The following is a 55239-nucleotide window of genomic DNA, read 5'->3' on the forward strand; positions in this document are numbered from 1 at the left end:
CGTAGAGACGGAACAAAAACGTTGGCCGCACAAGCACGCATAAGGTATGCGGCCAACGTTGTGAAGCGCCCGATTGCCCCACGGGGAGCGCCGGCAAAAACGGTATCCGCAAGGTTTTAAGCGGCCGCTTTGTTTGAGCCGCGCGACGTTAGCGCGCGGCGAGTTCGGCCGCGCCTTGCGGGTGCCGTTTTTGGCGGGGTTTCGCGGACCATAAGGGGCGAGCGGGGGTGGAGGGGGGCGGCGGCACGCCCCCCTCCCCGTACGCCGGGCGGAACCGGCGACTTCAAACATCATCCGCGTAGCGGATTCCACACCTACTCGACTCAAGAAAACCAGATCAAGCCACAACAGCAACCCGGTAAACGTCGGGCTTGGCTACGCTCAACCCAACCTGCGACTCGACCCCCGCCCGCGAGGCGGCCAACGTTGGCCGCAAGCAATGCGTGCCAACCCCCACGATTTGCCGAATCCGGATACACCCCCGCCCGCCGCCCGGCCGATACTGCCCGCGCCATGCCACCCCGTGAGGAGAATGCCGTGTTGTCCGTATTCCGCCGCCAGCCCCGTCAGCCCGACCCTGCCAGCCTGCTGCCGCTGGCGCCGCTGCATGCGCCCGCGCATCTCGCCGCCGACACGGCCGAGGCGGGTGACGACACCTTGCTGGCGCGGCTGCTGCATACAGTGGCCTTCATGCAGCACAGCGTGGCGCGCGGGCTGTCCACCCAGGCGCAGGTGGTGGCGGAAATCGAGGAACGCAGCGCGCGCATGCAGCGGGCGCTGGGGCAGTCCGCCGGCCAGGTGCGGCAGAGCGCCGACATTGCCGACACCCTGCGCCAGGCGCTGGCCGCCGAGGTGGAGCGGGTGGCCGGCGACATCCGCCGCGAGCTGGCGTCGGCGGTGGCGCTGATCGATGCCAAGGCCGGGCAGGCGCTGGGGGTGATCGCCGAAACCGGTGACATCGCCAAGATGGTGAACCTGCTGGCGCTGAATGCCGCCATCGAGGCGGCGCGCGCCGGCGAGCAGGGCCGCGGCTTCGCGGTGGTGGCGGACGAAGTGCGCCGGCTGGCGCAGCGCACGCTGGAAAGCTCGGCGCTGGCGATGCAGCACATGGATCTGGGCGAGGTGCAGCAGCAGGTGGCGCACATCGTCAGCGAGAGCGACGCCAAGCTGGCGGCGCTCACCGTGGAACTGGGCACCCAGCTGGGCGAGCTGGGCAGGCTGTTCGACGCGCTGGGCGGCAACATCCTCAGCCTGGACGACACCAACAAGCTGATTGCCGAGGCGGCGCCGCAGGTGGCCAGCCGCGCCGAACTGCTGCGCGGCCAGGCCGAGCGTGCGGCCAACATTGCCGAGGCACTGGGCACGGCGCTGCCGCAGCCCGCGCAGCAGCGCGGTGATGCTGCCCGCAGCCTGCTGCGCGCCAACCAGCTGCCACTGGAGGCCGGCTTTGAAAGGCTGACGGCGATACGCCAGCGCGGCAGCTTGCGTATCGCGGTGGAGCCGGCCTTTGTCGGCCTGTCGTTCCGCCCGCGCGGCGGGCTGGGCCTGCAGGGGCTGGACATCGATTACGCCACGGCCTTTGCCGGCTGGCTGGGGGTAAAGCCGCAGTTCGTGGAGCACAGCTGGGACCAGTGCCCGGACTTGCTGTACTTCGGCCGCCAGCCGGGCGAGGCGCCGGCCGACCTGATGTGGAGCGCGCTGCCGGCCGGCATCGGCCTGCCGGGCTTGTGGCTGTCGCAGCCCTACTGCAGCACGCCCTTCGTGCTGGTGCGCCGTGCCGGTGATACGCGCATCCGCGGCCTGGACGATCTGGCCGGCAAGGTGCTGGGCGTGGGCAACGACCCCAGCGCGCTGGCGGCGCTGCAGGCCGCCGGTGTGCGCTGGCAGGCCAATCGCGAGCTGCCGGGCGGGCGGGTGCAGCTGGGCAATCTGCTGCTGTTCTCCGACCAGGGCCGCATCCACGCCGCGGTGGCGGAGGGCACAGTGGATGCCTTCGCGGTGGAGCGCACCATCTTTCACTGGGCAGCCAGCGATGCCGCCAGCCCGTGGCGCGGCCGGCTGGACATCCTGCCCGCCAGCCTGGATACCGCGCCGTGGCAGTACTGCGCGGCGGTGGCGGCACAGCCGGAAAACGCCAGCCTGCTGGCCGCCATCAACCAGTTCCTGGCCGAGTTCCTGCCCACCCCTCCGCGCGCCGCCATCGAACGGCGCTGGCAGGGGGTGGCCGGCGACTGAACAGATTTCTCCATGCCGCCACGGGGGGACTGTGGCGGCTATCTCTCCTCGGGTGCCTGCGGGCACCCGCTTTTTTTGCCAGCGGTTGGCCGCAACAAAAAACCGGGCGGGTGCCCGGTAGGTGGGTGCTAGGCCAGCGCGCGGCTGCGGGTTTCCGACGGTAACTCGTCGAACAGCCGGCGGTAGTCGCGCGAGAAGTGGCCCAGGTGGTAGAAGCCCCATTGCCCGGCGGCTTCGCGCACGCTGTTGCGCTGCGGTGCGGCCTGCAGCATGCGGCGAACGCTGTTGAGGCGGATGGAGCGCAGGTAGTCCACCGGCGTGGTGCCGGTGATCAGCTGGAAGCTGTTCTGCAGTGTGCGGCGGCTCACGCGCAGCTGCTGGCACAGGTCCAGCACGGTTACCGGCTCGTCCGGGCTGTGCTGCACGATGGCCTGGCTGCGGCGCACGATGTCGCTGTGGGTGGCGTGGGTGAGGCTGGGGCGCTCGTCCGGCGCCACGTCGTTCAGCAGGTCCAGCAGCAGGCTGATGAACTGGTGCTGGATCAGCTTCTGGCTGCCGGCGTAGTTCAGCAGGTCGGCGTTCAGCAGCGCCTGTTCGAAGGCGGTGAGCAGCAGCTCGCGCGTGGCCTGCAATTGCTGCGGGCTTACCTGCAGCACCGGCATGCGCTGCCGGCTCTGGCTCAGGCGCTGCCACAGCTGCGGCGCCAGTGCCTCCAGGTCGCTGTTGCGGATGGAGATCTGCAGCGAATCCACCTGCGGCGGCACGTGGAATACGAATTCCTCGTTGCTGCGCAGCGCCATCACCGCGTTGTCGCCCACCTGGCAGCCCTGCAGCGACAGCGGCACCGACAGGTGCAGCGGCACGGCGAAGTGCACCATGTCGGCCGGCGCCTGGCCGTGCTGCACCACGCGCTGGTTGATGGTTTCGCGAAAGATGTCCAGCTGGTCGGTGTTCAGCCGCTGCAGCGAGCTGTGAAAGCGGCCGGCGGTGATCTGGTCGTAGACCTGGTTCCAGTGCGCCAGCGACGAGGCGTGCTGCTGGGCATCGGTGAATTGCTGCTGCTGGGCCTGCATGGGGGGCTCCGTAATGCGTGTGTCTCTTCCGGCGGCCAGGGTTGGCCGCATCCTCTTGTCGCCGTGGCTATTACCGCTGGCGGGAGTCTGTCGTTGTTACGGGCACCCCGAAAAACGTCCGCTTTCGTCGCGATACTGCGTTGTTCATGAAAATTCCTCCTTACATATCAACTATATGCGGCGTCGGAATTTGTCATTCTCGCCTTGTCTCGCTTAGAAACCGGAGTTTTCAGGGCACCCTTATGTGCGGTGCTGAGCGCAGTATCCCGTAGCTGCCAGGCGCCGTCACCGCTGCGGGGCTGGCATATCGAAAAAAATAGTTAACATATTATCTATCTGCTTGTCGGACAGTGTGCAAGCCAGTTGCAGCAAGGCTTCATGCCGATGTCAGCAGTGTTACCGCCGCGCTACAGATTGCCGGCCACAAGCGGCTGCCAGCCTTGCCGGCCGTGGCTTTGGCGGTGGCAGACAGGGTTTGCCGATTTGGGATAAGGCTGTCCTGAGGCTCCGAGTACATTGATATGCATCAAGGCCGTTTTCAGAGTCGGCTGCCGGCGCCAGCGGCGCATGGCAGCGCTTGCGGCCAACCCCGCAACGCGGGATCGCGTCAATACAGATGAGGAGAATGAGGATGGATCAGAACCTGGTGCCGGTGCTGGACGAGGTGAATGCCTTCCTGCACAAGGAACATGGCCTGTTGATCGATGGCGCGGCGGTGGCAGCGCGCGCCGGTGGCCGTATCGAGGTGCGCAACCCGGCCACCGGCCAGGTGATTGCCAGCGTGGCCGATGCCGACGAGGCCGACGTGAACGCGGTGGTGGAGAGCGCGCACCGCGCCTTCACTTCCGGCGCCTGGTCCGGCCTGCGCCCGGCGGAGCGCGAACGCATCCTGCTGAAGCTGGCCGACGTGCTGGAAGCGCATGCCGAGGAGCTGGCGCAGCTGGAAACCCTGAACCAGGGCAAGTCCATCCATATTTCGCGCGCCATCGAAGTGGGCGCCGCCATCGAGTACGTGCGCTACATGGCCGGCTGGGCCACCAAGATCACCGGCGAGACCATGGACGTGTCGATTCCGGTGCCGCCGGGCACCCGCTACACCGCCTACACCCGCCGCGAGCCGGTGGGGGTGGTGGCCGGCATCGTGCCGTGGAATTTCCCGCTGATGATTGCCATCTGGAAGCTGGTGCCGGCCCTGGCCGCCGGCTGCACCATCGTGCTCAAGCCGTCCACCGAAACGCCGCTCACCGCGCTGCGCCTGGGCGAGCTGGCGCTGGAAGCCGGCATCCCGCCGGGGGTGGTGAACGTGCTCACCGGCCGCGGCAGCCGCGCCGGCCAGGCGCTGGCCAGCCACCCGCTGGTGAGCAAGGTCACCTTCACCGGCTCCACTGAAGTGGGCAAGACCGTGGGCCACGCCGCGCTGGACAACATGACCCGCTTCTCGCTGGAGCTGGGCGGCAAGAACCCGATGCTGGTGTTCGGCGATGTGGACGTGGACAAGGCGGTGCAGGGCGCCATGCTGGGCGGCTTCTTCAACCAGGGCCAGGTCTGCGCCGCCGCTTCGCGCATCTACATCCATCGCAGCAAGTTCGACCAGGTGGTGGAAGGCCTGGCGGCGGCGGCGAGCAGCATGAGCATCGGCGCCGGCATGGACATGAACGCGCAGGTCAACCCGCTGGTGTCGGCACGGCAGCAGCAGTCGGTATGCCGCTACCTCGACATCGCCCGTGCCGAAGGCGCCCGCGTGCTGGCCGGCGGCGCCGCCGCCGACCTGCCGGGCTACTTCGTGCAGCCCACCGTGCTGGCCAATGTCGATCACAGCCATACCGTGGTGCGCGAGGAAATCTTCGGCCCGGTGCTGGTGGCCATGCCGTTCGACACGGTGGAAGAGGCGGTGCGCCTGGCCAATGACACGCCGTACGGCCTGGCGGCCAGCGTGTGGAGCAATGACCTGTCGCTGGTGATGAACGTGGTGCCGCAGGTGCAGGCCGGCACCGTGTGGGTGAACAGCCATATTCCGCTGGACCCGAACATGCCGTTCGGCGGCCACAAGCAATCCGGGGTTGGCCGCGAGTTCGGCCGCGCCGCGGTGGAGAACTTTACCGAACTCAAATCGGTGTGCATCGCGCATTAAGCCGGCAATACCGCGCTTTCTTGCCGGCTTGTCCGGCCCAGTCTTCTGAAGGAGTTTTGCCATGTCTTACGATAACGCCCGTTTCTGGCACCCCATGCTGCACCCGAACGAGATGCAGCGCCGCGAACCTATCCGCATCGTGCGCGGCGACGGCTGCCATGTGTATGACGACAAGGGCCGCCAGCTGGTGGATGGCGTGGCCGGGCTGTGGAACGTCAACGTCGGCCACAACCGCAGCGAGATCAAGCAGGCCATCATGAACCAGCTGGACGAGCTGGAGTACTTCCAGCTGTTCGACGGCATCAGCCACCCGCGCGCCGAGGAGCTGTCCGCCACCATCATCGACATGCTGAAGCCGGAAGGCATGGCCCGCGTGGCGTTCAGCAGCGGCGGCTCCGACGCGGTGGAAACCGCGCTGAAGCTGGCGCGCCAGTACTGGCGCGTGAAGGGCCAGCCGGATCGCACCAAGTTCATCTCGCTGAAGCAGGGCTACCACGGCACCCACTTCGGTGGCGCCTCGGTCAACGGCAACACCGTGTTCCGTCGCAACTACGAGCCGATGCTGCCGGGCTGCTTCCACGTGGAAACACCGTGGACCTACCGCAACCCGTTCACCGAAGACCCGGAAGAGCTGGCCAAAATCTGCGCGCAGATGCTGGAGCGCGAGATCCAGTTCCAGAGCCCGGACACCGTGGCCGCCTTCATCGCCGAGCCTATCCAGGGCGCTGGCGGGGTGATCGTGCCGCCGGCCAGCTACTGGCCGCTGATCCGCGAGGTGTGCGACAAGTACGGCGTGCTGCTGATCGCCGACGAGATCGTTACCGGCTTCGGCCGCTCCGGCTCCATGTTCGGCAGCCGGCTGTGGGGCGTGGCACCGGACATCATGTGCCTGGCCAAGGGTATTTCCTCCGGCTACGTGCCGCTGGGCGCCACGGTGGTGAACCAGCGCGTGGCGGACGCCTTTGCGGCCAACGCCGACTTCGGCGGCGCCATCATGCACGGCTACACCTACTCCGGGCACCCGGTGGCCTGCGCCGCCGCCATCGCCAACCTCAAGATCGTGCGCGAGGAAAACCTGCCGGCCAATGCCGCCGCACAGGGCGAGTACCTGCTGGCCAAGCTCAAACCGTTCGCCGACAAGTACGCGGCGGTGGGCGAGGTGCGCGGCAAGGGCCTGATGGTGGCGCTGGACCTGGTGGTGGACAAGACCACCCGCGAGCCGGTGGACCCGATGGGCGGCTACGCCAACCGCGTGGCGGAGATCGCGCGCGAAAACGGCGTGCTGGTGCGCCCGGTGGGCACCAAGATCATCCTGTCGCCGCCGCTGGTGATCCAGCAGCCGCAGCTGGACACCATCGTCGCCGCGCTGGATGCCGGCTTCGCCGGCGCCTGATCGCGCCAACCGCAACGCTGCCGGGAGTGCCGCCATGACGACATCCGCCTCCGCCGCCGTGGCGCACTACGCGCAGCGCTGCATCGCCAGTGTCACCGGCCTGGTGCCGGTGACTTCCTGCGCCTTCTACCAGGTGGACGCCCAGCTGCGGCCGCGCCACTACCTGCTGCACCGCATGCCGGGGCAGGTGCATCAGCACTATCTGTCCCACTACCAGCAGTGCGACCCGCTGCACCCGGCGCGCTTCGGCCATGGCACCAGCGTGATGCCGATGGGCGAGGCAGTGGCGCAGGGCGCGCTGCGGCAATCGCGCTATGGCCGCTTCATGGCGCGCCACGGCATGGCCGACGTGGTGGAGCTGTTCGTGCGCCGCGGCGGCCGCGTGGTGGCCGGCTTCTCGCTGATTCGCGGCGAGGAGCTGGGTGCCTTCGGCAGTGCCGAGCTGGCCACGCTGCAGCAGCTGCACGGCCTGCTGGAGCTGGCGGCCAGCGGTAACCTGCCGCTGCAGTTGGCCGCAGAGGCGCAGGCCGAGGGCGTGCTGCTTACCCCGCGCGAACGCGAAGTGGCGCTGCTGCTGCGCGACGGCGCCTGCAACAAGACCATTGCCCGCTTGCTGGCGCTGGGGCTGCCGACGGTGAAAACCCATCTGCAGCACCTGTACCGCAAGTTCGGCGTGAATAACCGTACCGAGCTTGCCAGCCGGCTGTTTCTGGACCTGGCACACGGTACGGACATGGCCGGCTAAACTAGGCCAAACAGCACCGGCGCCATCATAAAAAGCCAGTACAGGCGCCGGCTACAAAGCGAGAAACAGATTAGGAGTCACCAGCAATGACTATTCAACAGAAACTTGCCCGCTACCTCGACCAGGGGGTGGTGGGCTTTCCGGTGGCACTGGCCAGCTCGGTAGGCGTCGTGATGGCCAGCCCGGTAATCCTCACCGTCACCAGCGGCTTCGGCATGGCCGGCAGCACCTTCGCGCTGGCGATGGTGATCGCCTGGATCATGATGCAGGCGCAGGCCACCACCTTCTCCGAGGCGGCATCGATGCTGCCTACCTCCGGCGCGGTGTACGACTACATCTCCTGTGGCATGGGGCGCTTCTTCGCCATTACCGGCACCATCTCCGCCTATCTGCTGGTGCATGTGTTTGCCGGCACCGCCGAGACCATCCTCTCCGGCATCATGGCGCTGGTGAACTTCGAGCACCTCAACACCATGATGGAGAGCAGCGGCAGCTCCTGGCTGGTGGGCGTGGGGCTGGTGGTGCTGTTCGGCGTGCTCAACGCGCTGGGCATCACCATCTTCGGCAAGGCCGAGATCATCCTCACCTTCGTGATGTGGGCGACGCTGACCATCTTCGGCGTGATCGGCCTAATCAAGGCGCCGGCGGTGAAGCTGGACGGCTGGTTCGGCAGCCCGCTGGATCTGTCCGACCCCAGCGGCGTGCTGAGCCTGATCGGCATGGCGATGTTCATGTTCGTCGGCTTCGAGCTGGTGACGCCGCTGGCGCCTGAGCTGAAGAAGGCCGGTCGCAACATTCCGTTGGCCGCCAAGCTGGGCCTCACCGGCGTGGCCACCACCATGTTCATCTACGGCGCCGCCATGGTGCACCAGGTGGCCAACGTGCCGATGGACCCGAAAAACCTCGCCGGCCCGCACCTGCTGGATACCCCGATGGCGATTCCGGCCTTCGCCGGCCAGGTAATGGGCCCGTTCGGCAAGATCTGGCTGGGCATCGGCCTGCTGTTCGCCGGCGCCGCCACCATCAACACCCTGATCGCCGCGCTGCCGCGCATCCTGTACGGCATGGCGCTGGATGGCGCGCTGCCCAAGGTGTTCGCCTACCTGCATCCGCGCTTCAAGACGCCGCTGTTCGGCATCCTGGTGGCGGTGGTGGTGCCCTGTGCCCACGCCTGGTACATCCACGGCGACCTCGACCGCATCATGCCGCTGGTACTGGCTGCGGTGTGTGCCTGGGGCGTGGCCTACCTGCTGGTGAACATCTCGGTGGCGCTGCTGCGCATCCGCCGCCCGGAATTCCCGCGTGCCTACCGCTCGCCGTGGTTCCCGCTGCCGCAGATCATCTCCAGCGTCGGCATCCTCATCGCCATCTGGTTCATCACCCCGCCGGGCATGAACAGCCGCGACATCTACGTGCCGTTCGGCGTGATGCTGGGCCTCACCGCGGTGTATGCGCTGGTGTGGACGGTGTTCGTGCAGAAGGTGCACCCGTTCCGCCCGGTGGCGATCGAGGCGATCCTGGAAGAAGAGTTCGGCAAGGCCGCCGGCCATGAGTCGCTGATCGACGAGGAACTGAAGCGTGCTGCATCGCTTGGTTGACTGGCTGCGCCGCGAGCGCCCGCCGCGTGGCTACCGCCCGGGCGCCACGCTGGCGCGGCTGCGGCTGGAGCTGGGGGCCGAGTGCGAGCCGGCCGGCAGCACCGCGCTGACCTGCCGCAGCGCCGACGGGCTGGCGTTCTCGGTGTGCGAGCGCACCGATGCGGTATTCCTGGCGCACACCGTCAGCTGCGAGTTCCGCCTGCCGCTGGCGCTGGCTGTGGATACGCTGGCGCCTGAGGTTGGCCGCATCGTGATCCGCCACACCGGTGCGCTGCGCCGCCAGGGCATTGCCTGCCAGGTAACCGGGGCGGACGACGGCAGCCTGGCCGCCATCGCCCACCGGCTGCAGGACGATGCCGCGCTGCAGGCGGCGCTGCTGCCGCTGGATTTCCGCCGCTGCGAGCTGCGGCTGGAGGATGGCCGCTGGCAGCTGTGCATCGAGCATTTCGGCGCCAGCGAGGTGGTAAGCAACTTCCCGCCGATGCGGCGCTACATCCGGCTGATCGCGCCGCAGCGCCAGGCGCTGTTGCAGAGCCTGCGGGCCTGTCAGCAGCTGCTGGCGGCTTGAGTTCCGTTTTCACTTTGCAAACAACAAGGGCGCCTGCGGCGCCCTTGTTGTTTTAGCGTGCAGCTTGTCCGGGCTATTTGCTGCCGTAGGGCGGGTTGGCCGCAGGCCATACCCGCGCAGAGTTGGCGGCTTGCGCGGGTATGAACCGCTGGTTCAACCCGCCCTACGTGGTGCCCGGTTCAACGCGTAGCTTGCGTGCGGTGCGTAGGTTGGGTTGAGCGTAGCGAGGCCCAACGTTTACCGGGTTGGTTTGGTGGTGCTGTCTTGGGTGTGGAATCCGCTGCGCGGATGTTGATTTTGATGTCGGTTCCGCCCGGCGGACAGGTTAAGGGGGCCACCGCGGCCCCCTTAACAATCCCCGGCTCCCCGGCGGCTGCTCGAAACCCCGTGCAAAAAGGCACGCCCCAGGCGCCGCCGAACTCGCCCCTCGCTAACGGCTCGGGACTCAAACAGATCGGCGTCTTAAAACCTGGGGCGCACCATTTTGCCCGGCTCGCGCCAACGGGATTGGGGCACGCCGGTTCGGTCCTGCTGTTTGTTTTGTGGGTCTAATCGTCTGGTGGGGGTCTGTCGTAGGGCGGGGCTGCTGTAGGGCGGGGCTGTTGTAGGGCGGGGCTGTTGTAGGGCGGGTTGGCCGCAGGCCATACCCGTGAGGGGTGGCTGGCTGTGCGCGGGTATGAACCGCTGGTTCAACCCGCCCTACGTATTGCTGCTTGTGAAGCTGGGGGATTGTCGGGTGTAGCTGCCGTAGGGCGGGTTGGCCGCAGGCCATACCCGCGCGACGTTGGCGGCTTGCGCGGGTATGAACCGTTGGTTCAACCCGCCCTACGTGCTGTCCGGTTCAGTCGACGGCGGTTTCTTCTTCCGGCGTGGCCGGCTGGGCGGCGGGTGCCGGCAGCTGTTCCAGCTCGGTAAGCAGGGTCAGCAGCTGCTCCAGCTTGTCCTCGCCGAAGTGCTGTTCGATCTGCTCGTAGCAGGCGGCGGACAGTGGCGAGATCTGCTGCGTCAGCGCGCGGCCTTCTTCCGATAGCGACACGATCAGCCGGCGGCTGTCGTTCTTGTCCTTGCGGCGGTGGATCAGGCCGGCCTTTTCCATGCGCACCAGGATGCCGGTGAGGCTGGGCGGCAGGATGCAGGCGAGGTCGGCCACCATGCCGGCCTCCATTTCGCCGCGGTCGTCCAGGAGGCGCATGATGCGCCACTGCTGTTCGGTAAGGCCGAAGCCGTTGAGCAGCGGGCGGAAATAGGCCATCACGGCCTCTCGGGCGCGCAGCAGGTGCTGCGGCAGACGGTGTTGATGCGGGCGCTGGGTGTCCATGAAGTCGTGCCGGATTGCAAATGTTGAATATCTTAACAGTTGTGCCGCGCGCTGGCATGCCTCTCATCCCTCCGGTTGATGCCGCTGTCGCGGCGGCGGCGGCAGACTGGGGCTCTGTCTACAAGGAGAGCCACATGTCGCTACACAACAAGGTCATCGTGATTACCGGCGCCGGTACCGGCATCGGCGAAGCCTGCGCCCGGCGCTTTGCCGCCGAGGGCGCGCAGCTGGTGCTGATCGGCCGCCGCGAGGGGCCGCTGCAGCGCGTGGCGCAGGCCAGCGGTGGCCTGGTGCTGGTGGGCGATGCCGCCAGCGGCGCCGACTGGCAGCAGTTCCTGCCGCGCATCCTGCAGCAGTACGGCGCCATCGACGCGTTGGTGGCCTGCGCCGGCGGCATGGGGCTGGGCAGTGCGACCGACACCGACGATGCGGCCTGGCAGCAGGCACTTGCGGCCAACCTTGGCACCGCCTTCGCCAGCGCCCGTGCCTGCCTGCCGGCGCTGCAGCAAAGCCGTGGCAGCATCGTGCTGCTGGCGTCCATTGCCTCGCTGGCGGCCGGGCCGGCGGTGTGCGGCTACACCACCGCCAAGCATGCGCTGCTGGGGCTTACCCGCTCGCTGGCGCGCGATTACGGCCCGCACGGCGTGCGGGTGAACGCGGTGTGCCCTGGTTGGGTGCGCACGCCGATGGCGGACGAGGAGATGCAGCCGCTGATGGCGCACTACGACGAAAGCCTGGACGCCGCCTATAACCGCGTTAGCGCCGAGGTGCCGCTGCGGCGCGCGGCCGAGGCGCACGAGATTGCCGCCGTGTGCCGCTTCCTGGTGTCGGACGAGGCCAGCATCATTACCGGCGCCAGCATCGTGGCCGACGGTGGCTCCAGCATCGTGGATGTGCCGACGCTGGCGTTCGAGCGCTTGTAGGCAACAAAAAGGCCGCACCAGCTGGTGCGGCCTGTTTCAGGTGTAAAGCAGCAATCAGCGTGCTGCCCAGGCGTTGAAGCGCTGCTCCAGGTCCTCGCCGTGCTCCACCCAGAAGTTCACGTCCAGTGCCACCGCGTTCTTCAGGTTGGCCGGCCAGGTCGGCAGGTTGGCCGCAGTCTTGGCGTCCACCTTCTGCACGGCCTTCAGATTGGTGGGGCCGTAGGCGATGCGGTTGGAGTACACCGCCTGGTTTTCCGGCTTGCCGGCGTTCTTGATGAAGGCCATGGCTTCCTTGACGTTGGGCGTACCCTTGGGCACCGCCCAGAAGTCCACGTCATAGATGCTGCCGGTCCACACCACTTTCAGGTTCTTGCCTTCCTTCTGCACCGCGTCGATGCGGCCGTTGTAGGCCGAACTCATCACCACGTCGCCGGAGGCCAGGAATTGCGGCGGTTGGGCACCGGCTTCCCACCACTGGATGTTCGGTTTCAGCTGATCCAGCTTCTTGAAGGCGCGATCCACACCGGCCTTGGTGCCCAGCACCTTGTACACGTCGGCCGGCTTCACGCCATCGGCCAGCAGTGCGAATTCCAGCGTGTACTTGGCGCCCTTGCGCAGGCCGCGCTTGCCGGGGAATTTCTTCACGTTCCAGAAATCGGCCCAGTTCTGCGGCCCGGTTTTCAGGATGTCGGCGTTGTAGGCCATGGCGGTGGACCACACGAAGATGCCGGCGCCGCATTCGGCCACCGCCGGTTTCAGGTAGTCGGCCTTGTTGCCCACCTGTTTCCAGTCGATCTTCTCGAACAGGCCGTCTTCACAGCCGCGCATCAGTTCCGGGCCTTCCACTTCCACCACGTCCCAGCTCACCTGGCGGGCATCGACCATGGCCTTGATCTTGGCCATTTCGCCGTTGTAGTCGCCGGCGGTCACCTTGTTGCCGCTGGCTTTCTCGAAGGTCTGGTAGTAGGCGGCGATCTGCGCCTCCTTGTTGGCACCGCCAAAGGACACCACGGTGATGTCCTTGGCCATGGCCGCCGGGGCGCATGCCGCGATGATGCCCAGCGCGGCAAGGTGGGGGATGAACTTGTCCATGCAAAGTACTCCTTGAATGTGTGTAAGGCGGCTGCCCCGTGGCTGGGGTCTGGTATGTGCTGCAGACAGGAAGACGGCGCGGCTGGCGGGTGGCGCGGGCCGGGTACCGGCGGCAAGCGGCTGGCAGGGAGGCGGGGTGCGTGGGCATGGCGGGCAGGGCGCCCGCGATGTGTGGGTGGCAATGGTGGTGGCATCGCAACCCGCGCCTGGTCAGCGGTTTGACCAGGCCAGTCTACGGAGCGGGGTTGTATAGCCAAAATATTTAAAAGCTATTCATAAGATAACTTTAACGTATCCAAAGAGGCCGGCTGCTGCCGCGCGTGGCTTACTCGCTGCCGGCGCGCTCTATCACCAGGATGCGCGCCTCGCCTTGCGGGTGGGCCACGTGTTCGCAGCCGGCGGCGGCGTGGAAGATGTCACCGGTTTCCAGCAGCAGCACCTGCTCGCGGCGCTCGGTGTCGAGATAGTGCATGCGCACGGTGCCATCCAGCACCACGAACAGCTCCTCGCCGTCGTTGACGTGCCAGTGGTAGGGCTGGTCGGTCCAGTGCAGGCGGGCGCTGGCGCCGTCGATGTTGGCGATGTCGCGGGCGCCCCAGGCACGGCTGGCGGTGAAGTCGCGGGCGCGGATCAGTTGCTTCATGGTGAATCTCTCCGGTGTGGTGGCAGCCGACGTTGGCCGCATGGCAAGAACAGCCGCCATTGTGGCGGCCATCAGGCTGCCTGACCGGGGGCGCCGGCGCCGATATGCGGACCTATCGCGCCAGCGTGCTGCGCGCCGCTCAGGGCAGCGCGGCGGCCGATTCCGGCAGCGTGGCGCCGCCATCCACCACGATGGTCTGGCCGGTAATGTAGCCGGCGGCGTCCGAGGCCAGGAACAGCATGGCGGCGGCGATGTCCGCCGGCTCGCCCAGCCGCCCCAGAGGCACGCCGGCGGCTATGCCGGCGTTCAGCGCCGCATCGCCCAGGTTGGCCATGGCCGGGGTGCGTATCATGCCCGGCTCCACGCCGTTGACGGTGATGCCGTGCGGCGCCAGTTCCAGCGCGGCGGCACGGATGAAGCCGTTCACCCCGGCCTTGGAGGCGGCGTAGTGCGCCAGGCCCGGGTAGGCCACGCGCGGGCCGGTAACCGAGGAGGTGGCCAGGATGCGGCCGCCGCGCACGCGCAGCAGCGGCAGCGCCGCCTGGGTGAGCCAGAACAGTGCCGACAGGTTCACCGCCAGCGTGCGCTGCAGCAGCGCCGGGGCGATGTCCGCCAGCGGTGTCAGCGGAAAGTAGGCGGCGTTGTGCAGCAGCACGTCCAGCCGGCCATGCGTGCGGCCAACGTTGTGCAGCAGTTCGCCGATGGCGTCGTGGCTGGCGAGGTCGATGCCGTAGGCGTGTACGTCACCGCCGGCAGCGTTCAGCTCGGCAGCGGTGGCGGCGGCCTTGTCGGCCTGCAGATCGGCGATGATCACGCGCGCGCCGTGGGCGGCAAAGGCGTGGCTGATGCCACGGCCTATGCCCTGGGCGCCGCCGGTGACCAGCACCACGCGGCCGGCAAAATCCGGGGTGTAGCAGGGGTTCAGCATGCGGAGTCTCCGGCGCCGGGCAGGCTGGCGCCTTACGGGTTGGGTGCCGCTCAGTCGAGCGCGTGGCGGGTGGTGTTCAGCACCTGGGCGCTGGCGCCCACCGCGAAGTTGGACAGCACGCCGAAGTCGCCGCCCTGGTAGCCGACGATCTTGCCGTCGGTCTTGCCGCGCGCCAGGTCGATCAGCACCACGCCCAGGGTGGGGATGATCTTCTCGCGCCACACGAACAGGTACAGCTGCTCGGCCAGCTTGATGTAGTGGCAGCGGTCCACGTCGGCCAGGCCCTGTTCCACGCCCTGCAGGCATTGCCAGGCGTAGAAGTTGTCGTTGAGGTAGATGTGTTCGTAGCACTCGGTGCGGCTGTAGCGGTACTGGTTGCGCATGCCGATCAGCTCGCGGGTGGCGTGGTGCAGCTCCTCGCCGGGGTTGGCCGCATGGTCCACGGTGCCGTGGCTGATGCGGGTGTTCACGGCGGTCAGCTCCAGGCCCTGCGCCACGCGGCGGAACGGGTCCAGCCGGGTGGCGGCTTCGTCCGGCAGCTGGCCGTCCACGCGGGTGTACAGGCCGCGCGCCAGGTCCAGCACCAGGCTCAGCGAGGAGGCGGCCGGCACCGGCGGCAGGCAGTCGACAAAGTACAGGCTGTTGCGCAGCGAGGTGACGCGGCAGGGGGCGTTGATGTCACTTCCGGCGTCGTGCAGCGTCAGGCTGCCGTCGGCAGCGAAGCTCAGCGTGCAGGCGGCGCCGGCGGCGTCCAGCAGCTGGAAGCTGCGCCCGGCAAGCTCGCTGCAGGCGGGCAGGGTGTTGTTGTCGGGGGCGAAACCGTCGGCCAGTGCGCCGACCTGGATGAATACCGCTTGCTGTTCCATTGAATGCTCCATCGCGTGTGCAAGCCCCGGCGGGGCGATGGCAGCAATCTAGCGGGCCGCCGCCGGGCGGCCCATCAACCGTAGGGATGAGGTGGCTAGAACGGGCGGTCGCCCAGGATGGTGGCGCGGTGCATGATGCGGTGCGCCGGGCGGTAGTCGTCCACCGCGTAGTGCTGGGTGCTGCGGTTGTCCCAGAACGCCACGTCGCCCGGCTGCCAGCGCCAGCGCACGCTGAACTCCGGGCGGGCGTAGTGGGCGAACAGGAAGCTCAGCAGCGCTTGGCTTTCCGCCGGTTCCAGCTCGTTGATGCGGGTGGTGAAGCCGTCGCTGACGAACAGCGCCTTCTCGCCGCTTACCGGGTGGGTGCGCACCACCGGGTGGCTGACCGGCGGGGTGGTGCGGCGGGTTTCCTCGTAGCGCGCCAGCGCCTCCGGCGTGTGGCCGAAGCGCTCCAGCGGGAACGACTTGGTGAAGTCATGCGTGGCGCTAAGCCCGTCCAGCAGTTGCTGGATGCGCGGCGACAGCGCACGCCAGGCGGCGGTGCCGCTGGCCCACAGCGTGTCGCCGCCGTAGGGTGGCAGCTGGCGTGCGGCCAACACCGAGCCCAGCGGCGGGGTGGCGATGAAGGTGACGTCGGTGTGCCAGATGGCGTTGTCGCGCAGGTCGTTCTGCGCGGTGTCCAGCACCATGATCTGCGGGATGTCGGCGATCTTCGGGTACAGCGGGTGCACGTGCAGGTCGCCGAAAGCGGCGGCGAAGTCGCGCTGCTGCAGCGGGCTGATGTCCTGCTGGCGGAAGAACAGCACCTGGTGATCCAGCAGCGCCCGGGCGATGGCGGCGCGCTGCGCTTCATCCTGCGGGCGGGACAGGTCTATGCCTTCCACCACGGCGCCAATGGCCGGGGACAGGCGGGTAAAGCGAAGGCTCATGGGGATTCCTTGCGGGTAAAGCGGGTGGTTCGATGTGGCTCGGCCTGACTTAGAGCGCCTTGCCATGCCAGGGCGTCAGCACGCGCTGCAGCCGGCGCAGCGCCAGCTCCAGGCTGAACGCCACCAGCGCGATGACGATGATGCCCAGCAGCACGATGTCGGTACCCAGGAACTGGGCGGCGGACTGCACCATGAAGCCCAGGCCGCGGGTGGCAGCCACCAGCTCGGCGGCCACCAGCGTGGACCAGCCGGCGCCCAGGCCGATGCGGATGCCGGTGAGGATGTCCGGCAGCGCGCCGGGCAGCATCACGTGCCACAGCAGCTGGCGGCGGCTGGCGCCCAGCGACAGCGCGGCCTGCTGGCGGATGTGGTGCACGCTGGCCACGCCGTGGCTGGTGGCGATCAGCACCGGGGCGAGTATTGCCAGGAAGATCAGCAGCACCTTGGAGGTTTCGCCAATGCCGAACCAGATCACGATCAGCGGCAGGTAGGCCAGCGGCGGCAGCGGGCGGTAGAACTCGATCAGCGGGTCCAGCCAGTGGCGCAGCAGCGGAAAGGCGCCGATCAGGATGCCCAGCGGCACCCCCACCGCCACCGCGGCCAGCAGCGCCAGCAGCATGCGCTGCAGGCTGGCGGCCAGGTGCTGCTGCAGCGTGGCGTCCATATAGCCCTGGGTGACCAGGGTGTGGAACTTGGCGGCCACCGCGGCCGGCGAGGGCAGGAACAGCGCCGGCAGCAGGCCACTGGCGGACAGCGCCCACCAGCCCAGCAGCAGGCTGGCGATGCTCAGCGCGCTCCATTGCCAGGCGGCCAGCGGGCGCCGTGGGCTGCTGCTGGCCGGCACCGGCGTGGCGGCTGCCGGCAGGGTGTGTTCACTGGGCTGGCTCATGCGGCCTCCTGTTGCTGGGCGCGGGTCAGGCTGGCAAGCAGCGTCTCGCGCAGGGTGATGAACTCGGGGTCGGACTTGATGGCGCGCACGCTCTCGCCGGCCAGGAAGCGCTGGCTGAAGGTTGGCCGCAGGTACTGCACGATGCGGCCCGGGCCCGGCGACATCAGCACCAGGCTGCTGGCCAGGAACAGCGCTTCTTCGATGTCATGGGTGATCAGGAAGATGCCGCGTCGCGACTGCCGCCACACTTGCAGCAGCAACTGCTGCATCTGCTCGCGGGTGAAGGCGTCCAGCGCGCCGAACGGCTCGTCCATCAGCAGCAGGCGCGATCGGCTGGCCAGCGCGCGGGCTATGCCCACCCGCTGGCGCATGCCGCCGGACAGCTGCCACACCCGCTTGCCGGCGGCGGCGCTCAGCCCCACCTGTTGCAGGGTGTCGGCCACGATGGCGGCGCGCTCGGCGGCCGGCACGCCCTGCAGCTTCAGGCCGAAGGCCACGTTGCCGGCCACGTCCAGCCACGGCAGCAGGCCGTCCTGCTGGAACACCACCGCGCGCTCGGCGCCGGGGCCGGTTATCGGCTGGCCGTCGAAGCGCACGCTGCCCTGGCTGGGCGGCGTGAAGCCGGCCAGCACGTTCAGCAACGTGCTCTTGCCGCAGCCGGACGGCCCCAGCGCCACCAGCAGCTCGTCCTCCGACAGCCCCAGCGACACCTGCTGCAGCGCGGGCTGCGCCTGGCCGGGGTAGTGCACGCCGAGCTGGTCTACTTGCAGCAGGCTCATATCAGTTCAGTGCCGCCTGCACGAAACGGTTGGTCACATAGGGGCTGTAGTCGGCCTGCAGGCTGTCCACCTTGCCCTGCGACTTCAGAAACGCCGAGGTATCGCTCACCGCCTTCACGAACGGCTTCTGCAGCAGTGCGCTCTGCTCCTGCAGCGATGGGTAGCGGTTGCCCGGCAGCAGGGCGGTGACTTCCTCCGGCTTGCTGCCGGTGAGACGGGCGATCTTGTCCACGTTGGCCGCATCGGCGGCAAAGCCTTTCGGGTTCTGGTTGTAGCGCTCGAACACCTTGCCGGTGACCTTCACGAACTGCTTGAGGAAGTCCGGGTTCTTCTGCGCAAAGTCCTGGCGCACGATCCACAGGTCGTAGGTGGGCGCGCCCCACTTGCTGACCTCGGCCGAGCTGGTCAGCACCTTGCCGCTGGCCTTCACCTTGCCCAGCGCCGGCTCCCACACATAGGCGCCGTCGATGTCGCCACGCTGCCAGGCGGCGGCAATCTCGCTGGGGCGCAGGTTGAGAATGGTCACCTTGCCGGCATCCACCTGCCAGTGCTTGAGCGCCGCCAGCAGGCTGTAGTGGGTGGTGGACACATAGGGCACGGCGATCTTCTTGCCCGCCAGGTCGGCCGGCTTGCTGATGCCGCTGCCATTGCGCACCACCAGCGCCTCGGACTCGCCGATGATGCCGGTAACCAGGAAGGTCTGGATCGGCAGGCCGCGGCTGGCGGCGGCGGCCAGCGGGCTGGAGCCGATATTGCCGATCGGCACGTCGCCGGAGGCCACCGCGGCAATCACTTCGGCGCCGCTTTCGAACTTGCGCCAGTTGATCTTCTTGCCGGTGGCTTTTTCGTAATCGCCGTCGGCCTGCGCCACCTTGGACGGGTCTACACCGGTCTGGAAGGCGATGGTCACGCCGTCGTCGGCGTGGGCGGTGCCGGCGGCCAGCGCCAGAGAAACGAACAGGGAAAGCAGTTGCGGTCGGGTCATGATGCTCATCCTCAAAGGGCATTTGTGATGAGCCATTTAAAAAGCAAACCCGGTACGGCGTGAAATAAGCAATTGGCAAAAACAAATCGGCGGCGGCGGATTTCGATAGCAGAAAAACTGCTGATGCCGTGATGCCTGCGGCGCCAGGGTTGGCCGCATGAACGCAGCGGCCGCCGCACGCGACACGGGTGCTGGCGGCCTGCTGGTGGGGGGGCGCCGCAGCTGTGGCTACAGCTGGGTAATGTCCTTGCTCACCCGCTTCAGGTGCTGCTCGACATAGAAGGCGGCGGCGGTTTCATCGCCATTGACGATGGCTTCGTAGATCAGCCGGTGTTCGGCGACATACAGCTCGATACGGGCGGCATCGTAGATGCCGTCATCGCGCAGCCGCTGCCACAGCGGCTGTTCCATGTTTTGTGCAATCTGGTCTGCAATTCTTACCAGTAGGCTGTCGCCGGTCATGGCCGCCAGTTCGCGGTGGAACAGCCGGTCGGATTCCGTCCACAGCTGCTGCTGCTGCGGGTCATCGATGTCCTTCACCTGTGCCATGGCGTTCAACAGCCGCTCCGCCTCCGGGCTGCGCTGCGCCTTGCGCGCGGCCATGCGGGCAATGGAGGGCTCCAGCAGCAGCCGTACTTCCAGCGTGGCCATCGGGCTGTCGTCGGTGGCGCTGGCGGCGTGCGTGCCGGCTGGCTGCTGGCTGGGCAGTTCGCGGCAGACATAGGTGCCGGAGCCGCGCAGGGTGACCACCAGCTGTTCGTTCTGCAGCGCGCCGATGGCCTCGCGTACCGCGGGGCGGCTGACGCCGAAGCGGTTGGCCAGCTCGCGTTCCGATGGCAGCCGCGAGGCAGGCGCAAACTCGCCGCTGTAGATGCGCATGCGAATCTGGTCGGCAACCTGTTCGTAGACCAGCTGGGCGCGAAAAGGGGCGGCGTGTTCTTCTGGCATGGCGTGGTTCCGGGCGGTGGCTGTGGTGGAATTGGTCACATTGTCGGCAGAAACTGGCTAATTATCAAAACCAGTTTGTGTCTTTTGTAGTGTTGCTGGTAATAATCGTAGCCAGTTTTGCTGGCACTGGTAAGTATACCAGACCGCTACTGCCGCCATGCGGCCAAGCCTGCTGCCAGCATTTGTTTCTGCCCGGAGGAATTTCCCATGTCGAACCTGAGCGTGCTGACGGCTGCCCAGACTGCCGAACTGCTGCCCTATGTTGCCCTGTGCGAGGAGGTGGCGCAGGCGGCGCTGGATTGCCGCGCCGGCCTGATTCACAGCCCGGAACGGCAGGTGCTGCCACTGCCGGGCGATGCCGTGCTGCTGTCCATGCCGGCCACGGCTGCCGATATCGCCATCCACAAGCTGGTCAACGTCTGCCCGGGCAATCAGCACCATGGCTTGCCGACCATTGTCGGCATGGTCAGCGTCTACGACGCGGCCACCGGCGTGCCCAGGGTGCTGCTGGATGGCCCCACCGTGACCGCCCGCCGCACGGCAGCGGTTTCGCTGCTGGCGTTGCGCCGCCTGCTGGCCGAAGCGCCGCGCCACGTGGCGGTAATCGGTTGCGGCACCCAGGCAGCGGCGCACCTGGGGGCGCTGGCTGACACCTATCCCGGCCTGCGGGTGGATGTGCATGGCCGCTCGGCAGCGCAGGTGCAGGACTTCATCGCCGCCCACCGCCAGCTTGAGCTGTCGCTGCAGCCGGGCGGCGCACAGGTGGCGGAGGCGGCCACGGCCGTGCTGGCACTCACCACCAGCAAGGTGCCGGTGTATGAGCTGCCGGCGCGCAAGGAGCGCCTGTTGATCGGGGTGGGCGCGTTCAAGCCGGACATGGCCGAGTACGGCGCGGTGCCGATTCACGGCAGCCGGATCTATATCGACGACCCGCTGGGCGCCCGCCACGAAGCCGGCGACCTGATCCAGGCCGGCATCGACTGGCAAGCGGTGCACTCGCTGGCCGATGCGCTGCAGGACAGCATCGACTTCGACCAGCCGCGCCTGTTCAAGAGCGTGGGCACGGCGGCCTGGGATCTTGCCGCCGCCCGCTGCGCGCTGCGCATGCAGAACGCCGCACGCTGAGCCGGACCCGTTGCCGCTGCCCGTGGCCCGGGCGGCAGCCTGTAGCTGCCGGCGCTGGCGCCGGCAACCCCGAGCATGACCCGTCGTAGCCCCCCACCCCGAAGGATGTCTGCAATGAAAAAAATCGCTGTCTGTACCCTTGTCGCCCTGGCCTGCCAGGCCGCCGTTGCGGCCAACGTGGTCAAGCTTGGCTTTATCGGCCCCTTGACCGGCCCCGATGCCCACTGGGGCAAGGACAACCAGAACTGTGCCCAGCTGGCCATCGATAGCCTCAACAGCAAGGGGGTGCGGATCAATGGCGAGCCGGTCACCTTCGAGCTGGTGTCGCAGGACGATCAGGAAGACCCCAAGCAGTCCACCCTGGCGGCGCAGCGGCTGGTGGATGCCGGCGTGAAGGCGGTGATCGGGCCGTTTACCTCCGGCACCACCATTCCGGCATCGCGCATCGTCAACCAGGCCGGCATTCCGCAGTTTTCGGTGGCGGTGAACTCGACCTATACCAGCCAGGGCTACCAGAACGCTTTCCGGCTCAGCGCGGTGGATACCCGCATGGGCCCGGCCATGGCGCAGTACGCGCTGCACGAATTGAAAGCCCGGCGCATTGCCATGGTGGATGACCGCACCGCCTACAGCCAGGGCCTGGCGGACAAGTTCGAGGCCGAAATCAAGCGCCTGGGCGGCCAGGTGGTGCGTCGCGACTTCACCACGCCGGGGCAGAACAATATGGCCCCCATCGTGACATCGCTGAAGGCAGCCAAGCCCGACCTGGTGTTCGTGGCACTGTCGGACAACCAGGCGGCGCCGTTTGCGCTGCAGATGAAACAGATCGGGCTGAGCACCAGGGTGCTCAGTGGCGACATGATCCAGACCGAAGACTTCATCAAGCTGTCCGGCAGCAATGGCGAGGGCTTCATGGCCGCGGTGGCCGGCAATGTGCTGGACAGCCGGCAGCAGGGCAAGGAATTCATCCGCCAGTACCAGCAGAAGTACGGCAAGCTGCCGCTGGCCTATGGCCCGCAGCATTACGATGCGGTGATGCTGACGGCGCTGGCGATGCAGCAGGCCAAGACCACCGATGGCGGCCGGGTGGCCGCGGCGCTCAAGACGCTCAGTTTCGAGGGGGCGAATGCCAGCTACCGTTTCGATGCCAAGGGCGATCTGCAGAAGGCGCCGATTACCGTCTACCAGGTAAAACAGGCCAAGTGGGTGCCGATCAAGATCACCAACTGAGCGGAGGCGCCAACAGGCCGTTTGCGCCGCGGGTGAGGTATTTCCCCTGATCTGTCGCCCGGCGGCAGCCGGCCTGTGCCCGGAATCAAGCCCTTGCGCCTGGCGCAGGGGCTTTGTGTTGTCGGCAGCCCGGCGTTGATAAGCTCAGCAGATTTGCTTGTTTCACGCCGCAAGGTTGGCCGCATACAGTGGGCGATCTCCATTCTCTGATGGGTGTCTGCATTGACCGGGCCATGTGCCCGGTCTTTTTTTTGCGCAGCGGTGCGCTACCAGGGCGCCAGCTGCGGCAGGATGGCCTCGGCACGCTGGCGGCAGACCTGGTAATCGGCGGCGTCCAGCACGCTGAAATCGGCGATGTGCAGCCGGCGCAGCAAGGGCTGCAGTAGCGGATCGCGCACGCAGGTCGCCAGCGCCTGGCGCAGCAGGGTAACCACGGCGGGCGGGGTGTCGCGGGCGGTGACCAGCGGCAGGCCGGGCGCGCTGGCGGTGTGGCCGATGCAGCGCAGCTGCGCGAACACTTCCGGCTCCTGCTGCTGCAACAGGTGCACGCTGATGCAGTCCAGCGCGGCGATGTCGGCCTCGCCGGCGGCCAGTTGCCGTGCCGACAGGCGGTGGGCGCCGCTGAAGGTCACGCTGGAAAAGAAGCGGCCATCCTGAGCCAGCGGCGCCACCAGCTCGCGCAGCGAATGGCAGCCGGATTGCGAGTGGGGCTCGTTGCACACCGCGCGGGCGTGGCGGAAGTCGGCCAACTGCTGGCGCGGGTCATCGCGGCGCACCGTCAGCCGGCTGCTGTACTGGTAGCCGCTGCAGCCGGGTAGCGCGTAGTGGAAGGCGCCCAGCACCTGTACGTGTTCGGCCAGCAGCGTGGCAGCCGGGTAGCCGCAGGTCTGGCTCAGCAGCAGCTCGGGGCTGCGCCAGTGAGCCAGGTAGTCTTGCGGCCAACCCAGTTCGGTGGGCAGGCCAGCCAGGCCGCCCGCCGTCAGCCGCCGGCGCAGCGCGTTCCAGAACTCGGCCAGCAATGACTCGTGCGGGTACATCGGCAGGCTGCACAGCATGGGTTTCCTTTCAGTGTGGCGGGTTGGCCTGGGCGTGCGGCGCGATGGCCGCCGCAAGCCAGTCGAACAGCTGGTCGGCGGCGATGGCCAGCAGCGCCACCAGCAGCGCGCCCTGGATCACGTAGGCGGTGTTGAAGCCGCTGAGGCCGACGATGATGGGCAGGCCCAGCGTCTTGGCGCCCACGGTGGAGGCGATGGCGGCGGTGCCGATATTGATCACCACTGAGGTGCGCACCCCGGCCAGGATCACCGGCATGGCCAGCGGCAGCTCCACCCGCCACAGTATCTGCCGTGGCGTCATGCCGATACCGCGCGCGATCTCGCGCACGCCGTCCGGCACCGAATCCAGCCCGGTCATGGTGCCCTGGGTTACCGGCAGCACGCCGTACAGCACCAGGGCGATCAGCGCCGGCAGCTCGCCAAAGCCGATCAGCGGCGCGGTCACGGCCAGCACCGCCACCGGCGGCAGCGACTGGCTGATGGCCAGCAGCGTTTCCAGCAGCGGGCGGAAGTCGCGCCCGGCAGGGCGGCTGACGAACAGCCCGGCGCCCACGCCGCCGACAATGGCGAGGCCGCTGGAGGCGGCGACGATGGCCAGGTGCGCCAGCACCAGGGTGGCAAAGCCTTCCTGCTGGTACAGCGGCCGCGCCAGCTCCGGAAACCAGTGCGAGAACAGCGGTGCGCTGTGCGGCAGCAACAGCAGGCCGGCCAGCAGCAGGCCGCCGCTGAGCAGCAGCGCGCGGCGGGGGCGGGGCGCGCGGCTCATGTCGGCGTGCCCAGCAGGTCGGCAAAGTGCAGCGTGCCGGCGGGGCGGCCCTGCTCGTCCACCACCGGCAGGCGGTCCACGCGGCGGGTGACGAATACCGACAGCGCCTCGCGCAGCGTGCTGTCACGGCGTATCGGCTCACCTTCCACGCGGGCGTAGGGGTGCACATGGCCGGCCACGGTTTCCAGCCCCAGCAGGCGCACGCCCACATCGCTCTGGCCGACGAACTCGCGCACGAAATCGTTGGCCGGCTGCAGCAGGAAGTCATGCGCGCGGCCCTGCTGCACGATGCGGCCCTGGTCCATCAGCACGATGCGCTGGCCCAGCAGCAGCGCCTCGTCGATATCGTGGGTCACCAGCACGATGGTCTTGCCGGACAGTGCCTGGATGCGCGCCAGCTCCTGTTGCAGGCTGCCGCGGGTGACCGGGTCCAGCGCGCCGAACGGCTCGTCCATCAGCAGCACTTCCGGGTCGGCGGCCAGCGCGCGCGCCACGCCCACCCGCTGCTGCTGGCCACCGGACAGCTCGTGCGGGTAGCGGCTGCGAAAGTCGTCCGGCAGCTGCAGCAGCGCCAGCAGTTCTGCCACCCGCGCGCGGATGCGCGCCGGCGGCCATTTCAGCAGGCTGGGCACCGCGGCGATGTTCTGTTCCACCGTCCAGTGCGGGAACAGCCCCACCGACTGGATGGCATAGCCGATGCGGCGGCGCAGCGCCTCCGGCGACTGGCGGCGGATGTCTTCGCCGCCCAGGCGGATGCTGCCGCTGTCCGGCTCCAGCAGCCGGTTGAGCATTTTCAGGGTGGTGGATTTGCCGGAGCCGGAGGTGCCGATCAGTACGGTCAGCTCGCCGGCGGCCAGCGTCAGGGTAAGTTCGCTTACCGCGCTCCAGCCGTTGAAGCGCTTGGTGACGTTATCGATCTCGATCATGGTTTCTACCTGTCCAGCCAGGAAATCAGCAGTTTGAACAGCGCGTCCACGGCAATGGCCAGCGCCACTACCGGCAACACGCCCAGCAGCACCTGGTCCAGCGCACTGCCGGACAGCCCCTGGAACATGATGGCGCCAAAGCCGCCGGCGCCGATCAGCGCCGCCACGGCGGCCAGCCCCACCGCCTGTACCGCGGTGATGCGCACGCCGCCAACGAATACCGGCAGCGCCAGCGGCAGCTCCACACGCCAGAACACCTGCCACGGCGACATGCCCATGCCGCGCGCCGCCTCGCGCACTGCCGGCGGCACCTGCTGCAGCCCGGCCAGGGTGCCGCGCGTCAGCGGCAGCAGCGAGTACAGCAGCAGCGCCAGCAGCGCCGGCGGCATGCCCACCCCGGCGATGCCGCTGTGCGGGAACAGCCGGCCCAGCAGCGCCAGCGGCCCGATCAGTAGCCCGAACAGCGCGATGGAGGGGATGGTCTGCACCACGTTGAGCAGCGGGAACAGCCAGGCGCGCACGCGGGCGGAGCGGAACGCCAGCAGGCCCAGCACGGTGCCGGCCAGCAGCGCCGGCAGCACCGAGAACAGCACCAGCTGCACATGCTGCAGCAGCGCCTGGGCGAAGTTGTCGCGGTAGTTGTCGTATTCCTTCAGCAGCGACAGCTGATCCAGCGTGCCGTGGTACAGCAGCCAGGCCGCCGGCAGCAGCGCCGCCAGCACCACGGCGGTCTGCCGCGCCACACCGGGCGAGAGCCGGCGCAGTGCCTCGATCAGCAGCAGCCATGCGGCCAACTGCAACAGCCAGAAGCCGGCGCCGAACGACACCCGCACCAGCGAATCCTCGCCGCCGGCACGCAGCACCGCCTCGTGGCCGGCCAGCCACAGCAGCGCATTGCTCAGCAGCGCCGCCGCCAGCAGCATGCCCAGCTGCAGCCGGCGGCCGTCCGACAGCCAGGGTGAGGCCAGCAGCGGCAGCGCCGGCAGCAGCAGCCAGGCCACACCGGTGCTGTGCAGCTGGCTCAGCCACAGCCCCTGGCCGCTCAGCAGCCGGTTGGGGGCGTAGCCGAGCAGCGGCAGCGTGGCGCCGGCCAGCAGCAGCGCCGCCAGCAGCAGGTAGACGCGGTCGGTTCTCATGCCGCCCTCCATGCCGCCGCTACGCTCACTTGATGAAGCCCTTGCTCTTCAGGTAGCTGGCGGCCACCTTGCGTGCGTCGCGGCCTTCGATGGCGATGCTGGCGTTCAGCTTCTGCAGCGTGGCGCTGTCCAGCGAGCGGAACACCGGCTGCAGCAGCGCGGCAATGCGCGGCTGGCGCGCCAGCGCGTCGCTGCGGATCACCGGGGTGGGCGCGTAGATGGGCTGCACGCCCTTCACGTCTTCCAGTGTCACCAGCCCCAGCGCCGCCACCGGGCCGTCGGTGCCGTAGGCCATGGCGGCGTTGACGCCGGAGGTCTGCTCGGAGGCGGCCTTGATGGTGACGGCGGTGTCACCGCCAGCCAGGGTCAGCAGCTGATCCTGCTTGAGCTTGAAGCCGTAGGCGCCCTCGAAGGCCGGCAGCGCGTCCGGGCGCTCGATGAACTCGGCGGAGGCCGCCAGCTTGAAGCTGCCGCCCTTGCTGATGTAGTGCCCCAGGTCGCTCAGGGTCTTGAGCTTGTTGGCCGCAGCAAGGTCCTTGCGCACGGCGATGGCCCAGGTGTTGTTGGCCGGCGACGGCGTCAGCCACACCAGTTTGTTACGCTCCTGGTCCAGTTTTTTCACCAGCTGGTAGCCGGCATCGGCGTTCTTCCACGCCGGGTTGCTTTCATCAGAGAAGAAGAACGCACCGTTGCCAGTGTATTCCGGGTAGATGTCGATCTCGCCGGCGGTGATGGCGCCGCGCACCACCTTGGTATTGCCCAGCGATACCTTGCTGACGGTCTGGATGCCGTTGGCCTCCAGCACCTGCTGGATGATGTTGCCCAGCAGCGCGCCTTCGGTGTCGATCTTGGAGCCGACGCGGATGGGGTCGGCGGCCAGCGCCGGGGTGGTCAGGGTGGCGGCCAGCACGGCCAGCAGCGGCAGGAAGCGGGAGATGCGTTGCGTCATGATAGGACCTCGGTAGTTGGCGTCAGGCAAAGGGATGAAACTCGGCGATGACCGGTTGGCGGCGGTGGCGCCACAGCAACGGCAGGTAGCCCTGTTCGGTGAAACCGTCGCAGTGCTGCCGGTAGTGCTCGCGACGGGCCAGGTAGGTCTGGCGCAGCCGGAACCAGGGAATGCCCGGGTGCAGGTGATGCACCAAATGATAGTTCAGGTTAAGAAACAGTAAGCGCCAAGGCCAGGCCGCTTCGTTGATTACCGAGCGGGCATTGGCCTGCGGCGCCGCGCGGTGCTCGTAGAAGGAGCGCACCATCGCCAGCGACAGCGCCGGGTAGGCCACCGCCAGCAGGTAGTACAGCGGGGCAATGCCGGCACGCGCCAGCAACAGCAGCATGCCGCTCAACAGTAGTACATGCGCAGACCATATGCATGACGTGCGCACGTCGCGCTGGCGCCAGGCGGCCAGCAGGGTGGCGCCCCAGCCCAGCGCCGGCCCCAGCAGCAGGCGCCCCGGCGCGGTGTTGCGCCAGCGGAGCAGCGCCAGCCACGCCCCGGGCTGGCCGGCGGCGCGCTGGTAATAGCTTTCCGGGTCGATGCCGGGCAGGGTCAGGTGGTCGTCATGGTGGTGGGCGAGATGGCTGTCGCGGTACACCGGGTAGGGGTACCACACCGCCAGCGGCGCCCAGCCCAGCAGCGCGTTCAGCCAGGCATGGCGGCTGGGGTGGCCGTGGATCAGCTCATGCTGCAGCGACAGATACCAGCAGGTGAATACCACCAGCAGCGGGGTGCCCAGCCACGGCCCCAGCTGGCGCCAGGCCAGCACGCTGCCCAGCCAGCCGCCGTAGATGGCAGCGATCAGCAGCCAGGTGGGCCACTCCACGTTGCCGCGGCGGGCAGGGTTGGCCGCATGTTCAGTGCGGTGTGCCGCCGGCTGCCCGCTGGCGGTCGGCGCGTCCGGATGCGCGGCAAGATGCAGACTGCAGTACATATTTCCCCCTCGGTACAGGCCCCGTGGCCGCGGTGTGGCGGCAGGGGCGTGGCAATGAGGGGGCCACTGTATACAGCGCGGCAGACGCCGGAAAACAAGAAATCCTCACAAGGAAATTCGCCCGGCATCGATAAGCCTAGGCGAAAAATGCATAAGTGCTGTGCGTGGCGGGGAAGGGTTCAGGCTCCGGCCTGTGCCTGCAGATGCAGCAGGATGGCGTGGCCGCCGCTGACGATGTCGTCGCCGATGGCGCGGGCGGCGGCGGGGCCATCCCCCTGCTGCAGCGCGGCGATCAGCGGCGGGTGGTAGTCGATCATGTCCTGGCCGCCGGCGGCGTAGGCGGCAGAAATCAGCGGCCCCATCTGCAGCCAGATGCGGGACAGGATGCCGCCCAGGAAGGGCATGCCGGCGATGTCCACCAGCGCGAAGTGGAACTGCTGGTTCAGGTCGCAGCCGGCGGCGTGGTCGCCGCGCGCCAGCGCATCGTTATTGCGCGCCACCAGATCCTGCAGCCGGGCGATGTCGGCCGCGGTGGCGCGGGCGGCGGCGGTCTCTGCAGCCAGGCCTTCCAGCTTGACGCGGATGGCGCGTATCTCCAGGTAGCGCTGCAGCGTCATGTGCGGCACGCGGATATCGCGCGGCGACTTCATCTCCAGCGCCTGCTCCTGCACCAGGCGCAGGATGGCGTCACGCACCGGGGTGACGCTGGTGCCCAGCTTTTCCGCCAGCTCGCGGATCTTCAGCCGCTCGCCAGGGCGCAGCCGCCCCTGGATCAGCGCCTCGCTGATCAGGTGGTAGACGGTGCTGCCCAGGTTGTCGGGCACCTCGAAAGGCGCCTGATTTTGTCGCGATACTGCCTTGCTCACGAAAAATTTCTCCTTACATATCAGCCATATGCTGCGCCGATAGTTTCGTTTGCGCCTTGTCTTGCTTGGAAAGCAGGGGTTTTCGAGGCCCCCCGTCGTGTTCCGCTTCCGGCAGGTGTTGCTCATGCTGGCGGCGGGTGGGCTGCAAGCGGCTGCGGTGCTTGCATGCCGGGCATGCAACAAATATGATGCATCATATACAAAAACAACGACCGTCACCAGACAGGCCCGCCGTACGCCACCCCTACAGGAGCGATATCTTGTCCACTCACAGCGATTCCCTTCCGCCGCGCCAGCGCTACATGCTGCTCACCGGCGCCAGCCGCGGCATCGGCCACGCCACGGTGAAACTGTTCCAGGAGCAGGGCTGGCGCATCCTCACCGTGTCGCGGCAGCCGTTTTCCGAAACCTGCCGCTGGCCGATGGCGCGCGACAGCCACCTGCAGGCGGATCTTGCCGACCTGGCCGCGCTGCCGGCGCTGGTGGCCGAGGTGCGCCGCCGCCTGCCGGACGGCGAGCTGCATGCGCTGGTGAACAACGCCGGCATATCGCCCAAGGGGCCGCAGGGCGCGCGGCTGGGGGTGCTGGACAGCGACATGGACACCTGGCAGCGGGTGCTCAACGTCAACCTGGTGTCCACCGCGCTGCTGGCGCGCGAACTGTTCCCGGAGCTCAAGCGCGGGCAAGGCAGCATCGTCAATGTCACCTCCATCGCCGGCTCGCGGGTGCACCCGTTCGCCGGCGTGGCCTATGCCGCCTCCAAGGCAGGGTTGGCCGCACTCACCCGCGAACTGGCGCACGAGCTGGCGCCGCACGGGATCCGCGCCAATGCCATCGCCCCGGGCGAGATCGACACCGCCATTCTGTCGCCGGACACCGCCAGCATTGTCGAGCGCGACGTGCCGATGCGCCGGCTGGGCACGCCGCAGGAGGTGGCCGAGGCGATCCACTTCCTGTGCAGCAGCCAGTCCGCCTACATCAATGGCGCGGAAATCCACATCAACGGGGGCCAGCATGTCTGAGGCGATGGACAACCAGCTGTTCACCACCATGGCCGCAGCCACCGCGGCGGACGAAGTGGCCGCGCTGCTGTGGACGCACTACCGGCTGCGCGGCGACAGCAGCAAGCTCAACAGCGAGCGCGACGAGAACTTCCACATCCGCGCCGACGACGGCCGCGAATACGTGCTCAAGCTCAGCCACCCGGCGGAAGACCGCGCGGTCACCGACTTCCAGACCCGGGCGCTGCTGCACGCGATACAGCGCGACCCCGGCCTGCCGATACCGCAGGTGATCGCGCGCCAGGACGGCGCACCCTACGGCGTGGTGGCGATGCGCGACGGCAGCCAGCGCGTGTTGCGGCTGCTGAGCTTTCTGCATGGCCAGCCGCTGCACCAGGTCAGCCGCAGCGAAGCGCAGCGCCGCCAGCTGGGGCACACCCTGGCCCGGTTGAATGTGGCGCTGAGCGACTTCAGCCACCCGGCGGCGTCGCACCGCCTGCTGTGGGACATCCAGCACAGCCAGGACCTGGCGCCGCTGCTGCAGGCCACCCCGGCCGGCGCCAAGCGCGACGCGCTGGCCAGCTGGCTGGCACACTTCGACAGTGCCTTGCGGCCAACCCTGGCCGGCCTGCGCCGCCAGGTGATCCACAACGACATGAACCCCTACAACGTGCTGGTGGGCGCTGACGGCGTGAGCACCGCCGGCATCATCGACTTTGGCGACATGGTGCACGCGCCGCTGGTGGACGAGCTGGCGGTAGCCTGTTCCTACCAGCTGTCCGAACAGGCCAACCCGCTGGACAGCGCCGGCGAGGTCATTGCCGCCTATCACGCCGTCAATCCGCTGACGGCGCAGGAGGTGGGCCTGCTGTACGACCTCATCCTCACCCGGCTGTGCATGACGGTGACCATCACCGGCTGGCGCGCGGTCAAATACCCGGAAAACAGTAGCTACATCCTGCGCAACCACGGCCTGAGCTGGGACGGCATGCAGCGGCTGCTGGCCATGGGCCGCCCGCAGGCACAGGCATATCTGCACGCCGTTTGCGGCACGAAAGGACAGGCATGAGCAAGGATCAACGCATGGTGAACGCCTTCGACCCGGCCAGCGCCGGGCAGCTGCCGGCGCGCGAGCAGGAACTGATCCGCCGCCGCCAGGCCGCGCTGGGCAGCGCCTACCGGCTGTTCTACGAGCAGCCGCTGCACGTGGTGCGGGCAGAGGGCGTGTGGCTGTACGACCCGGACGGCACGCCCTACCTCGACGTGTACAACAACGTGGCCTCGGTAGGGCACAGCCACCCGCGCGTGGTGGCGGCCATCGCCCGGCAGGCGGCCACCCTCAACACCCACACCCGCTACCTGGGCGACGGCATCGTCGACTACGCCGAGCGCCTGCTGGCCACCTTGCCGGCAGCCGGCTACCAGGCCATGTTCACCTGCACCGGCAGCGAGGCCAACGACCTGGCGCTGCGCCTGGCGTGGAACGCCACGGGCGGCAAGGGGGTGATTGTCAGCAGCCACGCCTACCACGGCGTGACCAGCAGCGTGGCCGAGTGCTCGCCGGCCTTTGGCGACAGCGTGCCGCTGGGCGTGCACGTGCGCACCGTGCCGCCGCCGGACAGCTACCGGCAGGGGCCGGATGCCGGCGAGCGCTTCGTGCGCGAAGTGGAGGCCGCCATTGCCGACCTGCGCCGCCATGGCATCCAGCCGGCGGCGCTGCTGGTGGATACGCTGTTCACCAGCGACGGCGTGTATCCGGAGCCGGCGGGCTGCCTGGCCCGCGCCGCAGAGGCGATCCGCGCCGCCGGCGGCCTGTTCATCGCCGACGAGGTGCAGGCCGGCTTCGCCCGCAGCGGCAGCCATTTCTGGGGCTTCCAGCGCCACGGCGTGCTGCCGGATATCGTCACCATGGGCAAGCCGATGGGCAACGGCCACCCGATCGCCGGCCTGGTGGCGCGGCCCGAGATCATCGATGCCTTCGGCAGCCGCGTGCGCTACTTCAACACCTTCGGCGGCAACGCCGTGTCCTGCGCCGCCGGCATGGCGGTGCTGGACGTGATCCGGGACGAAAACCTGCAGCACAACGCGCTGGAAACCGGTGCCTACCTCAAGGCCGGCTTCGAAACGTTGGCCGCAAGGCACGCGCTGATCGGCGACGTGCGCGGCGCCGGCTTCTTCCTGGGCGTGGAAATGGTCAGCGACCGCGCCAGCAAGGCCCCGGCCAGCGCCGAGACCGCGCGCATCGTCAACGCGCTGCGCCAGCGCCGCATCCTGATCAGCGCCACCGGCCCGGCCGGCAACATCCTCAAGGTGCGCCCGCAACTGGTGTTCGCCCGCGAGCACGCCGATATGCTGCTGAGGGCGCTGGATGAGGTGTTGGCGGGTTTGTAGTGCCGCTGTTGGTGCCGAAAAAACAAAACCCTTCCGCGTGGCGGAAGGGTTTTGTTTTGTGCAGGCCAGCTATTGATAGCCTGCCGTCAGCTTGCGGCCAACGTTCAGATGCGGCGTGCCAGTTCCTCGGCCTTGCCCACGTAACCCGCCGGGGTCAGCTCCAGCAGGCGGCTCTTCTCGGCTTCCGGAATCTCCAGGCCCTTGATGAAGGCAGCCAGGGTGTCGCGGGTGATGCCGTCCTTGCCGCGGGTCAGCTCTTTGAGCTGCTCGTACGGGTTGGGCACGCCGTAGCGGCGCATTACGGTCTGGATCGGCTCGGCCAGCAGTTCCCAGGTGGCGTCCAGGTCGCTGGCCAGCATGGCCGGGTTGAGTTCCAGCTTGTTCAGGCCCTTCATCAGCGCCTTGAAGCCCAGCAGGGTGTAGCCGAAGCCCACGCCCATATTGCGCAGCACGGTGGAGTCGGTCAGGTCGCGCTGCCAGCGGGACAGCGGCAGCTTCTCGGCCAGGTGGCCCAGCACGGCGTTGGCCAGGCCCAGGTTGCCTTCCGAGTTTTCGAAGTCGATCGGGTTCACCTTGTGCGGCATGGTGGAGCTGCCCACTTCGTCCTTCTTCACCTTCTGCTTGAAGTAGCCCAGCGAGATGTAGCCCCACACGTCGCGGTCCAGGTCGATCAGGATGGTGTTGATGCGCGACAGTTGCTGGTACAGCTCGGCCATGTAGTCGTGCGGCTCGATCTGGATGGTGTACGGGTTGAAGGTCAGGCCCAGGCCGGTAACGAAACGGTCGGCCAGGCTTTCCCAGTCCACGCCCGGGTAGGCCACGATGTGGGCGTTGTAGTTGCCTACCGCGCCGTTGATCTTGCCGAGGATTTCCTGCTTCACCAGCTGTTCGCGCTGGCGCTTCAGGCGGTACACCACGTTGGCCAGTTCCTTGCCCATGGTGGACGGGGTGGCCGGCTGGCCGTGGGTGCGGCTCATCATCGGTACCGCGGCCAGCTCGTGCGCCAGGGTGGACAGCTTGCCGATGACTTCATCCAGGCCCGGCAGCATCACGGTGTTGCGTGCGGTTTTCAGCATCAGCGCGTGGCTGAGGTTGTTGATGTCTTCGGAGGTGCAGGCGAAGTGGATGAATTCGCTGGCGGCCATGACTTCCGGGTTGCCGGACAGGCGCTCTTTCAGCCAGTACTCGATGGCTTTCACATCATGGTTGGTGCGCGCTTCGATGGCTTTCACTTCTTCGCCGTGCTGCACGGAGAAGTTGGCGATCACGTCGTTGATCTCGCGGATGGTGGCCTCGGAGAACGGCTTCACTTCCTCGATGCCCGGTTCTGCGGCCAACATTTTCAGCCATTCCAGTTCTACCTTGATACGGGCTTTCATCAGGCCGTATTCGGAGAAAATGTCGCGCAGCGCTTCGGCTTGGCCAGAGTAGCGGCCGTCGAGCGGGGAGAGGGCGGTCAGCGTGGTCAGGTTCATCACTCAGTGCTTCCAGGTTGCTGGCCAGCAGGGCTGGCCGGTTGCTTCAAATAAAAACGGAATCTCAGGCCCGCAGGCGGCGGACGATGCCGGCCGCCAGCGTGTCGGCAGCGGGCGGGTTGAAACGGAAAAACAGCTCCGGTTCGATCATTTCCAGTTCCATGATGGCCAGTTGACCATCATTGTCGCGGATCAGGTCCACGCGGGCGTACAGCACGTCGAACGGCACCGCCGCCACCGCGGCCTCGGCAAACAGGATCTCGTCGGCAGTGGCTTCGTAACGGTGCACGGTGCCGCCGTGGTCGTCCTGCACGCGGAAGTCGCCTGCCTTGGCGGTCTTGCGGATGGCGTGGGTGTACTTGCCGTCGATGATCATCAGCGACAGCTCGCCGCTTTCCAGGATGTTGCGCTGGAATGGCTGCAGCATCATGGCTTCCTGCTCGATCAGCTCGCCGAACACGCATTCGTGCTGCTCGCTGTCGATGCCGGCAAAACGGTAGGTGTGGCGCGCGGAGCCGGAAATGGCCGGCTTGAGGATGACCTCATCCCAGCCGGTTTCCGCCACGATGTGGGCCAGAGAACGCGCATCGCCACGTTCGATATAGACCGTGGGTACGATGTTGACGTCTTTTTCTGCCAGTGCACCCAGGTAGTGCTTGTCGATGTTCCAGTGGATCAGCGCCGCTTCGTTGAACAGCCGGGTGGTCTGGCTGACGCGGGCCAGCCAGGGGGCGAATTCGGCAAAGCGGTGGAAGTAGTCCCAGGTGGTGCGGAATACCGCGCTGCGGCAGTTCGCCCAGTCGAAATCGGGGTCGGCCCAGTCCTTGCGGCCAACCTTCAGGCCGTGTTTTTCCAGCGCTTGCAGTACCAGGCCGTCTTCGGTGTGCACCTGGCGGCTGTACCAGTCGGCCTCGTTCAGGGCCAGGAGTTCGTGGTCGGTCAGGACGATTACGTCGTATTGCATGGTATCGGCGAAAAAACAGCGTAAAAAACGGGCGTACACGACGCCCGTTGCAATGGATTACATGCCCGGCAGCATGCCCTTCATGCCTTTGAGGCCCTTGAGCATCTTGAACATGCCGCCCTTGGACGAGAACATCTTCATCATCTTCTGCATCTGCTCGAACTGGGCCAGCAGCTTGTTCACTTCCTGCACGCTGACGCCGGAGCCGGCGGCGATGCGACGCTTGCGGCTGGCCTTGAGCAGCTCGGGCTTGCGGCGCTCATCCATGGTCATGGAGTTGATGATGCCCTCGATGCGGCGCATGGATTTCTCCGCCTCGGCACCCTGCACGCCCTTGGCCAGCTGGCCGATTTCGCCCGGCATCTTTTCCAGCATGCTGGTCATGCCGCCCATTTTCTTCATCTGCTGCATCTGGGTCTTGAAGTCTTCGAGGTCGAAGCCCTTGCCGGACTTCAGCTTCTTGGCCATCTTGGCCGCTTCTTCCTCGTCGATACCCTTCTGCACGTCCTCGATCAGGGACAGTACGTCACCCATGCCGAGGATACGGCCGGCCAGGCGGTCGGGGTGGAACGGCTCCAGGCCGCTCACCTTTTCGCCTACGCCGATGAACTTGATTGGCTTGCCGGTGATGTGGCGCACCGACAGCGCGGCACCGCCACGCGAGTCGCCATCCATCTTGGTGAGGATCACGCCGGTCAGCGGCAGGGCCTCGTTGAAGGCCTGGGCGGTGTTCACCGCATCCTGGCCCTGCATGGCATCCACCACGAACAGGGTTTCGATCGGGTTCAGGCAGGCGTGCAGCGCCTTGATCTCGGCCATCATCGCTTCGTCGATGGCCAGACGGCCGGCGGTATCTACCATCAGCACGTCGAAGAAGTGGCGCTTGGCGTAGTCCACCGCGGCTCGGGCGATGTCTTCCGGCTTCTGGCTGCCGTCGGACGGGAACCACTCCACGCCCACTTGCTCGGCCAGCAGCTTCAGCTGTTCGATGGCGGCGGGGCGGTACACGTCGGCGGAAACCACCAGCACCTTCTTCTTCTGGGTTTCCTTCAGCAGCTTGGCCAGCTTGCCCACGGTGGTGGTTTTACCGGCGCCCTGCAGGCCGGCCATCAGAATGATGGCGGGTGGTACCGCGGCCAGGTTCAGGGCGTCGTTCTTCTCGCCCATCAGCTTGACCAGCTCTTCGTTGACCACGCCGATCATGGCCTGGCTTGGTGTCAGGCTGCCCAGTACCTCCTGGCCCAGCGCGCGTTCCTTGACGTTGGCAATGAAGGTTTTGACCACGGGCAGTGCCACGTCGGCCTCCAGCAGGGCCATGCGCACTTCGCGCAGAGCGTCCTGGATATTGGTCTCGCTAAGCCGCGCCTGACCGCGCAAGGTTTTCAGCGCACCGGTGAGGCGTGAGGAAAGGTTGTCAAGCATGGGGTGTCCTTATGGTCTGCCAAGTGCTTTGTGCTTGGTGTAGACTGCCGTAATCGTCCATTTTACCACGACCCGGCGTCCCGGCGTGGCGCTTCCCCCAATTCAGATGAGTGGCATCCTGTTGATTTTGGTCATTTTGCTGCTGTCCGGTTACCTCGGGCTGTCCTGGCATTTCATCGGCCACTGGCGTGGCGTATCGTTGTGGCCGCGTCAGCCGCAGCGCGAACATTTCCTGCTCGGCGTATTGCTGGCGGTGCATGCCATGGTGCTTACCCTGCCGGTGGCGCACTCGGGCGCCCTGAACATGGGGCTGGGCTCGGCGCTGTCGCTGCTGGCGTGGATCATGTTGCTGATATTCTGGACCGGCAGCTATTTCGCCCGCATGGAAGGCTTGCAGGTGTTCCTGGTGCCGCTGGGGGCCATCGGCGTGCTGATGGCCGAGGTGCTGCCCTTGCCGCACACCCTGTACCAGGTCGACAACCCGGCTTTCATCCTGCATCTGCTGGTGTCGCTGCTGGCTTACAGCCTGTTCGCCATCGGCGCGCTGCTGGCGATCCTGATGTTGCTGCAGGAGAAGGCGCTGCATGAGCACCGCTTTGCGCTGGCCAAGCGCATGCCGCCGCTCCTGGTGCTGGAAAACCTGATGTTCCAGACGCTGGGTACCGGCTTCGTGCTGCTGACTTTCAGCCTGCTCAGCGGTGTATTTTTTGCCGAGGAAGTATTCGGCCGCGCGGTGCCCATCAGTCACAAGGTTGTGTTTGCCGTGCTCTCCTGGCTGGTGTTCGGCGGCCTGCTGGTTGGCCGCAAGCTGCATGGCTGGCGTGGTCGCATCGCCATCCGCTGGACACTGACCGGTTTTGCACTGTTGCTATTAGGGTATATCGGTAGCAAGGTGGTGCTGCAATTCTTTTTGCACAAGATCTAGCGTTTTGACATATTGGTTGCTCCCCTTGTAAGTCGGGATTCCGACAGGAGGTTCACCATGAAGAAACTGCTGGCAGCCCTGTGCATGCTGTTTGTCACCTTGTCTGCCTGGGCGGTCGTGAATGCCAATACCGCGACTGCGCAGCAACTGGAGGCGCTCAACGGCATCGGCCCGGTAAAGGCCAAGGCGCTGATCGACTACCGCACCAAGAATGGCCCCTTCAAAACTTACGCCGACCTGCAGAAGGTGCCGGGCTATGGTCCGAAGACCCTGGAGAAGCTCAAGTCCGAGCTGGTGGTTGGCGCCGGTACCGCGCCGGCGGCGCCTGCTGCAGCCGCTAAGCCTGCTGCTCCTGCCAAGAAGCCTTGATCCAGGCGCCCCTGCTTAACCAGGCCCGACTTTGTCGGGCCTTTTCATTTGCGGCCGAACAACGCCAGTGCCAGCTCGCGTTGCTCGGCATGCTCGACAATGGGAGCTGGGTAGTCGCGGCCAAGCTCGAAGCCCGCCGGCAGACTTTTCGCCAGCCATGGCGCATGGATGGCCTTGTCGTCCAGTGAGGCCAGCTCCGGTACGTAGCGGCGGATGAACTTGCCTTCCGGGTCGAACTTTTCCGACTGGCTTACCGGGTTGAAGATGCGGAAGTAGGGCTGGGCATCGCAGCCGGTGGAGGCAGCCCACTGCCAGCCGCCATTGTTGGCCGCAAGGTCGAAATCCAGCAGCTTGGCGGCAAAGTAGGCTTCGCCGCGGCGCCAGTCGATCAGCAGGTCCTTGACCAGGAAGCTGGCGGCGATCATGCGCAGCCGGTTGTGCATATAGCCGCTGTGGTTGAGCTGGCGCATGGCAGCATCCACGATGGGGTAACCGGTACGCCCCTGGCACCAGGCGGCGTACCATTCCTCCTTGCCTGGAAACACCAGGCCGCGGTACTGCTCCTTGAAACTATCGCTGGCAACGTGCGGGAAGTGCCATAGCAGTTGCTGGTAAAACTCGCGCCAGATCAGCTCGTTCAGCCAGCACGTTGCTCCTTCCGACTCCTCCTGCAAGGCAAGGGCGATGGCTTCGCGTATCGATAGCGTGCCAAAGCGCAGGTGCGCCGACAGGTAGGAAACACCCTTGATGGCCGGGAAGTCGCGCGTTGCCTTGTAGTGGCTCAGGCGGTCGCCAAAATCCTGCAGTAGTTGTTGTGCGCCACTGCGGCCGGTTGGCAGCCGCAAATCGGCGACCGTTGCGTTGGCAAAGCCGATATCTGCCAGTGCGGGCAGCCGTAACTGCGCCGGTGGCAGCGCCAAGGCACCTGCAAGCGGAGCCGGGCGCGGCTGGGTCAGTGCCGGGCTGAAACGCTGCCGCCAGGCCTTCATATATGGCGTGAATACGGTGTAAGGCCTGCCTTGCCCGGTAAGGAGTTCGTCGCACTCGAAAATGACTTGATCCTTGCATGGCTGAAAGGCGATGCCCTGTGCGGCCAACCTTGCCGCAACCTGTGCATCCCGCGCACGGGCATACGGCTCGTAATCCCGATTGCAGTACACGGCATCGCAAGCAAACTGCTGCGCCAGCCTGGGAATCTCCACTGCCGGGTTGCCCTGTACCGCATGCAGGCCGCCGCCATGCTGTTGCAGGCTGTGATCTAGTTCCTGCAAGGCGGCATGAATGAATGCCAGCCTGCGATCGTCATCAGGCAGCGGCGCAAGAATGAGGTGGTCGAGCACAAAGACACAAACGACGCGCGAATGAGCTTGCAGCGCCTGAAACAGGGCAGTGTTGTCAATCGCGCGTAAGTCGCGCCGAAACCACATGAGAGCGGCGGAAGTGGTCATGGAACGTCTGGCTAGTAGTGAAATTGCAACGCTTTGGGGAGGGGTGTTGCATATTTTGCAGCTAGAAAGATTGATTTGCAATCTTGATATTTTTAATAAAAACAAACTCTTATGGTGTTTTTTCTTCTGGTTGTCAGTTGCTGATTTTTATTTCTGCAACATGCCTTTTATCGTCCGAAGCAGATGCCGCCGGACATGCCGGTGGTCTGAAAAAGCCCCTGTCCAGAAGCTGAGTGTCTGGATACCCGGATTAACACCGCGGGCAAGGTTCGTGACCCCTGAAAGGAAAAACCAATGAAAAAACTTATCGTACTGGCTACCCTGGCTGCCCTGCCGGCAGTTGCCATGGCAGACGTTACCATCTCCGGCGACCTGGCTGTCGGCATCGTCAATACCAAGAATGGTGGCCCCAAGACTGACCCTGTAGCCAAGCACTCCCTCACCACCGAAAATCGTACTCAGGGTGAAATCAAGTTCGCTGGCTCCGATGATATCGGCAACGGTCTGAAAGCCATCTGGCAGATTGCCAGCCGTATCAACCTGGCTGATCAGTCCATCGACGCTCGCGACAACCTGTGGGCGGGCCGTGACTCCTTTGTGGGCCTGACCGGCGGTTTTGGTACCCTGACCATGGGTAACATCTACATCATGCCGACCTCGGGTGCGATGTCCATTTTTGAAAATGAAAATGCCACCTGGAAGTCGCTGATCTATGATCAAGGCTTCCGTGCCAATAATATGGTTTCATATCAAACACCGAATCTGGGCGGCTTTACTGGCACTGTCCAGCATAGCTTTGGTGTTAGCAGCGGTGATGAGCAGGCTAGGCTGTACGCGCAGGCCGTCAGCCTGGCTTACCAAGGGAACGGTTTCGCCGTGTCTTATGATGGCTCCCGCTTCAAGGAAAATTCTTCCGGAGACTTTACAAAGCTCCACGAACTGAATGGTTCGGTAACCTTGGGCGACCTGAAACTGATGGCTGCTTATGCACAGGGCACCTCGGGTGTCCTTGATGCTAAGATCAAGGGTTATGGTGTTGGTGCCGCTTATACCTATGGCAACTTCGTGCCGAAGTTTGAGTACTGGCATGAGGGCAATGCGAAGATTGCCGGCACGTCCTATAAAACTGGCAGCAACAACTACGCGCTTGGCGTGGAATATGGTCTGTCCAAGCGTACCCGCGCTGGTGTGGAATATGTTCGTACCAACTACAAGTCGTCTGACCTGGAGAATGCGAACGTTGCTACCGTCTACCTGGGTACCAAGTTCTAAGCAAGGTATTCCAGTGTGATCAAAGGCTGCTACGGCAGCCTTTTTGCTTTTGGTGTGCGACTGTTGGTCGAGCCTGGCGGTTGCTGGTCGCCAAGAGCTTATGCCGTGACGTTTGTTTTTCACTGTGCAGCAGGTGTCCGCCTGCGCAGAACCACCTCATCGTGCAGTGTTTCTTGCCTTATATCGGTACGCCTTGGGCGGGGGCCTGTCGTCAGTATTTCCCGCGCGGCATCTCCTCGCTGAGCCATGGCATGGCTGTTGGTCTCACCGCTCCGTTGACCTCAATGTGACAGGCATTGCAACGCTGTCACTGTTGTTGCTTGTATGCAGGGCAGACATACCTGTTTCTGTAGTGGAAATGCAACGGATGCCAGGCGGGTGTTGTATTTGTTGCCGATTGCCAACAGTGTTGTTTTTCAAAAAAATCGTTAAAAAACATTTGCTTGCATTGTGAGTTGTTGGGTTTTGCTTGGTTTCTATGGTTCGTAATTTGTTTTTTTACAACGCCAAGTTTATAGTCCGCCTCAGATACCGCCGGAATACCGGTGGTCTGAACAGCCCAGCCGGAGCCTAGGCTTCGGACAAACCAACGGGCAACCTACGTGACCTCTGAAAGGAACACACATGAAAAAGCTGATCGTTCTGGCTACTCTGGCTGCCCTGCCGGCAGTTGCAATGGCTGACGTTACCATCTCCGGTGACCTGGCTGTTGGCATCGTAAACAGCAAGGCCGAAGGCAAAGGCTCCCTGACTACCGAAAACCGCACCAACGGTAACATCCGTTTCGCCGGTTCCGACGATCTGGGTAACGGTCTGAAAGCCATCTGGCAAATCGAAAACCGTATCAACCTGGCTGATACCTCCGGCGCCAACTCCCGTGACAACGTATGGGCCGGTCGCGAGTCCTTCGTTGGCCTGACTGGTGGTTTCGGTACCCTGAAAATGGGCACTATCTACCTGATGCCGACTTCCGGTCAGATGGACTTCTTTGAGAACAACAGTGCTGCTTGCGGTGGCGACGGCCTGTGGTGCTCCAGCATCTATGACCAGGGTTCCCGCTACAACAACATGGTTTCCTACCAGACTCCGTCCTTCGGCGGCTTCACTGCAACCGTACAGCACAGCTTCGGTAACGGTACTGCTAAAGGCGAAACCAACACCAACGAACAGAACAAGATGTACAGCCAAGCTGTAAGCCTGGCTTACCAGGGTCAAGGCTTTGCCGTGTCCTACGATGGTTCCCGTGCCAAAGAAGACACCCAGGGCAACTACCTGACCCTGCAGGAAGTTAACGCCAACGCTACCTTCGGCGACCTGAACCTGATCGCTGGTTACGCTCATGGCAAGGATGAAGCTGCTAAGGCCTCCCGCAATGGCTGGGGTCTGACCGCTGCTTACACCATCGGTAACTTCGTTCCGATGCTGGGCTACTGGCACGAAGGTGCAGCAACCGGTAACAACGACAGCGTTAACTCCTACGCTGCTGGCGTTAAGTACAACCTGTCCAAGCGTACCCGCGCTGGTGTTGAGTACTCGCGTCAGAGCTACCATCAGTCTGGCATGACTGAAACTCACGCTACCACCGTATACCTGGGCACTTCCTTCTAATAGGAACGCTTCGGTTTGAAAAAGGCTGCTTCGGCAGCCTTTTTTTATTGCTTCAATCACCCGCCAGGCATTGCTAAAACTACGGCAGCGGTTAAGATGCGGCTATAACTGATAGCGCATGCAATTCATGCAGGTGGCAGGAAATCGTATGGAAAATATCGCCATATCCGGTTTGAGCAGGGCCCTGGTCCAGAGCGAAATGCTGCTGGCTACTGATGCCGAATCCATCGTCAAGCTGGCGCAGACGGGGGGTATTTCCTTCGTCGAGCAATTGGTACAAAGCAAGAAGATGTCGGCACTGGAGGTGGCGGTATTTGCTTCCACTACCTTTGGGCTGCCTCTTTATGATTTGAGTCGCCATAGCAGTGAGGCGATTCCGCGTGGATTGCTGGATGGCGATTTCATTGCGGCCAACCGTTTGCTGCCGTTGTTCCGTCGCGGGAACCGCCTCTTTGTTGCCGCATCGGATCCCACGCAGAGCAGTGCGCTACATGCCATTACCTTCAAGACCGGCCTGACTGTCGAATGCGTGGTGGTGGAAGACGACAAGCTGGGTGCTTTGGTCGGAAACCTGGCGGAAAGCTCGTTGTCGGCAATCAATAACCTGGCCGCCGAAGAGTTTGGTGAGCTGGAAATTGCCGACCCGGATGCTGCACCAGGCGGCGATGCATTACCGGATGTGGATGACGCGCCGGTGGTGCGTTTTGTAAACAAGCTGATGGTGGATGCCATCAATGGCGGCGCATCCGATATCCACTTTGAGCCGTACGAGAAGTTCTACCGTATTCGCTACCGGGTGGATGGGGTACTGAAAGAAGTTTCCCAGCCGCCCTTGGCAATCAAGGAAAAGCTGGCTTCGCGTATCAAGGTAGTGTCCAGAATGGATATTTCCGAGAAACGCATTCCACAGGATGGCCGGCTGAAACTGGTTCTGTCCAAGAGCAAGGCGGTGGATTTCCGGGTCAGCACCTTGCCGACGCTGTATGGCGAAAAAATCGTGATGCGTATCCTCGATTCTTCGGCGGCATCGCTGGATATCGAGCAGCTGGGATTCGAGCCGGAACAGAAGGAAATGCTGCAGCAGGCAATTGCCCGACCGTATGGCATGATTCTGGTTACTGGCCCGACGGGTAGTGGTAAAACGGTGTCGCTGTATACCTGCCTGAATATTCTCAACAAACCAGACAGCAATATTTCCACCGCGGAAGACCCGGTGGAAATCAACCTGCCGGGTATTAACCAGGTCAACGTAAACGAAAAGGCGGGTTTGACCTTTGCCTCGGCATTGCGTGCCTTTTTGCGTCAGGATCCGGACATCATCATGGTGGGTGAGATCCGTGACTTTGAAACCGCTGATATCGCCATCAAGGCGGCGCAAACCGGCCACCTGGTGTTTTCCACCCTGCATACCAATAACGCGCCGGCTACGCTCAACCGCCTGCTGAATATGGGCGTGGCTCCATTCAATATTGCCAGCTCGGTACTGCTGATCATGGCGCAGCGTCTGGCGCGGCGCCTTTGCAAGCATTGCAAGCAACCGGTGGACATTCCGCGCAATGCCTTGTTGCGCGCGGGCTTCCGTGAGGAGGAACTGGATGGCAGCTGGGCACCTTACGGGCCGGTAGGTTGTGACCAGTGCAAGGGAACAGGCTATAAAGGTCGAACCGGTATCTATGAACTGATGCCGATTACCGATGGCATGATCCGCCTGATCATGAGCGATGGTAATGCGGTGCAGATTGCTGATCTGGCCAAGGCGGAAGGCATGGTCGAATTGCGGCGTGCCGGCCTGCTCAAGGTGATGCGCGGCATCACCTCGCTGACCGAGATTGAAGCGGTTACCAACGAATAATCCAACAGGGATCGACCATGGCTGGAGCTGTAGGCAAGAAGCCGACTGTCCATATCTGGACCTGGGAAGGCAAGGATCGTACCGGCAAGTTGATCCGCGGCGAGATTCGCGCGGAATCCGAAGTCGTCGCCAAGGCGCAACTGCGTCGCCAGGGGCTGAATGTTACCAGGGTGACTAAGCGCAAGGTCAAGTTCGGGCAGAAAGTTACCGAGAAGGACGTGGCACTGTTTACCCGCCAGCTATCCAGCATGATGAAAGCGGGTGTGCCCTTGCTACAGGCATTCGATATTGCCGCCAAGGGGCATAGCAATGCGCTGTTTACCCGCATCCTGCTGGATGTGCGTGCGGAGGTGGAGGCGGGCAGCAGTCTGGCCGATGCGTTCCGTAAATACCCTTTGTATTTTGATGGTCTGTTCTGCAACCTGGTCGCCGCGGGGGAAACCGGCGGGGTGCTGGATGCACTGTTGGAAAAGCTGGCGACCTACAAAGAAAAAGTGCTGGCCATCAAGGGCAAGATCAAATCGGCACTGGTCTACCCCGGGGCGATCATTGCCACCGCTTTCATCATTACCGCGGTGATCCTGATTTATGTGATTCCGGCGTTCAAGGAGTTGTTTTCCAGCTTTGGCGCGGACCTGCCGACACCGACGCTCATCGTCATCAAGCTGTCCGACTTCTTTATCGCCTATTGGTGGATTATCGTTGGCGTACTGGTCGGTGGCATTACCAGTATTACTTATACCTACAAGCGCTCGGCCAAGATGCAGGATACGCTGGACCGCCTGATCCTGAAGGTGCCGGTAATCGGGGATGTGGTACGCAAGGCGACCATTGCCCGCTGGTGCCGTACCTTGTCCACCATGTTTACCGCCGGTGTGCCGCTGGTGGAAGCTTTGGATTCTGTGGGTGGGGCTGCCGGCAACAAGGTATACGCCGATGCCACCAAGGTGATCCAGACCGAGGTGACCACCGGTTCCACTTTGAATGCCTCCATGCAGCGCAGCAACCTGTTTCCCAATATGGTGCTGCAGATGACGGCCATCGGTGAGGAGTCCGGCGCACTGGACGACATGCTGGACAAGGTGGCCGACTTCTATGAGGAAGAGGTCGACAACGCGGTAGCATCGCTGTCCAGCCTGCTGGAGCCGATGATCATGATCATTCTGGGCGTGCTGATTGGCGGCCTGGTAGTGGCCATGTACATGCCGATCTTCAAGATGGGTCAGGTGGTGGGTTGATGCTGGAGGTCATGACAAGTTTGCCGGCGGCCCTGCAAACGGGGCTGGCCCTGGTGCTGGGTCTGCTGATCGGCAGTTTTCTCAACGTGGTGATTCACCGCCTGCCCAAAATGATGGAGCGACAGTGGCAGGCCGAATGCGCCAGCATGTCTGGCAGTGATGCGCCGGAACCGCCGCGCTATAACCTGGTCTATCCGCCTTCAGCCTGCGTGCATTGCCAGGCGCCGATACGCGCCTGGCAGAATATCCCCCTGCTGAGTTTTGCCCTGCAACGCGGCCGTTGCGCCAACTGTGGCGGTGCCATTTCCTGGCGTTATCCGCTGGTGGAGCTGGTATCCGGCCTCATGTTGGCCGCATTCGCCGGGCACTGGGGGCTGAGCGGATACTGGCTGTGGGCCAGCGGCTTCGGCCTGACCCTGCTGGCGCTGGCGCTGATCGATGCCGCCACCCAGTTGTTGCCGGATGACCTGACTTACCCGCTGTTGTGGGCCGGTCTGCTGTTCAACCTCGATGCCGGTTTTGTGCCGCTGTCGCAGGCAGTGGTGGGGGCTGTGGCTGGCTATTTGATCCTGTGGAGCGTGTATTGGCTGTTCAAGCTCACCACCGGCAAGGAAGGCATGGGCTACGGTGACTTCAAGCTGTTGGCGGCACTGGGGGCCTGGCTTGGTTGGCAGATGCTGCCGCTGATCATCCTGCTGTCCTCGCTGGTGGGGGCGCTGGTCGGCATCGTCCTGATGGCGGCCGCCAGGCAGGGGCGCGGCCAACCCATGCCATTTGGCCCTTACCTTGCCGCTGCCGGCCTGATCGCTTTCCTGTGGGGCAAGCCGATTCTGGCTTGGTACCTGGGTGGCTAGCCCGGTTGTCGGGCTGACCGGCGGTATCGGCTCCGGCAAGAGCACGGTGGAGCGCCTGTTTGCCAAGCTGGGCATCCCCAGCGTGGACACCGACAGCATTGCCCACCAGCTGACCGTGGCGGGCGGGGCTGCCATGGCGGCCATTCGGGCGGCATTCGGCGATGCCGTCATCGCCAGCGATGGCGCGCTCGACCGTGCCGCAATGCGGAGCAGGGTATTCGCCGACGCAGCAGAACGTCAGCGTCTGGAGGCGATCCTGCATCCGATGATCCGTGCCGAGAGCATGCGTCAACTGGCGGCGGTTCGGGCGCCCTATGTGTTGCTGGGTGTACCGCTGTTGTTCGAAACCCGGCTGTTCGATGGTGTGATTCAGCGTAGTTTGTTGGTGGATTGCACCGAGGAGGTGCAGAAACAACGGGTGATGGCGCGTAGCGGCTTGTCTGCGGATCAGGTGGCGGCCATCATGGCGGCGCAGATGCCGCGCACGCAAAGGTTGCTGCTGGCGGATGACGTTATCGAAAACAATGGCGATCTGGCGGAATTGGCGCTTCAAGTCGATGACAAACACCGCTATTATCTAGCCTGCTTTGGTTTGCCGGCTCCGGCATGATGTTACAACCCAACGGATATTGCCGTGACCAGTTTCGAGTTTCCCATCACCGAACGAACCCGCACCCTGCTTCGCCTGGAGCAGGTGTATCAACGGCTGGTGTTCTTCATTGCGCAGGATGAGGCCAATTGCCATCATGCCGCGTTGATGGCGCTGTTCGAGGTGCTGGAGTCCGCTGGCCGTACCGAGTTGAAGTCCGATCTGCTGCAGGAGCTGGAGCGGCAGAAGCTGGCGCTGGAAGCGCTACGCGACAACCCGGTGATTGCCCAGGATGCGCTGGATGCGGTGCTGGAGGAAATCGAGCAGACTTCGGTCAGCCTGCTGGAGATCAGCGGCAAGTTCGGCCAGCATCTGCGCGAGAACGAATGGCTGATGGGCATCAAGCAGCGCTCGGTGATTCCCGGTGGTACCTGCCAGTTCGATCTGCCGTCCTACCATCTGTGGCTGCAGCGTGATACCGAGGCGCGTCGTGTCGACCTGCTGCGCTGGGCCGCGCCGCTGATGCCGACATCGCGGGCCGCCAGCGTGCTGCTGAAGCTGCTGCGCGACAGCGGCAAGTCCCACCAGTACGTGGCGCGTGGCGGTGCATTCCAGCAGATGTCCGGCGGCAAGGTGGTGCAGCTGATCCGCGTTTCCTTCGATGCTGGCCTGCAGATCGTGCCGGAAATCTCTGCCAACAAGTATGCGCTTAACGTGCGCTTCATCCATGCCGGTACTGGCGAGGTGCGTGCCCGTCAGGTCGAGCAGGATGTCGACTTTACCCTTACCTACTGCAAGTTCTGAGTCATGTCCGTGAAAACCGTTGCCTGTCCGCAATGCCGCCAGCCGGTGGCCTGGGGGCCGCAAAGCCCGTACCGCCCGTTCTGCAGCGAGCGCTGTCGCCTGATCGACCTGGGGCAGTGGGCTGATGAAAGCTACCGTGTGCCGGTGTCCGGCGATGACCCGATGCGTGAGCTGGAACAGCTATAGCGTGCGGCCAACCCTGGCTGTAATAGAAAAAGCCGCCTGTTAGGGCGGCTTTGTCGTTGGGCGGCTTGCTCAGATACGCGCCACCGGCGCGCCCTGTGCGAAGTAGCTGCGTACGCCGGAGGTAATCGCTTCCGCCATCTGTTGCTGGAAGTCGGGGTCGATCAGTTTCTGCTCTTCCTCCGGGTGGCTGATGAAGGCGGTCTCCACCAGGATGGACGGGATGTCCGGCGCCTTCAGCACCGCAAAGCCGGCCTGCTCCACCTTGTCCTTGTGCAGCTTGTTCAGGCCCCCCATCTTGCCCAGCACCGATTTGCCCAGCTTCAGGCTGTCGTTGATGGTGGCGGTCTGGGTGAGGTCGAACAGGGTGTGCGCCAGGTATTTGTCCTTGCCACCTATCTTCACGCCACCCACCAGGTCGGCATCGTTCTGCGTCTTGGCCAGAAAGCGCGCCATGGTGCTGGTGGCGCCGTTTTCCGACAGCGCGAACACCGAGGAGCCGCGGGCGGTACGGTTGTCCACGGCATCGGCATGCACCGAGATGAACAGGTCGGCATTCAGCTTGCGCGCCTTGGCGACGCGCACGCCCAGCGGAATGAATACGTCCTCGTCGCGGGTCAGCACTGCGCGCATGTTCTTCTCGCCATCCAGCATCTTTTTCAGCTGGCGGCCGATCTTCAGCACCACGTCCTTTTCGCGGATGCCGCTGGGGCCGATGGCGCCCGGGTCTTCGCCGCCGTGGCCGGGGTCGATCATGATGGTGAGGGTGCGCCCCGGGCCCTTGTCCTTGCTGTCGCGCGGGCTGTCATTGTTCAACTGGCCCTTGTTGTAGTCTTCAAGCAGTGCCAGCAGCGGGTCGTCCTGTTGGGCGCTGGCCGGGTAGAGGTCCAGCACCAGCCGGTACTGGTATTCGCCTACCGGCTTCAGCGAGAAGATCTGCGGCTTCACCTCGTTGCGCAGGTCGAACACCAGGCGCACGGTGTCGCCATTGAACTGGCCGGCACGTGCCATGCGGATGAAGGGGTCTGCACTCTGGATCTGTTTGCTCATGTCCTGCAGCACATTGCTCAGCTGCACGCCAACCAGGTCCACCACCAAGCGGTTGGGGTTGGCCAGTGAGAAGTGCTTGTAGCGGATCTCGCTGCTGGCTTCGATGGTGACGCGGGTGTAGGTGGACGATGGCCATACGCGCACGGCGACGATCTGGCTGGGCGCCGCCACGCCGATACGGCTGACGGTGAGCAGAAAGGTGGCGGCAGCGGCGCCGATCAACCGGCGGCGGTCAAGGTCTGGAAGCGGGTGAGACATGCTGTTCCTGTTTCACTGTGGGCGACAAGACGGAAGTTGCGACCTTCCCCGGCTACCTGGAGTTCCAGGGTCAGGTCGGGCACGGGCAGTACTCCGTCTGCCTTTTGCGGCCATTCGACGATGCACAGGGTGTCGGTGGCCAGATAGTCGGCAAAGCCGGCGTCGTACCACTCCTGCGGATCGCTGAAACGGTATAAATCAAAATGATGCACGGTCATGGCGGGTAGGGGGTAACTTTCCACCAGCGTGTAAGTCGGGCTTTTCACCCGGCCGCCATGGCCGAGCGCGCGCAGCAGGCCGCGGGTGAAGGTGGTCTTGCCGGCGCCCAGGTCGCCTGCCAGCTGCAACTGCAGGCCGGGCTGCAGGCAGTCGGCGACGTGGCGGCCCAATTGCAAGGTAGCGGCCTCGTCGGCGAGATAACCCTCGACACTGGTATGATCCGTCGCCATGAATGAAATGTCCGTTCAAAACGAGAATTATCGCCATTTGGCTAGCCAAATCAAGCTGTGGGCCAGCGAGCTTGGCTTTGCCGACGCCCGCATCACCCGTGCCGAGCTGCCGGCGGAAGCGGAAACCGCCCTGGCTGCCTGGCTGGCCGAGGGCTGCCATGGCGAAATGGACTACATGGCTCGCCATGGCATGCTGCGGCTGCGCCCGGCGGAACTGGTGCCCGGTACGCTGCGGGTAATCAGCCTGCGCATGCACTACTGGCCGGCCGGGGCATGCGATGCCGATACGGTGCTGGCGGATGGCAACAGCGCCTATGTTTCACGATATGCACTGGGCCGCGACTACCACAAGGTGATCCGCAACCGGCTGCAGAAGCTGGCCGAGCGCATCAGCGCTGCCGATCCGGCGCACCAGTTCCGCGTGTTCACCGACAGCGCGCCACTGGCCGAGGTGGCGTTGGCCGCACAGGCCGGGCAGGGCTGGCGCGGCAAGCACACGCTGCTGCTCAACAAACAGCAGGGCTCGCTGTTCTTTCTGGGCGAGATACTGACCAATCTGCCCTTGCCGGAAGATGACAGCGAGCCCGGCCATTGCGGCCGCTGCACCCGCTGCATCGATATCTGCCCTACCGGCGCCATCGTGGCACCGTACAAGGTGGATGCGCGGCGCTGTATCTCCTATCTCACCATCGAGTTGCAGGGCGTGATTCCCGAGCCACTGCGCCCGCTGATCGGCAACCGTGTCTATGGTTGCGACGATTGCCAGCTGGCCTGCCCGTGGAACCGTTTTGCGGTGCCTACTGCCGAGGCCGATTTCGCCGTGCGCCATGGCCTGGACAATGTCAGCCTGCTGGAGCTGTTCGGCTGGGATGAGGCAACCTTCCTGGCGCGCATGGCCGGTAGCCCGATTTATCGCATCGGCTACGCCAAGTGGTTATCCAACCTGGCGATCGGGCTGGGCAATGCCCCTTACGACGCGGCGATTGTTGTTGCGTTGCAACAGAGGGAGGGCTCGGAAAATGACTGGGTGCGCGAATCGGTGGCCTGGGCACTGCAACGGCAGCTGCAGGCGGCAGCGGAAGAAGGGAAGTAAGGTTGGCCGCATGCGGCCAACCTGGAGCGTGTAGACAAAGGCCTTCCGCGCAGCGAAAGGCCTTTGTTTTGGAAACGGGAAGGCTGCCGATGAATGGCCTGACTCGGGCGGCCCGGCTTTGCCGGGTCCGGTCACACCCGAACGATTGCGTTGTCAGCAGCCTGAAGGTTGGCCGCATGCGGCCAACCTTGTCGTCAGGCGAGTGCCTTGGTGAAGTGGAACGAGGAGATCACGAAGCCATGGCGCAGGTACAGCTTGTGCGCCGCGGTGCGCCAGGTGCCGGAATCCAGCACCAGGTAGCCGCAGCCCAGTGCGCGGGCTTCCGCCTCGCACCAGTCCAGCATCTGGCTGCCCACGCCTTGCGAGCGCACGGCCTCGTCGGTTACCAGGTCGTCCACGTACAGCCGCATGTCTTCGTAGGTGTTTTCGTAGACGCGGTACAGGCCCAGCGCCACCACCTTGTCACCGTCGTCCAGCGCGGCGATCAGGCGGGCGCCGTAGCTGCAGATGCGGCCCATCTTGGCGACATAGTCGGCGCCGCTTTCCGGCAGCATCGGCCGCAGCTGGCGGTGTACCGGCAGCGCGGCGGCCAGCAAGGCCGGCTCCACGATGCGCCCGTGCTCGTCGCACAGGCGGACGATGCGCAGCCCGCTCATTTGCCGGCGCGCGACGGTGCGATGACCAGCGATTCGCCGTCCAGAATCACCTTGCCCTTCACCAGGCATTGGGTGGCAAGCTTGACGCGCTTCTTGGCGGCATCCAGCTCGATGACGGTGGCGCGGGCGGTAACGGTTTCGCCGATCTTCACCGGCGCCTTGAAGCGGGTGGATTGCGACAGGTAGATGGTGCCTTCGCCCGGCAGGCGGGTGCCCACCACGGTGGAGATCAGGCTGGCGGTGAGCATGCCATGGGCGATGCGGGTGCCGAACATCGAGGCCTCGGCATATTCCTGATTGATGTGTACCGGGTTGTCGTCGCCGGATACGGCGGCGAACATCAGGATGTCGGCCTCGGTAATGGTCTTGGCGTACTCGGCGCTGTCGCCGATCTGGATGTCTTCGAAATAAACCGTCATGGGGGTTCCCTGTGCAGAGTAGTGACCGGGCGACGGTGGTGGCCGCCGCCGTTTAGCGCGTGCTCCTGCCTGTATCTTGTTGTTATGACGTCCTCAATGTTGCAGTGCATTCTTGCACGCTTTCCCCCAAATGCAAATTGTGGGGAAATCGCGTAATATCTCCTCACCCCTGTTGTACTGCAGTTGCTTTGTAGTCAATCTACCAATTAAACGCTCGTTTTATTTTGTGCCACAGGCGCGCCGCGCCGGAGCACGAATCGGGCTGTTTCAACCAGAGAGTTCGCTGGAGGAATATGAAAGCTCTAGTCGCTGTGAAGCGCGTTGTTGATTACAACGTGAAAGTGCGGGTCAAGGCCGACGGCACCGATGTGGACGTCGCCAACGTCAAGTTCTCGATGAACCCGTTCGACGAAATCGCGGTGGAAGAAGCCGTGCGCCTGAAGGAAGCCGGCAAGGTCACCGAGATCGTGGTGGTATCGATGGGGGTGAAGCAGTGCGAGGAAACCCTGCGCACCGCACTGGCCATGGGCGCCGACCGTGCCATCCTGGTGGAAACCGATGCCGAACTGCAGCCGCTGGCCGTGGCCAAGCTGCTGAAGGCCGTAGCCGATAAAGAGCAGCCGCAGCTGCTGATCGTCGGCAAACAGGCCATCGATGACGATGCCAACCAGACCGGCCAGATGACTGCCGCGCTGCTGGGCTGGGCGCAGGGCACTTTCGCCTCCAAGGTGGACGTGGCTGCCGAAACCGTGGACGTGACCCGCGAAGTGGACGGCGGTCTGGAAACCGTCAAGCTGCGCCTGCCGGCGGTGGTGACCACCGACCTGCGCCTGAACGAGCCGCGCTACGTCAAGCTGCCGAACATCATGGCCGCCAAGAAGAAGCCGCTGGACAAAACCACCCCGGCCGAGCTGGGCGTGGACGCTGCCCCGCGTCTGAAAACCCTGAAAGTGGCCGAACCGGCCAAGCGCTCCGCCGGCATCAAGGTGGCCAACGCTGCCGAGCTGGTGGCCAAACTCAAGAACGAAGCAAAGGTGCTGTAAGCCATGGCTATTCTCGTTATCGCTGAACACGACAACCAGAGCCTGAAAGCAGGCACCCTCAACACTGTTACCGCCGCCGCCAAACTGGGCGAAGTGCACGTACTGGTAGCCGGCCACAACGCCGCCGCCGCTGCCGATGCCGCCAAGTCCGTGGCCGGCGTGGCCAAGGTACTGCTGGCCGACAGCGCTGCCTACGCGCACGGCCTGGCCGAGAACGTGGCACCGCTGGTGGTGGATCTGGCCAAGGGCTACAGCCACGTGCTGGCTCCGGCTACTTCCTACGGCAAGAACCTGCTGCCGCGCGTGGCCGCGCTGCTGGACGTGGCGCAGATTTCCGACATCATCGCCATCGAATCCGCCGACACTTTCGTGCGTCCGGTTTACGCCGGCAACGTACTGGCCACCGTGCAGTCTTCCGACAGCATCAAGGTAATCACCGTGCGCACCACTGCTTTCGAAGCAGCTGCTGCCGGTGGTGCGGCCAACGTTGAAAGCGTTGCCGCCGCTGCCGATGCCGCGCTGTCGAGCTTTGTTGGCCAGGAGCTGACCAAGTCCGACCGCCCGGAGCTGGGCGCCGCCAAGATCATCGTTTCCGGTGGTCGCGCGCTGGGTTCCGAACAGCAGTTCAAGGCAGTGATCGAGCCGCTGGCCGACAAGCTGGGCGCAGCCGTGGGTGCTTCCCGCGCCGCGGTGGACGCCGGCTACGCGCCGAACGACTACCAGGTTGGCCAGACCGGCAAGGTAGTGGCGCCGCAGCTGTACGTGGCGGTGGGCATCTCCGGTGCCATCCAGCACCTGGCCGGCATGAAGGATTCCAAGGTGATCGTGGCGATCAACAAGGATGAAGAAGCGCCGATCTTCCAGGTGGCCGACTACGGCATCGTTGGTGACCTGTTCACCGTGGTGCCGGAGCTGATCGCCGAGCTGTCCAAGTAATACCCGCTGTACCCATAAAACAAGGCGTGGCGCTACGGTGCCACGCCATACAAGAAGGCCGGCCATGACCGGTTCGTCTGGGGAATACCTGCCGCATGTGCGGCGGGCATGTCCGTTGGCGGACAGCATGGCCGGCCTTTTTGCACGACGAAGGTTTTAATCGAGGAGCTGTACACATGATTTACAAGGCACCTAGCAAAGACATCCGCTTCGCCCTCAACGAGCTGGCGGAGCTGCCGGCCATCTGCACCCTGCCGGGCTACGAAGACTGCAGCGTCGAACTGACCGACGCCATCCTGGAAGAAGGCGCCAAGTTCGCCGAGAACGTGCTGGCCCCGATCAACCGTAACGGCGACAAGGGCGCCAAGTGGGCGCCGGACTACACCGTCACCGCCGCCGAGGGCTTCAAGGATGCCTGGCAGCAGTACGTTGAAGCTGGCTGGGTAGGGCTGCGCGCCCCGGCAGACTTTGGCGGCCAGGGCCTGCCGGCACTGGTGGCGATTGCCGCCGAGGAAATGTGGTGTTCGGCCAACCTGGCGTTCTCGCTGGCGCCGCTGCTGACCCTGGGGGCGGTGGAAGCCATCAACCACCACGCCTCCGACGAATTGAAAGCCGTCTACCTGCCGCGCATGTCCAGCGGCGAGTGGACCGGCACCATGAACCTCACCGAGCCGCAGGCCGGCTCCGACCTGGCACAGGTGCGCAGCAAGGCCGTACCGGTGGGGGACGGCAGCTACAAGATCAGCGGCCAGAAGATTTTCATCACCTGGGGCGAGCACGACATGGCGGACAACATCGTCCACCTGGTGCTGGCCCGTCTGCCGGATGCACCGGCCGGGGTGAAGGGCATTTCGCTGTTCATCGTGCCCAAATTCCTGGTGAATGCCGACGGCAGCCTGGGCGCGCGCAACGACGTGCGCTGCGTGTCGCTGGAACACAAGCTGGGTATTCACGGCAGCCCCACTGCAGTGATGAGCTTCGGTGACGATGGCGGCGCCATCGGCTACCTGGTGGGCGAAGCCAACAAGGGCCTGGCTTATATGTTCACCATGATGAACCACGCCCGCCTGGGTGTGGGTGTGGAAGGCATGGCGGTATCCGAGCGTGCCTACCAGAAGGCGGTGGAGTACGCCCGCGACCGCGTGCAGAGCCGTGCCGTCGGCAGTCCGGACCCGGCTGGCGTGCCCATCATTCGTCACCCGGATGTACGCCGCATGCTGATGACCATGAAGGCGCAGATCGAAGCGCAGCGCGCGCTGGCTTTCTATGCCGCCGCCGCGCTCGACCGCGCCGCCCGCCACCCGGTGGCCAGCGAAGCGGCGCGCAACCAGGCGCTGGTCAACTTCCTGATCCCGATCGTGAAGGGCTGGAACACCGAACAGGCCAACGAGATCACCAGCCTGGCGGTGCAGGTGCATGGCGGCATGGGTTTCATCGAGGAAACCGGTGTTGCCCAGTACTACCGCGATGCGCGCATCACCGCCATCTACGAAGGCACTACCGGCATCCAGGCGCTGGACCTGATCGGCCGCAAGACTGCGGTGGAAGAGGGGGCCACTGCGCGCTGGCTGCTGGAAGAAGTGCGCGTGACAGCGGGCAAGTTGGCCGCAGCCGGCTACGCCAGCATGGCGGCCAACCTTGAGGCGGCGGCGAAAGAGGCCGAACGCTGCGTGGCCTTCATTCTGGCCACTTTCGGCGAGCAGCCTGCCCTGGCCGCCGCCGGCTCGGTGCCCTTCCTCAAGCTGATGGGCATCGTGCTGGGCGGCTGGATGATGGGCCGTGCGGCACTGATCGCCCGCGCACAGCAGGGCGATGACGGTGTCGATGCCGAGTTCCTGTCCGCCAAGATCGTCACCGCGCGC

Annotated in this window: 53 protein-coding genes (1 of these 53 running past the window's edge); 27 read left to right on the top strand and 26 right to left on the bottom strand. The window is 65.0% G+C overall.

Annotated elements, in window-relative coordinates; all coding sequences use genetic code 11:
• Window positions 1-537 precede the first annotated feature (537 nt).
• Window positions 538-2235 carry a methyl-accepting chemotaxis protein gene (locus PSELUDRAFT_RS20000; RefSeq protein ID WP_157725066.1) on the top strand — a complete coding sequence of 566 codons (1698 nt, stop codon included), beginning with the start codon at window positions 538-540 and terminating at the stop codon, window positions 2233-2235.
• A 128-nt stretch (window positions 2236-2363) separates the two neighbouring features.
• Here the strand turns inward: PSELUDRAFT_RS20000 and PSELUDRAFT_RS08305 are convergent, their stop codons facing one another.
• Window positions 2364-3308, bottom strand: coding sequence for a helix-turn-helix domain-containing protein (locus PSELUDRAFT_RS08305; protein ID WP_088966400.1), 945 nt, complete (start codon window positions 3306-3308; stop codon window positions 2364-2366).
• Window positions 3309-3939: 631 nt separating this feature from the next.
• Between PSELUDRAFT_RS08305 and PSELUDRAFT_RS08310 the strand changes: the two genes are divergently transcribed.
• From PSELUDRAFT_RS08310 to PSELUDRAFT_RS08330, 5 genes are all read left to right on the top strand, one after another.
• Entirely contained in the window at window positions 3940-5439 is a 1500-nt protein-coding gene (locus tag PSELUDRAFT_RS08310) for an aldehyde dehydrogenase family protein (RefSeq protein ID WP_088966401.1), read from the top strand.
• Between the two features lie 61 nt (window positions 5440-5500).
• Window positions 5501-6832, top strand: coding sequence for an aspartate aminotransferase family protein (locus tag PSELUDRAFT_RS08315; protein ID WP_088966402.1), 1332 nt, complete (start codon window positions 5501-5503; stop codon window positions 6830-6832).
• Between the two features lie 34 nt (window positions 6833-6866).
• Window positions 6867-7577 (top strand): LuxR C-terminal-related transcriptional regulator, encoded by a 711-nt coding sequence (locus tag PSELUDRAFT_RS08320; protein ID WP_088968436.1) that lies wholly within the window; start codon window positions 6867-6869, stop codon window positions 7575-7577.
• 86 nt (window positions 7578-7663) lie between these two features.
• Window positions 7664-9175, top strand: a complete 1512-nt coding sequence (locus tag PSELUDRAFT_RS08325; RefSeq protein ID WP_088966403.1) for an APC family permease — start codon at window positions 7664-7666, stop codon at window positions 9173-9175.
• On the top strand, window positions 9156-9743 hold the full coding sequence (locus PSELUDRAFT_RS08330; RefSeq protein WP_088966404.1) for a DUF3156 family protein: 588 nt from the start codon (window positions 9156-9158) through the stop codon (window positions 9741-9743). Before PSELUDRAFT_RS08325 ends, PSELUDRAFT_RS08330 begins: the two co-directional genes overlap by 20 nt.
• An 841-nt stretch (window positions 9744-10584) precedes the next feature.
• Here the strand turns inward: PSELUDRAFT_RS08330 and hpaR are convergent.
• A complete protein-coding gene (hpaR, locus tag PSELUDRAFT_RS08335; RefSeq protein WP_088966405.1) occupies window positions 10585-11061 on the bottom strand; it encodes a homoprotocatechuate degradation operon regulator HpaR in 477 nt (158 codons plus the stop codon).
• Between the two features lie 134 nt (window positions 11062-11195).
• Here hpaR and PSELUDRAFT_RS08340 point away from each other — a divergent pair, with 134 nt between their 5' ends.
• Window positions 11196-11984: an SDR family NAD(P)-dependent oxidoreductase gene (locus PSELUDRAFT_RS08340; RefSeq protein WP_088966406.1), complete on the top strand. Its 789-nt coding sequence runs from the start codon at window positions 11196-11198 to the stop codon at window positions 11982-11984.
• A gap of 54 nt (window positions 11985-12038) precedes the next feature.
• Here the strand turns inward: PSELUDRAFT_RS08340 and PSELUDRAFT_RS08345 are convergent, their stop codons facing one another.
• The 9 genes from PSELUDRAFT_RS08345 to PSELUDRAFT_RS08385 all read right to left on the bottom strand — a co-directional run bounded on the left by PSELUDRAFT_RS08345 (window position 12039) and on the right by PSELUDRAFT_RS08385 (window position 20043).
• The gene (locus PSELUDRAFT_RS08345; protein WP_088966407.1) at window positions 12039-13076 is read right to left on the bottom strand and encodes an ABC transporter substrate-binding protein; all 1038 of its coding nucleotides are present in this window, start codon (window positions 13074-13076) and stop codon (window positions 12039-12041) included.
• A 325-nt stretch (window positions 13077-13401) separates the two neighbouring features.
• On the bottom strand, window positions 13402-13719 hold the full coding sequence (locus PSELUDRAFT_RS08350) for a cupin domain-containing protein (RefSeq protein ID WP_088966408.1): 318 nt from the start codon (window positions 13717-13719) through the stop codon (window positions 13402-13404).
• A 139-nt stretch (window positions 13720-13858) separates the two neighbouring features.
• Window positions 13859-14647, bottom strand: a complete 789-nt coding sequence (locus PSELUDRAFT_RS08355) for an SDR family oxidoreductase (protein WP_088966409.1) — start codon at window positions 14645-14647, stop codon at window positions 13859-13861.
• 50 nt (window positions 14648-14697) lie between these two features.
• Window positions 14698-15513 (bottom strand): MoaF C-terminal domain-containing protein, encoded by an 816-nt coding sequence (locus PSELUDRAFT_RS08360; protein WP_088966410.1) that lies wholly within the window; start codon window positions 15511-15513, stop codon window positions 14698-14700.
• A 95-nt stretch (window positions 15514-15608) separates the two neighbouring features.
• Window positions 15609-16442, bottom strand: a complete 834-nt coding sequence (gene tauD, locus PSELUDRAFT_RS08365) for a taurine dioxygenase (protein WP_088966411.1) — start codon at window positions 16440-16442, stop codon at window positions 15609-15611.
• A 49-nt stretch (window positions 16443-16491) separates the two neighbouring features.
• A complete protein-coding gene (gene tauC, locus PSELUDRAFT_RS08370) occupies window positions 16492-17331 on the bottom strand; it encodes a taurine ABC transporter permease TauC (protein WP_088966412.1) in 840 nt (279 codons plus the stop codon).
• A complete protein-coding gene (gene tauB / locus PSELUDRAFT_RS08375; protein ID WP_088966413.1) occupies window positions 17328-18110 on the bottom strand; it encodes a taurine ABC transporter ATP-binding subunit in 783 nt (260 codons plus the stop codon). The genes tauC and tauB overlap by 4 nt, the downstream gene beginning before the upstream one ends.
• Window position 18111: 1 nt before the next feature.
• Window positions 18112-19095, bottom strand: a complete 984-nt coding sequence (gene tauA / locus PSELUDRAFT_RS08380; RefSeq protein ID WP_231895336.1) for a taurine ABC transporter substrate-binding protein — start codon at window positions 19093-19095, stop codon at window positions 18112-18114.
• A 228-nt stretch (window positions 19096-19323) separates the two neighbouring features.
• Window positions 19324-20043 carry a FadR/GntR family transcriptional regulator gene (locus PSELUDRAFT_RS08385; RefSeq protein WP_088968437.1) on the bottom strand — a complete coding sequence of 240 codons (720 nt, stop codon included), beginning with the start codon at window positions 20041-20043 and terminating at the stop codon, window positions 19324-19326.
• 207 nt (window positions 20044-20250) lie between these two features.
• Between PSELUDRAFT_RS08385 and lhpI the strand changes: the two genes are divergently transcribed.
• Both lhpI and PSELUDRAFT_RS08395 read left to right on the top strand, forming a co-directional pair.
• Window positions 20251-21168 carry a bifunctional Delta(1)-pyrroline-2-carboxylate/Delta(1)-piperideine-2-carboxylate reductase gene (gene lhpI, locus PSELUDRAFT_RS08390; RefSeq protein ID WP_088966415.1) on the top strand — a complete coding sequence of 306 codons (918 nt, stop codon included), beginning with the start codon at window positions 20251-20253 and terminating at the stop codon, window positions 21166-21168.
• Window positions 21169-21282: 114 nt separating this feature from the next.
• The gene (locus tag PSELUDRAFT_RS08395) at window positions 21283-22398 is read left to right on the top strand and encodes a branched-chain amino acid ABC transporter substrate-binding protein (protein ID WP_088966416.1); all 1116 of its coding nucleotides are present in this window, start codon (window positions 21283-21285) and stop codon (window positions 22396-22398) included.
• Window positions 22399-22664: 266 nt separating this feature from the next.
• Here PSELUDRAFT_RS08395 and PSELUDRAFT_RS08400 read toward each other — a convergent pair whose 3' ends face one another.
• The 7 genes from PSELUDRAFT_RS08400 to PSELUDRAFT_RS08430 form a co-directional block, all read right to left on the bottom strand.
• On the bottom strand, window positions 22665-23453 hold the full coding sequence (locus tag PSELUDRAFT_RS08400; RefSeq protein ID WP_088966417.1) for a phosphate/phosphite/phosphonate ABC transporter substrate-binding protein: 789 nt from the start codon (window positions 23451-23453) through the stop codon (window positions 22665-22667).
• Between the two features lie 10 nt (window positions 23454-23463).
• Entirely contained in the window at window positions 23464-24219 is a 756-nt protein-coding gene (locus tag PSELUDRAFT_RS08405; RefSeq protein WP_088966418.1) for an ABC transporter permease, read from the bottom strand.
• The gene (locus tag PSELUDRAFT_RS08410; RefSeq protein WP_088966419.1) at window positions 24216-25145 is read right to left on the bottom strand and encodes an ABC transporter ATP-binding protein; all 930 of its coding nucleotides are present in this window, start codon (window positions 25143-25145) and stop codon (window positions 24216-24218) included. The genes PSELUDRAFT_RS08405 and PSELUDRAFT_RS08410 overlap by 4 nt, the downstream gene beginning before the upstream one ends.
• 5 nt (window positions 25146-25150) lie before the next feature.
• Window positions 25151-26281, bottom strand: coding sequence for an ABC transporter permease (locus PSELUDRAFT_RS08415; RefSeq protein ID WP_088968438.1), 1131 nt, complete (start codon window positions 26279-26281; stop codon window positions 25151-25153).
• A gap of 25 nt (window positions 26282-26306) precedes the next feature.
• On the bottom strand, window positions 26307-27230 hold the full coding sequence (locus tag PSELUDRAFT_RS08420; RefSeq protein ID WP_088966420.1) for an ABC transporter substrate-binding protein: 924 nt from the start codon (window positions 27228-27230) through the stop codon (window positions 26307-26309).
• A gap of 22 nt (window positions 27231-27252) precedes the next feature.
• Window positions 27253-28212: a fatty acid desaturase gene (locus PSELUDRAFT_RS08425; protein WP_088966421.1), complete on the bottom strand. Its 960-nt coding sequence runs from the start codon at window positions 28210-28212 to the stop codon at window positions 27253-27255.
• A gap of 179 nt (window positions 28213-28391) precedes the next feature.
• On the bottom strand, window positions 28392-29078 hold the full coding sequence (locus PSELUDRAFT_RS08430; RefSeq protein WP_231895337.1) for a GntR family transcriptional regulator: 687 nt from the start codon (window positions 29076-29078) through the stop codon (window positions 28392-28394).
• 260 nt (window positions 29079-29338) lie between these two features.
• Between PSELUDRAFT_RS08430 and PSELUDRAFT_RS08435 the strand changes: the two genes are divergently transcribed.
• Genes PSELUDRAFT_RS08435 through PSELUDRAFT_RS08445 form a run of 3 tightly spaced genes read left to right on the top strand, consistent with a single transcriptional unit; the run spans window position 29339 to window position 32470 of the window.
• On the top strand, window positions 29339-30100 hold the full coding sequence (locus PSELUDRAFT_RS08435; protein ID WP_231895338.1) for an SDR family NAD(P)-dependent oxidoreductase: 762 nt from the start codon (window positions 29339-29341) through the stop codon (window positions 30098-30100).
• Window positions 30093-31148: a phosphotransferase gene (locus tag PSELUDRAFT_RS08440; RefSeq protein WP_157725067.1), complete on the top strand. Its 1056-nt coding sequence runs from the start codon at window positions 30093-30095 to the stop codon at window positions 31146-31148. The genes PSELUDRAFT_RS08435 and PSELUDRAFT_RS08440 overlap by 8 nt, the downstream gene beginning before the upstream one ends.
• Window positions 31145-32470 (top strand): aspartate aminotransferase family protein, encoded by a 1326-nt coding sequence (locus PSELUDRAFT_RS08445; protein WP_088966424.1) that lies wholly within the window; start codon window positions 31145-31147, stop codon window positions 32468-32470. The genes PSELUDRAFT_RS08440 and PSELUDRAFT_RS08445 overlap by 4 nt, the downstream gene beginning before the upstream one ends.
• A gap of 104 nt (window positions 32471-32574) precedes the next feature.
• Here PSELUDRAFT_RS08445 and purB read toward each other — a convergent pair whose 3' ends face one another.
• From purB to ffh, 3 genes are all read right to left on the bottom strand, one after another.
• Window positions 32575-33945, bottom strand: coding sequence for an adenylosuccinate lyase (gene purB, locus PSELUDRAFT_RS08450; protein WP_088966425.1), 1371 nt, complete (start codon window positions 33943-33945; stop codon window positions 32575-32577).
• A gap of 64 nt (window positions 33946-34009) precedes the next feature.
• Entirely contained in the window at window positions 34010-34909 is a 900-nt protein-coding gene (locus PSELUDRAFT_RS08455) for a RimK family alpha-L-glutamate ligase (protein ID WP_088966426.1), read from the bottom strand.
• Between the two features lie 57 nt (window positions 34910-34966).
• Window positions 34967-36331 carry a signal recognition particle protein gene (gene ffh, locus PSELUDRAFT_RS08460; RefSeq protein ID WP_088966427.1) on the bottom strand — a complete coding sequence of 455 codons (1365 nt, stop codon included), beginning with the start codon at window positions 36329-36331 and terminating at the stop codon, window positions 34967-34969.
• 121 nt (window positions 36332-36452) lie between these two features.
• On the opposite strand from ffh, the gene PSELUDRAFT_RS08465 reads away from it, so the two are divergent.
• Both PSELUDRAFT_RS08465 and PSELUDRAFT_RS08470 read left to right on the top strand, forming a co-directional pair.
• Window positions 36453-37256, top strand: coding sequence for an inner membrane protein YpjD (locus PSELUDRAFT_RS08465; protein ID WP_231895339.1), 804 nt, complete (start codon window positions 36453-36455; stop codon window positions 37254-37256).
• A 57-nt stretch (window positions 37257-37313) separates the two neighbouring features.
• Window positions 37314-37625, top strand: coding sequence for a ComEA family DNA-binding protein (locus PSELUDRAFT_RS08470; protein WP_088966429.1), 312 nt, complete (start codon window positions 37314-37316; stop codon window positions 37623-37625).
• 44 nt (window positions 37626-37669) lie between these two features.
• Here PSELUDRAFT_RS08470 and PSELUDRAFT_RS08475 read toward each other — a convergent pair whose 3' ends face one another.
• A complete protein-coding gene (locus tag PSELUDRAFT_RS08475) occupies window positions 37670-39073 on the bottom strand; it encodes a deoxyribodipyrimidine photo-lyase (RefSeq protein WP_088966430.1) in 1404 nt (467 codons plus the stop codon).
• Between PSELUDRAFT_RS08475 and PSELUDRAFT_RS19335 the strand changes: the two genes are divergently transcribed.
• The 9 genes from PSELUDRAFT_RS19335 (at window position 39072) to yacG (ending at window position 47476) form a co-directional block, all read left to right on the top strand.
• Complete coding sequence (locus PSELUDRAFT_RS19335) at window positions 39072-39371, top strand: hypothetical protein (protein ID WP_157725068.1); 300 nt, start codon at window positions 39072-39074, stop codon at window positions 39369-39371. The genes PSELUDRAFT_RS08475 and PSELUDRAFT_RS19335 overlap by 2 nt on opposite strands.
• Window positions 39368-40345, top strand: coding sequence for a porin (locus PSELUDRAFT_RS08480; RefSeq protein ID WP_088966431.1), 978 nt, complete (start codon window positions 39368-39370; stop codon window positions 40343-40345). Before PSELUDRAFT_RS19335 ends, PSELUDRAFT_RS08480 begins: the two co-directional genes overlap by 4 nt.
• 624 nt (window positions 40346-40969) lie before the next feature.
• Window positions 40970-41953 (top strand): porin, encoded by a 984-nt coding sequence (locus tag PSELUDRAFT_RS08485; protein ID WP_088966432.1) that lies wholly within the window; start codon window positions 40970-40972, stop codon window positions 41951-41953.
• A 148-nt stretch (window positions 41954-42101) separates the two neighbouring features.
• Window positions 42102-43805: a type IV-A pilus assembly ATPase PilB gene (gene pilB / locus PSELUDRAFT_RS08490; protein WP_088966433.1), complete on the top strand. Its 1704-nt coding sequence runs from the start codon at window positions 42102-42104 to the stop codon at window positions 43803-43805.
• Window positions 43806-43822: 17 nt separating this feature from the next.
• Window positions 43823-45043: a type II secretion system F family protein gene (locus PSELUDRAFT_RS08495; protein ID WP_088966434.1), complete on the top strand. Its 1221-nt coding sequence runs from the start codon at window positions 43823-43825 to the stop codon at window positions 45041-45043.
• A gap of 11 nt (window positions 45044-45054) precedes the next feature.
• Complete coding sequence (locus PSELUDRAFT_RS08500) at window positions 45055-45897, top strand: A24 family peptidase (protein ID WP_231895340.1); 843 nt, start codon at window positions 45055-45057, stop codon at window positions 45895-45897.
• A 46-nt stretch (window positions 45898-45943) separates the two neighbouring features.
• The gene (gene coaE, locus PSELUDRAFT_RS08505; RefSeq protein ID WP_231895341.1) at window positions 45944-46507 is read left to right on the top strand and encodes a dephospho-CoA kinase; all 564 of its coding nucleotides are present in this window, start codon (window positions 45944-45946) and stop codon (window positions 46505-46507) included.
• Between the two features lie 24 nt (window positions 46508-46531).
• On the top strand, window positions 46532-47290 hold the full coding sequence (gene zapD, locus PSELUDRAFT_RS08510) for a cell division protein ZapD (RefSeq protein ID WP_088966437.1): 759 nt from the start codon (window positions 46532-46534) through the stop codon (window positions 47288-47290).
• Window positions 47291-47293: 3 nt separating this feature from the next.
• Window positions 47294-47476, top strand: a complete 183-nt coding sequence (gene yacG, locus PSELUDRAFT_RS08515; RefSeq protein ID WP_088966438.1) for a DNA gyrase inhibitor YacG — start codon at window positions 47294-47296, stop codon at window positions 47474-47476.
• Window positions 47477-47545: 69 nt separating this feature from the next.
• On the opposite strand, the gene PSELUDRAFT_RS08520 is transcribed toward yacG, so the two are convergent.
• Together PSELUDRAFT_RS08520 and tsaE are read right to left on the bottom strand one after the other, a co-directional pair.
• Entirely contained in the window at window positions 47546-48781 is a 1236-nt protein-coding gene (locus tag PSELUDRAFT_RS08520; RefSeq protein ID WP_088966439.1) for an N-acetylmuramoyl-L-alanine amidase, read from the bottom strand.
• Window positions 48742-49230: a tRNA (adenosine(37)-N6)-threonylcarbamoyltransferase complex ATPase subunit type 1 TsaE gene (gene tsaE / locus PSELUDRAFT_RS08525; RefSeq protein ID WP_088966440.1), complete on the bottom strand. Its 489-nt coding sequence runs from the start codon at window positions 49228-49230 to the stop codon at window positions 48742-48744. The genes PSELUDRAFT_RS08520 and tsaE overlap by 40 nt, the downstream gene beginning before the upstream one ends.
• Before the next feature lie 37 nt (window positions 49231-49267).
• Between tsaE and queG the strand changes: the two genes are divergently transcribed.
• Window positions 49268-50323 carry a tRNA epoxyqueuosine(34) reductase QueG gene (queG, locus tag PSELUDRAFT_RS08530; RefSeq protein WP_231895342.1) on the top strand — a complete coding sequence of 352 codons (1056 nt, stop codon included), beginning with the start codon at window positions 49268-49270 and terminating at the stop codon, window positions 50321-50323.
• 194 nt (window positions 50324-50517) lie between these two features.
• Here the strand turns inward: queG and PSELUDRAFT_RS08535 are convergent, their stop codons facing one another.
• Together PSELUDRAFT_RS08535 and PSELUDRAFT_RS08540 are read right to left on the bottom strand one after the other, a co-directional pair.
• Window positions 50518-50979: a GNAT family N-acetyltransferase gene (locus PSELUDRAFT_RS08535; protein ID WP_179947578.1), complete on the bottom strand. Its 462-nt coding sequence runs from the start codon at window positions 50977-50979 to the stop codon at window positions 50518-50520.
• Complete coding sequence (locus PSELUDRAFT_RS08540) at window positions 50976-51398, bottom strand: MaoC family dehydratase (RefSeq protein WP_088966442.1); 423 nt, start codon at window positions 51396-51398, stop codon at window positions 50976-50978. The genes PSELUDRAFT_RS08535 and PSELUDRAFT_RS08540 overlap by 4 nt, the downstream gene beginning before the upstream one ends.
• A gap of 293 nt (window positions 51399-51691) precedes the next feature.
• Here PSELUDRAFT_RS08540 and PSELUDRAFT_RS08545 point away from each other — a divergent pair, with 293 nt between their 5' ends.
• The 3 genes from PSELUDRAFT_RS08545 to PSELUDRAFT_RS08555 all read left to right on the top strand — a co-directional run.
• Entirely contained in the window at window positions 51692-52441 is a 750-nt protein-coding gene (locus tag PSELUDRAFT_RS08545; RefSeq protein ID WP_088966443.1) for an electron transfer flavoprotein subunit beta/FixA family protein, read from the top strand.
• 3 nt (window positions 52442-52444) lie between these two features.
• Complete coding sequence (locus tag PSELUDRAFT_RS08550; protein ID WP_088966444.1) at window positions 52445-53377, top strand: electron transfer flavoprotein subunit alpha/FixB family protein; 933 nt, start codon at window positions 52445-52447, stop codon at window positions 53375-53377.
• A gap of 176 nt (window positions 53378-53553) precedes the next feature.
• Window positions 53554-55239, top strand: the 5' portion of a protein-coding gene (locus PSELUDRAFT_RS08555) for an acyl-CoA dehydrogenase (protein WP_088966445.1). 99 nt of this gene lie beyond the right edge of the window; the window shows 1686 of its 1785 coding nt (coding positions 1-1686); its start codon is at window positions 53554-53556; its stop codon lies off the right edge, out of view.

The organism is Vogesella sp. LIG4 (genome assembly GCF_900090205.1).
In the GTDB taxonomy this organism is placed as follows: Bacteria; Pseudomonadota; Gammaproteobacteria; order Burkholderiales; family Chromobacteriaceae; genus Vogesella.

Excerpts from the sequence above, each read along its gene's own strand:
- PSELUDRAFT_RS08305 (WP_088966400.1), bottom strand. The coding sequence starts at position 3,308 with ATGCAGGCCCAGCAGCAGCAATTCACCGATGCCCAGCAGCACGCCTCG.
- PSELUDRAFT_RS08310 (WP_088966401.1), top strand. The coding sequence starts at position 3,940 with ATGGATCAGAACCTGGTGCCGGTGCTGGACGAGGTGAATGCCTTCCTG.
- PSELUDRAFT_RS08315 (WP_088966402.1), top strand. The coding sequence starts at position 5,501 with ATGTCTTACGATAACGCCCGTTTCTGGCACCCCATGCTGCACCCGAAC.
- PSELUDRAFT_RS08320 (WP_088968436.1), top strand. The coding sequence starts at position 6,867 with ATGACGACATCCGCCTCCGCCGCCGTGGCGCACTACGCGCAGCGCTGC.
- PSELUDRAFT_RS08325 (WP_088966403.1), top strand. The coding sequence starts at position 7,664 with ATGACTATTCAACAGAAACTTGCCCGCTACCTCGACCAGGGGGTGGTG.
- hpaR (WP_088966405.1), bottom strand. The coding sequence starts at position 11,061 with ATGGACACCCAGCGCCCGCATCAACACCGTCTGCCGCAGCACCTGCTG.
- PSELUDRAFT_RS08340 (WP_088966406.1), top strand. The coding sequence starts at position 11,196 with ATGTCGCTACACAACAAGGTCATCGTGATTACCGGCGCCGGTACCGGC.
- PSELUDRAFT_RS08345 (WP_088966407.1), bottom strand. The coding sequence starts at position 13,076 with ATGGACAAGTTCATCCCCCACCTTGCCGCGCTGGGCATCATCGCGGCA.
- PSELUDRAFT_RS08350 (WP_088966408.1), bottom strand. The coding sequence starts at position 13,719 with ATGAAGCAACTGATCCGCGCCCGCGACTTCACCGCCAGCCGTGCCTGG.
- PSELUDRAFT_RS08355 (WP_088966409.1), bottom strand. The coding sequence starts at position 14,647 with ATGCTGAACCCCTGCTACACCCCGGATTTTGCCGGCCGCGTGGTGCTG.
- PSELUDRAFT_RS08360 (WP_088966410.1), bottom strand. The coding sequence starts at position 15,513 with ATGGAACAGCAAGCGGTATTCATCCAGGTCGGCGCACTGGCCGACGGT.
- tauD (WP_088966411.1), bottom strand. The coding sequence starts at position 16,442 with ATGAGCCTTCGCTTTACCCGCCTGTCCCCGGCCATTGGCGCCGTGGTG.
- tauC (WP_088966412.1), bottom strand. The coding sequence starts at position 17,331 with ATGAGCCAGCCCAGTGAACACACCCTGCCGGCAGCCGCCACGCCGGTG.
- tauB (WP_088966413.1), bottom strand. The coding sequence starts at position 18,110 with ATGAGCCTGCTGCAAGTAGACCAGCTCGGCGTGCACTACCCCGGCCAG.
- tauA (WP_231895336.1), bottom strand. The coding sequence starts at position 19,095 with ATGACCCGACCGCAACTGCTTTCCCTGTTCGTTTCTCTGGCGCTGGCC.
- PSELUDRAFT_RS08385 (WP_088968437.1), bottom strand. The coding sequence starts at position 20,043 with ATGCCAGAAGAACACGCCGCCCCTTTTCGCGCCCAGCTGGTCTACGAA.
- lhpI (WP_088966415.1), top strand. The coding sequence starts at position 20,251 with ATGTCGAACCTGAGCGTGCTGACGGCTGCCCAGACTGCCGAACTGCTG.
- PSELUDRAFT_RS08395 (WP_088966416.1), top strand. The coding sequence starts at position 21,283 with ATGAAAAAAATCGCTGTCTGTACCCTTGTCGCCCTGGCCTGCCAGGCC.
- PSELUDRAFT_RS08400 (WP_088966417.1), bottom strand. The coding sequence starts at position 23,453 with ATGCTGTGCAGCCTGCCGATGTACCCGCACGAGTCATTGCTGGCCGAG.
- PSELUDRAFT_RS08405 (WP_088966418.1), bottom strand. The coding sequence starts at position 24,219 with ATGAGCCGCGCGCCCCGCCCCCGCCGCGCGCTGCTGCTCAGCGGCGGC.
- PSELUDRAFT_RS08410 (WP_088966419.1), bottom strand. The coding sequence starts at position 25,145 with ATGATCGAGATCGATAACGTCACCAAGCGCTTCAACGGCTGGAGCGCG.
- PSELUDRAFT_RS08415 (WP_088968438.1), bottom strand. The coding sequence starts at position 26,281 with ATGAGAACCGACCGCGTCTACCTGCTGCTGGCGGCGCTGCTGCTGGCC.
- PSELUDRAFT_RS08420 (WP_088966420.1), bottom strand. The coding sequence starts at position 27,230 with ATGACGCAACGCATCTCCCGCTTCCTGCCGCTGCTGGCCGTGCTGGCC.
- PSELUDRAFT_RS08425 (WP_088966421.1), bottom strand. The coding sequence starts at position 28,212 with ATGTACTGCAGTCTGCATCTTGCCGCGCATCCGGACGCGCCGACCGCC.
- PSELUDRAFT_RS08440 (WP_157725067.1), top strand. The coding sequence starts at position 30,093 with ATGTCTGAGGCGATGGACAACCAGCTGTTCACCACCATGGCCGCAGCC.
- PSELUDRAFT_RS08445 (WP_088966424.1), top strand. The coding sequence starts at position 31,145 with ATGAGCAAGGATCAACGCATGGTGAACGCCTTCGACCCGGCCAGCGCC.
- purB (WP_088966425.1), bottom strand. The coding sequence starts at position 33,945 with ATGAACCTGACCACGCTGACCGCCCTCTCCCCGCTCGACGGCCGCTAC.
- PSELUDRAFT_RS08455 (WP_088966426.1), bottom strand. The coding sequence starts at position 34,909 with ATGCAATACGACGTAATCGTCCTGACCGACCACGAACTCCTGGCCCTG.
- ffh (WP_088966427.1), bottom strand. The coding sequence starts at position 36,331 with ATGCTTGACAACCTTTCCTCACGCCTCACCGGTGCGCTGAAAACCTTG.
- PSELUDRAFT_RS08470 (WP_088966429.1), top strand. The coding sequence starts at position 37,314 with ATGAAGAAACTGCTGGCAGCCCTGTGCATGCTGTTTGTCACCTTGTCT.
- PSELUDRAFT_RS19335 (WP_157725068.1), top strand. The coding sequence starts at position 39,072 with ATGGAACGTCTGGCTAGTAGTGAAATTGCAACGCTTTGGGGAGGGGTG.
- PSELUDRAFT_RS08475 (WP_088966430.1), bottom strand. The coding sequence starts at position 39,073 with ATGACCACTTCCGCCGCTCTCATGTGGTTTCGGCGCGACTTACGCGCG.
- PSELUDRAFT_RS08480 (WP_088966431.1), top strand. The coding sequence starts at position 39,368 with ATGAAAAAACTTATCGTACTGGCTACCCTGGCTGCCCTGCCGGCAGTT.
- PSELUDRAFT_RS08485 (WP_088966432.1), top strand. The coding sequence starts at position 40,970 with ATGAAAAAGCTGATCGTTCTGGCTACTCTGGCTGCCCTGCCGGCAGTT.
- pilB (WP_088966433.1), top strand. The coding sequence starts at position 42,102 with ATGGAAAATATCGCCATATCCGGTTTGAGCAGGGCCCTGGTCCAGAGC.
- PSELUDRAFT_RS08495 (WP_088966434.1), top strand. The coding sequence starts at position 43,823 with ATGGCTGGAGCTGTAGGCAAGAAGCCGACTGTCCATATCTGGACCTGG.
- PSELUDRAFT_RS08500 (WP_231895340.1), top strand. The coding sequence starts at position 45,055 with ATGACAAGTTTGCCGGCGGCCCTGCAAACGGGGCTGGCCCTGGTGCTG.
- yacG (WP_088966438.1), top strand. The coding sequence starts at position 47,294 with ATGTCCGTGAAAACCGTTGCCTGTCCGCAATGCCGCCAGCCGGTGGCC.
- PSELUDRAFT_RS08520 (WP_088966439.1), bottom strand. The coding sequence starts at position 48,781 with ATGTCTCACCCGCTTCCAGACCTTGACCGCCGCCGGTTGATCGGCGCC.
- tsaE (WP_088966440.1), bottom strand. The coding sequence starts at position 49,230 with ATGGCGACGGATCATACCAGTGTCGAGGGTTATCTCGCCGACGAGGCC.
- PSELUDRAFT_RS08535 (WP_179947578.1), bottom strand. The coding sequence starts at position 50,979 with ATGAGCGGGCTGCGCATCGTCCGCCTGTGCGACGAGCACGGGCGCATC.
- PSELUDRAFT_RS08540 (WP_088966442.1), bottom strand. The coding sequence starts at position 51,398 with ATGACGGTTTATTTCGAAGACATCCAGATCGGCGACAGCGCCGAGTAC.
- PSELUDRAFT_RS08545 (WP_088966443.1), top strand. The coding sequence starts at position 51,692 with ATGAAAGCTCTAGTCGCTGTGAAGCGCGTTGTTGATTACAACGTGAAA.
- PSELUDRAFT_RS08550 (WP_088966444.1), top strand. The coding sequence starts at position 52,445 with ATGGCTATTCTCGTTATCGCTGAACACGACAACCAGAGCCTGAAAGCA.